The organism is Phenylobacterium hankyongense (assembly GCF_003254505.1).
Lineage (GTDB): Bacteria > Pseudomonadota > Alphaproteobacteria > Caulobacterales > Caulobacteraceae > Phenylobacterium > Phenylobacterium hankyongense.
In genome coordinates, this window is record NZ_QFYP01000001.1 from 2,769,340 (window position 1) to 2,827,010 (window position 57,671).

General features: G+C 68.9%; 49 protein-coding genes (1 of these 49 running past the window's edge). 24 read left to right on the forward strand and 25 right to left on the reverse strand.

Features of this window, described 5'->3' with window-relative positions:
* Position 1: 1 nt before the first annotated feature.
* Complete coding sequence (locus DJ021_RS13300; protein WP_111458006.1) at positions 2-502, forward strand: cupin domain-containing protein; 501 nt, start codon at positions 2-4, stop codon at positions 500-502.
* 127 nt (positions 503-629) lie between these two features.
* On the opposite strand, the gene DJ021_RS13305 is transcribed toward DJ021_RS13300, so the two are convergent.
* Both DJ021_RS13305 and DJ021_RS13310 read right to left on the reverse strand, forming a co-directional pair.
* Entirely contained in the window at positions 630-1,880 is a 1,251-nt protein-coding gene (locus tag DJ021_RS13305; RefSeq protein WP_243626016.1) for an MFS transporter, read from the reverse strand.
* Between the two features lie 263 nt (positions 1,881-2,143).
* On the reverse strand, positions 2,144-2,644 hold the full coding sequence (locus DJ021_RS13310) for a glycine zipper 2TM domain-containing protein (RefSeq protein WP_111458007.1): 501 nt from the start codon (positions 2,642-2,644) through the stop codon (positions 2,144-2,146).
* Between the two features lie 335 nt (positions 2,645-2,979).
* On the opposite strand from DJ021_RS13310, the gene DJ021_RS18950 reads away from it, so the two are divergent.
* The 4 genes from DJ021_RS18950 (at position 2,980) to DJ021_RS13325 (ending at position 7,600) form a co-directional block, all read left to right on the forward strand.
* A complete protein-coding gene (locus DJ021_RS18950; protein WP_165837053.1) occupies positions 2,980-3,192 on the forward strand; it encodes a hypothetical protein in 213 nt (70 codons plus the stop codon).
* 185 nt (positions 3,193-3,377) lie between these two features.
* Positions 3,378-6,062 carry a polar localization protein TipN gene (locus DJ021_RS13315; RefSeq protein WP_111458008.1) on the forward strand — a complete coding sequence of 895 codons (2,685 nt, stop codon included), beginning with the start codon at positions 3,378-3,380 and terminating at the stop codon, positions 6,060-6,062.
* A 19-nt stretch (positions 6,063-6,081) separates the two neighbouring features.
* Positions 6,082-7,062, forward strand: a complete 981-nt coding sequence (gene dgcA, locus DJ021_RS13320; RefSeq protein ID WP_111458009.1) for an N-acetyl-D-Glu racemase DgcA — start codon at positions 6,082-6,084, stop codon at positions 7,060-7,062.
* 82 nt (positions 7,063-7,144) lie between these two features.
* Entirely contained in the window at positions 7,145-7,600 is a 456-nt protein-coding gene (locus DJ021_RS13325) for a DUF4112 domain-containing protein (RefSeq protein WP_111458010.1), read from the forward strand.
* Between the two features lie 20 nt (positions 7,601-7,620).
* Here the strand turns inward: DJ021_RS13325 and lldD are convergent, their stop codons facing one another.
* Both lldD and DJ021_RS13335 read right to left on the reverse strand, forming a co-directional pair.
* A complete protein-coding gene (gene lldD, locus DJ021_RS13330; protein ID WP_111458011.1) occupies positions 7,621-8,757 on the reverse strand; it encodes an FMN-dependent L-lactate dehydrogenase LldD in 1,137 nt (378 codons plus the stop codon).
* A gap of 1 nt (position 8,758) precedes the next feature.
* Positions 8,759-9,577 carry an IclR family transcriptional regulator gene (locus tag DJ021_RS13335; protein ID WP_111458012.1) on the reverse strand — a complete coding sequence of 273 codons (819 nt, stop codon included), beginning with the start codon at positions 9,575-9,577 and terminating at the stop codon, positions 8,759-8,761.
* A 256-nt stretch (positions 9,578-9,833) separates the two neighbouring features.
* Here DJ021_RS13335 and DJ021_RS13340 point away from each other — a divergent pair, with 256 nt between their 5' ends.
* The 4 genes from DJ021_RS13340 to DJ021_RS13355 all read left to right on the forward strand — a co-directional run bounded on the left by DJ021_RS13340 (position 9,834) and on the right by DJ021_RS13355 (position 15,770).
* Positions 9,834-10,583, forward strand: a complete 750-nt coding sequence (locus DJ021_RS13340; RefSeq protein WP_111458013.1) for an SDR family NAD(P)-dependent oxidoreductase — start codon at positions 9,834-9,836, stop codon at positions 10,581-10,583.
* Between the two features lie 383 nt (positions 10,584-10,966).
* Positions 10,967-13,828 carry a TonB-dependent receptor plug domain-containing protein gene (locus DJ021_RS13345; RefSeq protein ID WP_165837212.1) on the forward strand — a complete coding sequence of 954 codons (2,862 nt, stop codon included), beginning with the start codon at positions 10,967-10,969 and terminating at the stop codon, positions 13,826-13,828.
* Positions 13,829-13,893: 65 nt separating this feature from the next.
* Positions 13,894-15,216 carry an MFS transporter gene (locus DJ021_RS13350; RefSeq protein WP_111458015.1) on the forward strand — a complete coding sequence of 441 codons (1,323 nt, stop codon included), beginning with the start codon at positions 13,894-13,896 and terminating at the stop codon, positions 15,214-15,216.
* A gap of 56 nt (positions 15,217-15,272) precedes the next feature.
* Positions 15,273-15,770, forward strand: coding sequence for an AraC family ligand binding domain-containing protein (locus DJ021_RS13355; RefSeq protein WP_111458016.1), 498 nt, complete (start codon positions 15,273-15,275; stop codon positions 15,768-15,770).
* A gap of 17 nt (positions 15,771-15,787) precedes the next feature.
* Here DJ021_RS13355 and DJ021_RS13360 read toward each other — a convergent pair whose 3' ends face one another.
* The 3 genes from DJ021_RS13360 to DJ021_RS13370 are packed head-to-tail and all read right to left on the reverse strand — an operon-like array spanning position 15,788 to position 19,053.
* Positions 15,788-17,149, reverse strand: a complete 1,362-nt coding sequence (locus tag DJ021_RS13360) for a tetratricopeptide repeat protein (protein ID WP_165837213.1) — start codon at positions 17,147-17,149, stop codon at positions 15,788-15,790.
* Positions 17,150-17,192: 43 nt separating this feature from the next.
* The gene (locus DJ021_RS13365; protein WP_133255009.1) at positions 17,193-17,711 is read right to left on the reverse strand and encodes a ComEA family DNA-binding protein; all 519 of its coding nucleotides are present in this window, start codon (positions 17,709-17,711) and stop codon (positions 17,193-17,195) included.
* 1 nt (position 17,712) lies between these two features.
* Positions 17,713-19,053 carry a beta-propeller fold lactonase family protein gene (locus tag DJ021_RS13370; protein ID WP_111458019.1) on the reverse strand — a complete coding sequence of 447 codons (1,341 nt, stop codon included), beginning with the start codon at positions 19,051-19,053 and terminating at the stop codon, positions 17,713-17,715.
* A 380-nt stretch (positions 19,054-19,433) separates the two neighbouring features.
* Here DJ021_RS13370 and DJ021_RS13375 point away from each other — a divergent pair, with 380 nt between their 5' ends.
* The gene (locus DJ021_RS13375; RefSeq protein ID WP_111458020.1) at positions 19,434-19,844 is read left to right on the forward strand and encodes a hypothetical protein; all 411 of its coding nucleotides are present in this window, start codon (positions 19,434-19,436) and stop codon (positions 19,842-19,844) included.
* A gap of 23 nt (positions 19,845-19,867) precedes the next feature.
* On the opposite strand, the gene DJ021_RS13380 is transcribed toward DJ021_RS13375, so the two are convergent.
* Positions 19,868-20,161, reverse strand: coding sequence for a hypothetical protein (locus tag DJ021_RS13380; RefSeq protein ID WP_133255010.1), 294 nt, complete (start codon positions 20,159-20,161; stop codon positions 19,868-19,870).
* A 243-nt stretch (positions 20,162-20,404) separates the two neighbouring features.
* On the opposite strand from DJ021_RS13380, the gene DJ021_RS13385 reads away from it, so the two are divergent.
* From DJ021_RS13385 to DJ021_RS13410, 6 genes are all read left to right on the forward strand, one after another.
* Positions 20,405-22,732, forward strand: coding sequence for a GumC family protein (locus DJ021_RS13385; RefSeq protein ID WP_243626018.1), 2,328 nt, complete (start codon positions 20,405-20,407; stop codon positions 22,730-22,732).
* Between the two features lie 196 nt (positions 22,733-22,928).
* Positions 22,929-24,143 (forward strand): lipopolysaccharide biosynthesis protein, encoded by a 1,215-nt coding sequence (locus DJ021_RS13390; RefSeq protein ID WP_165837214.1) that lies wholly within the window; start codon positions 22,929-22,931, stop codon positions 24,141-24,143.
* Complete coding sequence (locus tag DJ021_RS19110) at positions 24,140-25,633, forward strand: hypothetical protein (protein ID WP_207801843.1); 1,494 nt, start codon at positions 24,140-24,142, stop codon at positions 25,631-25,633. Before DJ021_RS13390 ends, DJ021_RS19110 begins: the two co-directional genes overlap by 4 nt.
* A complete protein-coding gene (locus tag DJ021_RS13400; RefSeq protein ID WP_111458024.1) occupies positions 25,630-26,364 on the forward strand; it encodes a glycosyltransferase family 32 protein in 735 nt (244 codons plus the stop codon). Before DJ021_RS19110 ends, DJ021_RS13400 begins: the two co-directional genes overlap by 4 nt.
* Entirely contained in the window at positions 26,361-27,980 is a 1,620-nt protein-coding gene (locus DJ021_RS13405; protein ID WP_133255012.1) for a glucosamine inositolphosphorylceramide transferase family protein, read from the forward strand. The genes DJ021_RS13400 and DJ021_RS13405 overlap by 4 nt, the downstream gene beginning before the upstream one ends.
* Positions 27,977-29,188, forward strand: a complete 1,212-nt coding sequence (locus DJ021_RS13410) for an FAD-dependent oxidoreductase (RefSeq protein ID WP_111458026.1) — start codon at positions 27,977-27,979, stop codon at positions 29,186-29,188. Before DJ021_RS13405 ends, DJ021_RS13410 begins: the two co-directional genes overlap by 4 nt.
* A 9-nt stretch (positions 29,189-29,197) precedes the next feature.
* Here DJ021_RS13410 and DJ021_RS13415 read toward each other — a convergent pair whose 3' ends face one another.
* Positions 29,198-30,298: a GNAT family N-acetyltransferase gene (locus tag DJ021_RS13415; RefSeq protein ID WP_207801844.1), complete on the reverse strand. Its 1,101-nt coding sequence runs from the start codon at positions 30,296-30,298 to the stop codon at positions 29,198-29,200.
* A 337-nt stretch (positions 30,299-30,635) separates the two neighbouring features.
* On the opposite strand from DJ021_RS13415, the gene DJ021_RS18725 reads away from it, so the two are divergent.
* Complete coding sequence (locus DJ021_RS18725; protein ID WP_133255013.1) at positions 30,636-30,929, forward strand: hypothetical protein; 294 nt, start codon at positions 30,636-30,638, stop codon at positions 30,927-30,929.
* A gap of 149 nt (positions 30,930-31,078) precedes the next feature.
* Here the strand turns inward: DJ021_RS18725 and DJ021_RS13420 are convergent, their stop codons facing one another.
* The 5 genes from DJ021_RS13420 to DJ021_RS13440 form a co-directional block, all read right to left on the reverse strand.
* Positions 31,079-33,007, reverse strand: a complete 1,929-nt coding sequence (locus DJ021_RS13420; protein WP_133255014.1) for a calcium-binding protein — start codon at positions 33,005-33,007, stop codon at positions 31,079-31,081.
* Between the two features lie 380 nt (positions 33,008-33,387).
* Entirely contained in the window at positions 33,388-34,602 is a 1,215-nt protein-coding gene (locus DJ021_RS13425) for a glycoside hydrolase 5 family protein (RefSeq protein WP_111458029.1), read from the reverse strand.
* Between the two features lie 268 nt (positions 34,603-34,870).
* A complete protein-coding gene (locus DJ021_RS13430; protein WP_111458030.1) occupies positions 34,871-35,764 on the reverse strand; it encodes a glycosyltransferase in 894 nt (297 codons plus the stop codon).
* A gap of 3 nt (positions 35,765-35,767) precedes the next feature.
* Positions 35,768-36,940: a glycosyltransferase family 4 protein gene (locus DJ021_RS13435; RefSeq protein WP_111458031.1), complete on the reverse strand. Its 1,173-nt coding sequence runs from the start codon at positions 36,938-36,940 to the stop codon at positions 35,768-35,770.
* 52 nt (positions 36,941-36,992) lie between these two features.
* Positions 36,993-37,694, reverse strand: a complete 702-nt coding sequence (locus DJ021_RS13440) for a sugar transferase (RefSeq protein WP_111459104.1) — start codon at positions 37,692-37,694, stop codon at positions 36,993-36,995.
* Between the two features lie 574 nt (positions 37,695-38,268).
* Between DJ021_RS13440 and DJ021_RS13445 the strand changes: the two genes are divergently transcribed.
* From DJ021_RS13445 to DJ021_RS13465, 5 genes are all read left to right on the forward strand, one after another.
* Complete coding sequence (locus DJ021_RS13445) at positions 38,269-38,592, forward strand: hypothetical protein (RefSeq protein WP_111458032.1); 324 nt, start codon at positions 38,269-38,271, stop codon at positions 38,590-38,592.
* A gap of 87 nt (positions 38,593-38,679) precedes the next feature.
* Positions 38,680-38,937 (forward strand): hypothetical protein, encoded by a 258-nt coding sequence (locus DJ021_RS13450; protein WP_111458033.1) that lies wholly within the window; start codon positions 38,680-38,682, stop codon positions 38,935-38,937.
* A gap of 152 nt (positions 38,938-39,089) precedes the next feature.
* A complete protein-coding gene (locus DJ021_RS13455) occupies positions 39,090-39,404 on the forward strand; it encodes a hypothetical protein (protein ID WP_111458034.1) in 315 nt (104 codons plus the stop codon).
* 217 nt (positions 39,405-39,621) lie between these two features.
* Entirely contained in the window at positions 39,622-40,320 is a 699-nt protein-coding gene (locus DJ021_RS13460) for a hypothetical protein (RefSeq protein WP_111458035.1), read from the forward strand.
* Entirely contained in the window at positions 40,317-41,147 is an 831-nt protein-coding gene (locus DJ021_RS13465; protein ID WP_111458036.1) for a metallophosphoesterase family protein, read from the forward strand. The genes DJ021_RS13460 and DJ021_RS13465 overlap by 4 nt, the downstream gene beginning before the upstream one ends.
* Here DJ021_RS13465 and DJ021_RS18730 read toward each other — a convergent pair.
* The 4 genes from DJ021_RS18730 to DJ021_RS13480 all read right to left on the reverse strand — a co-directional run bounded on the left by DJ021_RS18730 (position 41,144) and on the right by DJ021_RS13480 (position 45,202).
* A complete protein-coding gene (locus DJ021_RS18730; protein ID WP_133255015.1) occupies positions 41,144-41,356 on the reverse strand; it encodes a hypothetical protein in 213 nt (70 codons plus the stop codon). The two genes, DJ021_RS13465 and DJ021_RS18730, sit on opposite strands and share 4 nt — an antisense overlap.
* 159 nt (positions 41,357-41,515) lie before the next feature.
* Positions 41,516-43,066 carry an MFS transporter gene (locus tag DJ021_RS13470; RefSeq protein WP_207801845.1) on the reverse strand — a complete coding sequence of 517 codons (1,551 nt, stop codon included), beginning with the start codon at positions 43,064-43,066 and terminating at the stop codon, positions 41,516-41,518.
* 211 nt (positions 43,067-43,277) lie between these two features.
* Complete coding sequence (locus DJ021_RS13475; RefSeq protein ID WP_111458037.1) at positions 43,278-44,588, reverse strand: nucleotide disphospho-sugar-binding domain-containing protein; 1,311 nt, start codon at positions 44,586-44,588, stop codon at positions 43,278-43,280.
* Positions 44,588-45,202: a TetR/AcrR family transcriptional regulator gene (locus DJ021_RS13480; protein WP_165837215.1), complete on the reverse strand. Its 615-nt coding sequence runs from the start codon at positions 45,200-45,202 to the stop codon at positions 44,588-44,590. Before DJ021_RS13480 ends, DJ021_RS13475 begins: the two co-directional genes overlap by 1 nt.
* Positions 45,203-45,577: 375 nt before the next feature.
* Here DJ021_RS13480 and DJ021_RS13485 point away from each other — a divergent pair, with 375 nt between their 5' ends.
* Positions 45,578-46,810: a hypothetical protein gene (locus DJ021_RS13485; RefSeq protein ID WP_133255016.1), complete on the forward strand. Its 1,233-nt coding sequence runs from the start codon at positions 45,578-45,580 to the stop codon at positions 46,808-46,810.
* Between the two features lie 66 nt (positions 46,811-46,876).
* Here DJ021_RS13485 and DJ021_RS13490 read toward each other — a convergent pair whose 3' ends face one another.
* From DJ021_RS13490 to DJ021_RS13520, 7 genes are all read right to left on the reverse strand, one after another.
* Positions 46,877-48,550, reverse strand: a complete 1,674-nt coding sequence (locus tag DJ021_RS13490; protein WP_111458040.1) for an ice nucleation protein — start codon at positions 48,548-48,550, stop codon at positions 46,877-46,879.
* A gap of 503 nt (positions 48,551-49,053) precedes the next feature.
* Positions 49,054-50,517 carry a carbohydrate porin gene (locus DJ021_RS13495; protein WP_111458041.1) on the reverse strand — a complete coding sequence of 488 codons (1,464 nt, stop codon included), beginning with the start codon at positions 50,515-50,517 and terminating at the stop codon, positions 49,054-49,056.
* Positions 50,518-50,721: 204 nt separating this feature from the next.
* Entirely contained in the window at positions 50,722-51,033 is a 312-nt protein-coding gene (locus tag DJ021_RS13500; RefSeq protein ID WP_111458042.1) for a hypothetical protein, read from the reverse strand.
* 122 nt (positions 51,034-51,155) lie between these two features.
* A complete protein-coding gene (locus DJ021_RS13505; protein WP_243626022.1) occupies positions 51,156-52,640 on the reverse strand; it encodes a phospholipase D-like domain-containing protein in 1,485 nt (494 codons plus the stop codon).
* An 86-nt stretch (positions 52,641-52,726) separates the two neighbouring features.
* On the reverse strand, positions 52,727-53,947 hold the full coding sequence (locus DJ021_RS13510) for a DUF2252 family protein (protein WP_207801846.1): 1,221 nt from the start codon (positions 53,945-53,947) through the stop codon (positions 52,727-52,729).
* Positions 53,948-54,024: 77 nt separating this feature from the next.
* Positions 54,025-54,555 (reverse strand): hemerythrin domain-containing protein, encoded by a 531-nt coding sequence (locus tag DJ021_RS13515; protein WP_111458043.1) that lies wholly within the window; start codon positions 54,553-54,555, stop codon positions 54,025-54,027.
* Between the two features lie 187 nt (positions 54,556-54,742).
* Positions 54,743-56,455 (reverse strand): alpha/beta hydrolase family protein, encoded by a 1,713-nt coding sequence (locus tag DJ021_RS13520; RefSeq protein WP_111458044.1) that lies wholly within the window; start codon positions 56,453-56,455, stop codon positions 54,743-54,745.
* Positions 56,456-56,694: 239 nt separating this feature from the next.
* Between DJ021_RS13520 and DJ021_RS13525 the strand changes: the two genes are divergently transcribed.
* Positions 56,695-57,671: the 5' portion of a TonB-dependent receptor gene (locus DJ021_RS13525; protein WP_111458045.1), read on the forward strand. 1,264 nt of this gene lie beyond the right edge of the window; 977 of the gene's 2,241 nt are visible here — the first part of the coding sequence; it begins with the start codon at positions 56,695-56,697; its stop codon lies beyond the right edge, outside the window.

Consider the following 57,671-nt stretch of genomic DNA (forward strand, 5'->3'; position numbering starts at 1 on the left):
CTTGAAGAAGCTCGGGTGGAAGGCCGGCGCGCTGGCGCTGGGGGTGCTTGGACTGGGCGTCGGGGCGGGGACCGTCGCGCTGGGGCAGACGAATGAGCAGCCCTCCGTGCGGCTGTCGCCGAAGGAGATCCACTGGGTCGACTACCCGGGCGCCGCGGGCAAGCTTGGGATGAAGGAGGCGTTCCTCTATGGCAATCCGACCAAGCCCGGCCTCTACGTGATCCGCCTGAAGTTCCCGCCGGGCGTCATCAGCCATCCTCACAGCCATCCGGACGACCGCATCGGCGCGGTGCTGAAGGGCACGCTGTGGATGGGCGAGGGGACGAAGTTCGACCCCGCCGCCACCAAGCCGGTGCCCGCAGGCGGCTTCTTCGTCAGCCACCACGGCGAGATGCACTTCGACGGCGCCAAGAAGGAGGAGGTCATCCTCCAGATCGTCGGCATGGGTCCGAGCGGCAAGACCTCCGCCCACCCCGACGAGCCGGACTTCACCAAACAATAGAGGCCCGCCGAAGCGGCGCCATGGTTCATGCGCCAGTCACGTGCAAAAGCCGAGAAGGCGCCTGCCCGAAGCCCAACGGGCGATTCCCAGGCGGGCGCCTGGCTCCCGACAGATTACCAGGCGCCCGTCACTTCTCCGCCCCGAGCACGCGCTGGACCACGAACACCAGCAGGCCCGAGGCGCAGAGGCAGGCGGCCAGGAACAGCATCGGCATGAAGTTGCTGCCGGTGGCGTCGTGGATGATCGGCACCACGTTCTGGGCCACGAAGCCGCCCATGTTGCCCACCGAGTTGATGGCGGCCAAGCCCGCCGCCACCGAGGCGCCCCGCAGGATGGTCGAGGGCAGGGTCCAGTAGACCGGCTGGGCCGAGAAGATCCCCGCCGCGGCGATGCTGAGGAAGGCGAACTTCCACACCGGTCCCGGGACCACGACGCTGAGGATCAGGAACACCGCGCCCACCGCGAGCGGGCCGACGATGTGCCAGGTCTTCTCGCCGGTGCGATGGGAGTGGCGCGGCACCCACCACAGGGCGAGGGCCGTGCAGACCCACGGGATGATGTTCAGGAAGCCGTTGACGGTGTTGGAGACCCCGAAGCCCTTGACCACGGTCGGCAGCCAGTAGCTCAGCCCATAGGCCGCCAGCGGGAAGCCGACGTAGGTGCCGGCGATCAGCAGGATGCGACGGTCCAGCAGGGCCGCGATCGGGTTGGGGTGATCGGTCTTGCCCATCTCGGAGTCCTCCGAGGTGATCCGCTCCAGGAGCCAGGCCTTCTCCTCGTCGGTGTAGAACCGCGCCTTCGCCGGGCCGTCGGGCAGCCAGAACAGGGTGACGAAGCCCATCAGGACGGCCGGGCCGCCGGTGGCCAGGAACACCAGCTGCCAGCCGCGCAGGCCGAATGTCCCGTCAAGGTCGAGCAGCCAGCCGCACAGGGGCGCGCCGACCGCATTTGCGACGACGCTGGCGATCATGAACCAGCCGACCATCCGCGCCCGGTGGTCCTGCGGCATCCAGACGGTCAGGAGGTAGAGAACGCCGGGGAAGAAGCCCGCCTCGCAGACCCCCAGCAGGAAACGCAGGGCGTAGAACATCGCCGGGTTCTGGGTGAAGCCCAGGGCCACCGTCACCAGGCCCCAGGAGACCATGATCCGCGCGAACCACAGCCGCGCGCCCAGCTTGGCGAGGAACAGGTTGCTGGGCACCTCGAACAGGAAATAGCCGACGAAGAACAGCGAGGCGCCGAGGCCGTAGGCCGACTCGGACAGGTGCAGGTCGCCGGCCATCTGCAGCTTGGCGAAACCGACGTTCTGCCGGTCGACGTAGGCGATCAGGTAGATCAGCCCCAGGAACGGCATGATGTGGCGCATGAATTTCGCCACCACCCGCTGCTCCAGCGTCCGCGTCGCCGGTCCGGCCCGCGTCGAAGTCCGGGCGGCAGGCGTCCCGATCGGGGTCGGCGTATCCAGGGCGTCCTCCTGTCGCGCGTGAACGGCGCGGCGGTCACATCTAGCGGGAGGCAGACACTAGCCACAGCCGGGCTGTCGTCATCTCGAAATCTACGTGATCGGCCCGGCCGGACATGGCGAGGCCGCGCCCATCGGTTGATGGACGCGGCCCCGGCCGATCGAGCGGGCTCTAACCCTTAGTAGGGATAGCCCGAGTAGCCGTTGTTGTACGAACCGCGATAGCCGTTGTCGTAGTAGCGGCTGTCATAGGTCGGCCGGCGCTGGCTGTAATACCGGTTGCCATAGCCGTTGTTGGCGTAGCCGCCGTTGCTGTAGTAGCCGTTGTTGTAGCTGTTGCTGTAGTAGCCGTTGTTGTACGCGCCCTGGCTGTAGTAGCCCTGGCCGCAGGAAGTGCGCGCGGAGCTGCGGCCGATGTTGTTGCCGACCACCGCGCCGGCGACCGCGCCCAGGGCCGCGCCGCCGCTACGGCCGCCGTGGTGGCTGGCCAGGTTGCTGCCGATCAGCGCACCGGCGATGCCGCCGATGACCGCGCCGGTCGTGCCGTTGTTATGCTGCCTCTGCTGGCAGGGATCGCGGCCGTCGTAATAGCCGCGGTAATCCTGGGCGAAGGTGGGAGTGGCGACCGTGCCAACCGCCAGGGCGGCGATGACGGCGCCAGAAATAGCGGCGACTTTCATGTCTTTCTCCAGTCCTCTGTTCAAACCTCGCGGCGTCGGCCGCAACAGTCGTTGGACGTAGAAAACACCCAAGCCCCTGAACGGCTCCTTGGGTCGCCGTTATCTTCGGTTCATCTGACGGACATCCTGGGCTTACGCCTAAGCTTGGCCGAATGTCCCACGACCACTGTTCGGCCTGCGTCGCAGGACCTGGAACCGTCGGCCGGGCCCGCTGTGGGCAAGGCGCGCCGGAGGTCGCCAACATTGCGAAAAATTCACGCGACAGGCTGTCGCACCATGGCGGCGCTTACCGTATAACGTCGGTCGACGGAATCGCGCCGGCAGGGAGCAGCCCGATGACCACATTGACGGAGATCGTGGCCGCCGTCGTCGTGCATTCCTCGACGGCTGCGTTGTCGCACTTCGGAGTGATGCTGGAGCCGGCGCAGGTCGAGCGGCCCGCGCCCGCGCCTGCGGCCGAGCGCGTGGTCGCCCGTTCGCCGCGGCGTGCGGACAAGGTTTCCGACTGTCCGCAGGGCGCGAGCCGGACCCCGGTCGTCAGGGCCTGAGCCGCCCGCCCGAGTCCCTCGCCTGAACCCCTAGGCGCAAGCCCTTGCGGCGGCGCGACAATCCGACCCTCCGAACCATTGATTCCAGCCACGCTGTTTGCGTCTGCCCGCATCGCGGGTAATCCTTGCGTCCGCGGCGGCGAGCTCAGGGGCGAGCCCGCCCGTCCGCGTAGTGGAAGGCGCGCATGAACTTCAGGAAGCGGCGTCAGCCGACGGATTTCGGGATGTCCGGCGACGCGGACCGCGCCGTGGCGACGCAGGCGATCGAAGCCGATCTCGACCTCAACGAGCCGCTGGTCGCGCCGCTGATCGAGGCCGAGCCTTCGGCGCCCCTGCAGCCGCCGCCGTTCCGCAGCGAAGTGGCGGCCAGCGCGCCGCGCACGCCGGCCCGGCGTCCCGAGCCGCCGGCCGCGGCCCCCGTGGCCGAGGCGACCTTCGAAGCGCCGTCGGCGTGGCCGATCTATCTGATCGCCCTGGCGGTCTCCGTGCTCTGGGCGACCGCGCCGATCGCCTTCGCCATCGGCTATCGCAATTCCGTCGCCCCGTTGCAGAACGACGCCTTCGCCCTGTTCGTCTTCGGCCTGCTGGCGGTCGGCCCCGCCGCCTTCGTGTTCGGCTGCGCCTACATGATCCGCCAGGGCCAGAAGCTGGCGGCGGAGACGCGCCGCGCCAAGGCGATGGCCGAGGACATGCTGTCGCCGGCGCTGAGCGCCGCGGTTCGCGCCGGCCACGTGGTGCAGGGCGTGCGCGAGGAGATCGTGCGGGCCGGGGCGGCGGCCGACGACGCCCGCGAAACCCTGCTGGCGCTGCGCCAGGCGCTGTCGGTGGAGACCGAGACCCTGGTGGAGAACACCCAGGCCTCGGTGCGCAGCGCGCAGGAACTGACCGGCGCGCTGGGCCGCGAGCGCACCGGCATGCGCGACCTCGCCGAGACCCTCGACGCCCAGGCGACCCGGGTGTCCGACACCATCACCCAGCAGGCGCGGATGGTGACGGAGGCCTCCGAGCTCGCCGACACCCAGCTTCGCGAGGCCGAGGCGACGCTGGCGGCCCGCGCCGCCGACCTGGCCGCCGCGGCCGGGGAGGCGGGGGACGCCGCGCGCACCGCCGGCGAGGACCTAGTCCGCCACATCGCCCGCCTGGAGACCGCCGGCGTCGGCGTCTCCGAACAGGTCCGCTCGGTGGAAAGCGGGCTGTCCGACCAGCGGGCGGCGCTGATCACCCTGTCGCACGCTCTGCGCGCCGACCACGACACCTTCGCCAGCGAGGCCGAGGCGCACGCCGCCAGGCTCGGCGAGTTCATCACCCAGGCCCGCCTCTCCGCCGTGGAGATGAGCGATCGGGCGGCCAAGGGCGGCGAGGCCCTGAAGGCGCTGATGGCCGACGCCGCCGACCAGTTCCGCGACCTCGCCGAGACCGCCCGCGCCGAGCGCGAGGAGTTCGGCCAGTCGAGCCTGCAGTCTCTTGAGGCCGTGTCCCAGGCGGCCGCCGACCAGCGCGCGCAACTGGAAGCCCAGACCCGGGCCGCCATCGAGGCGCTGGGCCGCGCCGCAGAGGAGACCCGCGAGGCTGCGGCGCGCCACGCCGTCACCGCCCGCGAACAGGTGGACCAGCTGTCGGAAGCCGCCTTCGCGGCCGGCCAGAAGGCCAACCAGGTGTTCGAGGCCCGCCTCGCCGAGGCCCGCGCCCTGGTCGAGCAGTCCTCGCAGATGGTCGAACAGGCCGGCGCCGCCACCGCCCGCAAGCTGGACGAAGGCGCCGCCGCGGCCCGGGAGACCCTGCATGAGCTCGAGGCCATGCTCGGCGAGCTGGAGGCCCGCGCCAAGTCGCTGCCGGCCACCGCCCGCGGCCAGACCGAACAGGTCCGCGCCGCCGTGACCCAGGGCATGGAAGACCTGATGGCCGCCGCCCGCCGCACGGCGGAGGAGGCCGAGGCCATCGACGTGGCTTTCCAGGGTCGTGTGCGCCACAACTTCGAGATGCTGAGCGAGGCCGTGCGGCTGATGGGCACGGCGGCCGCCGCGGCCCCGCCGATCGCCGCGCCGAAACCCGCCGCCCCACCGCGGGCGGTCAAACCGACGTTCCGCGCCGCCTACGCCGCCCCGACGCTGCAGCCCCCAACCGCGGCCTACGCGGCGCCGCCGGACGCCGCCGCGGCCGCCTCTGAGGCGGAAGAACCGGAGCCGGCCGGCAGCCTGGCTTCGGCCTCGGGCGCCGTCGAGCCGGACGTCGAGCCGGACCTGGAGCTGGACGATATGGTTGAGCCCGCGCCCGACCACCCGACCGTGGCCAAGGCCGCCGCCGCGCCGCTGGCCGAGCGCCTGGGCCTGCGGCCGCGGCTCAAGCTGACCCCGACCGCCAGCGACGAGGAATTCTCCTCGATCTTCGAAGCGGCCGGCGGCCCGCCGCCCGCGCAGGCGGCGTCCGACGACGAGGACGAGGCCGAGGAGGCCGAGCCGGCGGACAGCTGGACCTGGAAGGACCTGCTGGCCTCGCTGGACGGCGGCGAGGGCGAGAAGCTGGAGGACATCCTGGCCGGCGAGCTCGGCAAGATGGGCGTCGACCCGGCCAAGCTGCTGCCCAAGGCGCGGATCGACGAGATCGCCGCCGCCGTGCAGACCGGCGACCTCGACGGTGCGCGGCAGGTGGTCAAGCGGCTCGCGCCGGCCGCCACCCGGCGGATCGTGCGCCGGCTGTTCACCGACGAGGCGTTGCGCAACCAGGTGGCCACCTACGTCCGCCGCTACCAGACGCTGGTCGACGATGCGGTGGTTCGCGATCCGGAGGGCTTCCTGATGGCCAACCTGCTGGGGGGCGAGGCCGGACGGCTCTACCTGCTGCTCGACGCGGCGGCCGGGGACACGATCTGAGGCCGGGCAGGGCGCGTCCGTGCCCCGCCTGACCGCCCGGGCCGAGCGCTGGCCGCTGGCCGAAGCCTTCGTCATCGCCCGCGGCGCCAAGACCGAGGCCGAGGTGGTGGTCGCCGAGATTTCCGACGGGGCCTGCCGGGGCCGCGGCGAGGCGACGCCATATGCGCGCTACGGCGAGAGCGTTGACAGCGTCCTGGCGCAGATCGCCTCGGCGGGTGACGCCCTCGAGGCCGGAGCCGGGCGCGCGGAGCTGCAGGACCTGCTGACGGCCGGCGCTGCGCGCAACGCCCTCGACTGCGCGCTCTGGGATCTCGACGCCAAGCGGGCCGGGGTGCGGGCCTGGACGCTGGCCGGGCGCGCGCGCCTCGACCCGGTGAAGACCTGCTTCACGATCAGCCTGGGCACGCCCAAGGAGATGGCCGCCGCGGCGGCGATCCAGGCGCGCCGGCCGATGCTGAAGCTGAAGATCGGCGGGCCGGACGACCTGGCGGGCGTGGCTGCGGTCCGCGCCGCCGCGCCGCGCACCCGGCTGATCGTCGACGCCAACGAGTCGCTGGGCTTCGACGAGCTGCGGCGACTGGCGCCGGAGTTCGCCCGCCTCGAGGTCCAGCTAATCGAGCAGCCGCTCCCCGTCGGCGACGACGCCGCGCTCGACGGCTACGTCAGCCCCGTGCCGCTGTGCGCCGACGAGAGCCTGCACACCCGCGCCGATCTGGCCGCCTGCGCCGGCCGCTACGCCTACGTGAACATCAAGCTCGACAAGGCCGGCGGGCTCACCGAGGCGCTGGCGCTGGCCCAGGCGGCGCGGACGCAGGGGTTCGGGATCATGACCGGCTGCATGGTGGCCACCTCGCTGGCCATCGCGCCGGCGATGATCCTCGCCCAGGGGGCGGGGTTCGTGGACCTCGACGGACCGCTGCTGCTGGCCCGCGACCGCGAGCCCGGCCTGGCGATCACCGGCTCGCTGCTCGAGCCGCCGTCGCCGGAGCTGTGGGGCTGAGGTGCGGCGTACGGCCCCGCTCGATATTGCGCCGAAGCTCCCCACTTGGAGCCGGAGGGACACGACGGACGTTGGGGATCACATGGACGTCACTCGCGAACGCGCACACCGCGCCTGGCGCAACGCCGAGCGCATCAAGCGGCTCTCCGACAACCTGATCAAGATCGGGCCGTGGGGCCTTGGCCTCGACGGCGTGCTGGCCTGGGTGCCGGGCGCGAACCTGATGTACAGCGTCGGGGCCGGCGGCCTGCTGGTGTTCGAAGCGCTCCAGGCCGGGGCGTCGGCCTACACCCTGCTGCGGATGGGCGTCTATCTCGTGGCCAACAGCGCCATGACCGAGGTCCCGATCGTCGGCTGGGCCATGGACACCCTGTTCCGCGGCCACCTGATGGCCGCCAACGCCCTGCAGAAGGACATCGAGAAGCGCCACGGGAAGGCCGAGATGGCGGACACCGGCTTCGGGTTCGGCTTCGGCGGACGGCGGCGCGAGGCCTCGGGCGTGGTCGAGCTGCCCGAGGGCGCCTGGCGCGCGAAATAGCGGCCCCGAAGCCTTGCGCGCTACTCCGCGAGGATGCTGCGGTCCAGCTGGCGGACGTCGGTCGATCCGGTCAGCGCCATGGCGATGCGCATCTCGGCCTCGATGATGTCCAGCAGTCTGGCGACGCCGGCGCCGCCCTGCGCGCCCAGCGCATAGGCCCAGGCGCGGCCGAGCAGCACGCCCTTCGCGCCCAGCGCCAGCATCCGGACCACGTCGAGGCCCGAGCGCACGCCGCCGTCGACCAGCACGGTCAGGGCGTCGCCGGCCGCCTCGGCCACGGCGGGCAGCGCGCGGGCGGTGGACATCACGCCGTCGAGCTGGCGTCCGCCATGGTTCGAGACCACCACCCCATCGGCCTGCAGGGCCCGGGCCTCGCGCGCGTCCTGCGGGTCGAGGATGCCCTTGATGATCAGCGGACCGTCCCAGTGCTCGCGGATGAAGCCCAGGTCGCGCCAGGTGACCCGCGGATCGAAGTTGCGCGCCATCCAGCCGATGAAATCCTCCAGCCCGCTGCTGTCGCCCAGCACCGGGGCGATGTTGCCGAGATTGTGCGGCCGGCCGCGGACGCCCACGTCCCATGCCCATTGCGGGTGGGTGACCGCCTGGGCGAACCGCCTGACGGCGGCGTTGGGACCGGACATGCCGGAGTGCTGGTCGCGGTGGCGGGCGCCGGGCATCGGCATGTCGACGGTGAAGACCAGGGCCGAACATCCCGCCGCCTTCGCCTGGGCGAGCAGGTCGATCATGAAGGCGCGGTCGCGGATGACGTAGAGCTGGAACCACAGGGGGTCCTTCGTGGCCGCCGCGACCTCGGCCAGAGGGCAGACGGAGACCGTCGACAGGCACATCGGCACGCCCTTGGCCTCGGCGGCGCGGGCGGCCTGGACCTCGCCGCGGCGGGCGTACATGCCGCTCAGGCCCACCGGACCCAGCGCCACCGGCAGGCTCTGGCGGCGGCCGAACAGGGTGGTGGAGAGGTCGATCTCCGAGACGTCGTTGAGCACCCGCTGGCGCAGGGCGACCTGTCTCAGGTCCTCCACGTTGCGGCGGCAGGTGACCTCGTCATAGGCGGCGCCGTCGATGTAGTGGAACAGGAACGGCGGCAGGCGGCGACGGGCCGCCTCGCGGAAGTCCGACACGCTCGCGACCGGCCGCATCCTAGGCTTGCGCGCCGTCGCCGTTGGCCCGCCAGCCGAGCTCGCGGCTGATGGCGGCCGCCACGTCGGTGACCGTGCCGACCAGCTCGCCCATGCGCGCGTCGTCCATGTACTGGGCGACGCTGGAGACGCTGATCGCGCCGACGATGGCCCCTGAGCCGTCACGGATCGGCGCGCCGACACATCGGATGCGGTCTTCGTTTTCCTCCAGGTCGAAGGAGTAGCCGCCGGCGGCGTAGCCGTGCATCCGCTCGGCCCACGTGTCGAAGGCGGCGCCGTCGAGCTTCCCGCGGCCCGCCTCGGCGTCGAAGATCGCCCGCCACTGCTCGGGCGCGGTGTCGATCAGCAGGGCCTTGCCGAGGCCGGTGGAGCAGAGCGGATGGCGCTCGCCCACCCGCGAGCCGATCTCGATGCGGCGGCGCCCGGGCAGCTTGTCCAGGTAGAGCGCCTTGTCGCCGTCCAGCACGCCAAGATGGACCGCGTCGCCGGTGAGCTCGCAAAGGCCTTCAAGAAAAGGGCGGGCGACCCGCGGCAGGTTGATCTGTTCGCGCGCGGCGAAGCCCATCTCCAGCAGCTTGGCGCCCAGGGTGTAGCCCTGGCGCGGGACGAGCTTCAGGTAGCCGCGCTCCACGAGGGCGGACGCCAGCCGGTGCACCGTGCTGCGGTTCAGGCCCAGCCGGGTGGACAGCTCCGCCAACGCCGCCGGCCGGGCCATCACCGCCTCAAGCAGATCCAGGCCCCGCAACAGGGTCTGGGCGCCTGCCGGGGGGGCCGGCGCAGGCTCCCGCGCCATCTCATCTATTGACCCACTATTCCTCATAATATAGACAACTATCTCACATAATGGGACGACACAAGAGGGAAGGTCGGCGCCAATTGATGGGCTGACCCCGGACGGAGATCAAGCTTGGTTCAACCTCGTGGCGCCGGCGCCGTGGCGCCGCCGCGGGTTTGGGCGAGCCGGTGCTGAGCGCGTTGCGCCGCTCCGCACGACCGGACCTCCGCCGCCGTCGGCCGGGAAGACGTTGGGCGCCACGGCGGAGGTACGCCGGGCGAAACAGGAAAAGGGAGGCAGCATGACCGTTTACCCAGGTCGCTTTGCTGGACGCACAGCCATCATCACCGGCGGCGCGTCCGGGCTTGGCCGCGAGACCGCGGCGCGGATCGTCGCCGAAGGCGGCCAGGTCGCGCTCTGGGACATCAACGCCGAGCACCTTGAGGAGGCGAAGTCCGCCATCGGCGCGACCTACACCGTCGCGCTCGACGTTTCCGACCACGCGCAGGTCGCCAAGGCCGCCCAGTCCAGCAAGGCCGCCTTGGGCAAGGTCGACATCCTGGTCGCCAGCGCCGGCATCACCGGGGCGACCAGCCCTGTCCACGAGTTCCCCGTCGACAGCTGGCGCCGCGTCATCGACATCAACCTCAATGGCCTCTTCTACAGCTGCCGGGAAGTCGTTCCGCTGATGCTGGAGAACGGCTACGGGCGGATCGTCAACGTCGCCTCCGTGGCCGGCAAGGAGGGCAATCCCAACGCCTCGGCCTACTCGGCCTCGAAGGCCGCGGTGATCGGCTTCACCAAGTCGCTCGGCAAGGAACTCGCCACCCAGGGCGTGTTGGTCAACAGCATCACGCCGGCGGCCTTCGAGAGCCCGATCCTCAGTCAGATGCCGCAGAGCCAGATCGACTACATGCGCTCGAAGATTCCCATGGGCCGGCTGGGCGGAGTCGAGGAGACGGCGGCCCTGGTCTGCTGGTTGGTGAGCGAGGAGTGCTCCTTCTCCACCGCCGCCACCTTCGACACCTCCGGCGGGCGCACGACCTACTGAATTGCACCGGCGTAACGCCGTCCGGCGACACGCTTGACAATTTGTGTTCCAAATGTAGGATTGTAATATCATATAGTGAGACGTCGCAGCCGCGACCACTCACAGGGGCAGGTCCTTGGGATCTGCTGAAACTGGTCGCCCGCCCGGGCGGCTGCGGGAGGCGACAGTGGCGAAGACCACGAGCCAGGGGACGAACAGGTTCAGCTCCGTGCGCCGGGCGCGCGGACGCCTGCCCACGAACTCCCGACCCACGACAATTCACGAACAGGCGGCGCGCGCACGGGGAGCCGCACGGGGAGCCGCCTGAGAGTCACGCGTCACGGCTCCGCATGGCCCGAGAAGGCCAGCGGGGCGGAAACATAGAGTTCCTGGGGAGGGACAAAATGAAATCCAACCACCTGTCAGCCACCAGCCGGCTGCGCGCCGTCCTGCTTTCGAGCTCGACGCTGGCGTTCGCGGCGCTCGCTCTGGCCACGCCGGCCTCGGCGCAGCAGAAGAGCGCCAACGACGAGATCAGCGAGGTGGTGGTGACCGGCTCCCGCGTGGTCACCGACGGAACCCGCGCCCCGACGCCCGTCACGGTTGTGTCCTCCCAGCAGCTGCAGATGGCGGCGCCGCGGACCATCACCGACGGCCTGCTGCAACTGCCGATCTTCAAGGGCTCGCCCAGCGTCCAGAACCAGGGCACCGGCACCACCGGCTCCAACGGCGCGGCCTACCTCAACCTTCGCGGCCTCGGCACCCAGCGGACCCTGGTCCTGCTCGACGGCCGGCGCGTCGTCCCGGCCTCGTCGGCCGGCAGCGTCGACGTCGCCCTGCTGCCAGAATCCCTGGTCCAGCGCGTCGACGTGGTCACCGGCGGCGCCTCGGCCGCCTACGGCTCCGACGCCGTGGCCGGGGTGGTCAACTTCATCCTCAACACCAAGTTCGTCGGCCTCAAGGGCGAGGTCCAGGGCGGCATCTCCCAGCACACCGACGACAGCAACTACAAGGCCTCGCTCACCTGGGGCGGCAGCTTCCTGGAAGATCGCCTGCACGTGGTGGCGAGCGGCGAGCACTACTACAGCGACGGCGTGAAATACGCCCAGGGCCGCGACTTCACCCAGTATGCGCTGGGGGCGATCACCAACCCCAACGTGACCGCCGCCAATCCGGCCTCGCCGAGCAACCCGAAGCAGCTCGTCGTCACCCAGCCCTATTCGTCGATCGCCGCGCTCGGCGGGCTGATCACCAACACCTCGCTCCGCGGCACGACCTTCGGTCCCGGCGGCGTGGCGCAGCCGTTCCAGTACGGTCAGTTCGTCAGCTCGACCCAGATGCAGGGCGGCGGCGGCTACAATCCGGGTCTGCTCCTGACCCTCCAGCCCAAGCAGCAGCGCGACGCGGTGTTCGGCCACGTCACCTATGACGTCACCGACAATCTGACGGTGTTCGCCGAGACGAACATCGCCCGCAACAAGGTCAGCTACAACAGCCTGCCGACCTTCGAGCTGAGCGCCACGGCCTTCAACATCTTCGCCGACAACGCCTACCTGCCGGCCTCGGTGCGCTCGCAGATGGCGGCCGGCGGCATCAACTCGGTGGTGGTGGGCCGGATCAGTCCGGACATCGCCATCCCCCACCTCGACGGGGTCAGCGACACCAAGACCTTCACCGTCGGCTTCGACGGCAAGCTGGGCGGCAGCTGGTCCTATCACGGCTACGCCCAGACCGGACGCAACCACGCCAACTACAAGACCTCCGACGACCCGATCTCCGACAACCTCTATCGGGCCGCCGATGCGGTGGTGAACCCGGCCAACGGCCAGATCGTCTGCCGCACCACCCTGACCGATCCCAACAACGGCTGCGTGCCGCTGAACATCTTCGGCTACGGCTCGCCGTCAGCGGCCTCGCGGGCCTACATCGTCGGCACGGCCGTGCAGGACGTGAAGGTCCAGCAGGACGTCGCCGAGTTCAGCATCCAGGGTGAGGTCTTCAAGCTGCCGGCAGGCCCCGTCTCCGCCGCCGCCGGCGTCGGCTACCGCAAGGAAGAGTTCACCCAGACCACCGACAGCCGCTCCACCGAGATCCGCACCGGCGCCGGCATCCCCGGCTATCCCAGCGGCCTGGTCAACACCCTGGGCGGCTTCGAGCGGACCAATCCGCAGCCGACCGCCGGCAGCTACGACGTGAAGGAAGCCTTCGCGGAAGCCCAGGTCCCGCTGCTCACCGACGCGCCGCTGGCCAAGTCGCTGACCCTGAACGGCGCGGTCCGCTACACCGACTACAGCACCAGCGGTGGGGTCACCTCCTGGAAGGTGGGGGCGGTCTACCAGCCGTTCGACGGCCTGACGCTGCGGGCCACCCGCTCGCGCGACATCCGCGCGCCGAACCTCGGCGAGCTCTATCAGGGCTCCAGCCAGGGGACCTCGACGGTCACCGATCCGCGGAACGGCGGCGCGGCGACCAACGCGCTCACCGGCGCGGTCGGCAACCCCGCGCTGACGCCGGAGCTGTCCGACACCACGGTCATCGGCTTCGTGGCTGCGCCGACCTTCATTTCCGGCCTCAGCGTCTCGGTCGACTACTACGACATCAATATCGCCGACGCGATTTCCGCCCTGACCGCCCAGCAGGAGATCAACCTCTGCCAGGCCGGCGCGACCGAGATCTGCGGCTTCATCGAGCGCAACGCGGCGAACACCATCACCCGGGTGCGGCTGCCGTTCTTCAACGTCGCCCAGCGGCTGACCAAGGGCATCGACGCCGAGGCCTCCTACACGGTCCCGCTGTCGAACTTCTCGGACAGCTGGGACGGGACCCTGTCGTTCCGGGCGCTGGTCAACCACCTGATGGAGTTCACCACCCAGGTGCAGGGCGCCCCGCCGCTGAAGCTGGCCGGCGACATCGGCAACAACAGCACGCCGCACTGGAGCGGGGTGTTCACCGCGTCGCTCGACGTCGGGCGGGCCCGGATGTTCGTCCAGGAGCGGTGGATCGGCGACGGCCGGTTCGACAACACGCTGAGCCCGACCGACATCAGCCGCAACCACGTGCCGGCGGTCTTCTACACCGACGCGACGGTCACCTATGACATCACCGCCGACAAGCGGCTGGTCGGCTTCTTCACGGTGAACAACCTGTTCGACAAGGACCCGCCGGCCACGCCCGGCTTCCTGATCGCCGGCAGCAGCTTCGGCAACCGCACGCTCTATGACCTGATCGGCCGCATGTACACGATCGGCCTGCGCTTCCGCATGTGACGGCCGGGCCTCGCCGCCGGCGCTCCCCCGCCGGCGGCGTCCCCGATTTCCGAAGGTAGGACGCCATGACCCAGACCGCCGAAGCGGGGCGCCGCAGCCGCGTCCGCTGGCTGATGATCGCGCTCACCCTCGGCGTCGCTTCGGTCTCCTATCTCGACCGCGCCAACATCTCGATCGCCGCGGTCTACCTGCGCCAGGACCTGGGCCTGAGCGACGTGCAACTGGGCATGGTGTTCAGCGCCTTCGTGCTCGGCTACGCCTTCACCCAGCCGCTCGCCGGGCGCCTGGCCGACCGGTTCGGCGCCTACAAGATGACCGCCGTGGGCATCCTGTGGTGGAGCGCGCTCACCGCCATGACCGCGATGATCCCGTCGGCGTTCGCCGGCGCGTTCGTCCTGCTGCTGGCGGTGCGGTTCATCCTCGGCGTCGGCGAGGCGGTGATCTTTCCGGCCAGCAACCGGCTGGTGGCCAACTGGATGCCGGCGCAGGAGCGGGGGTTGGCCAACGGCCTGATCTTCGCCGGCGTCGGCCTGGGGGCCGGGGTCGCGCCGCCGCTGATCACCACCATCATGCTCAACCACGGCTGGCGGTGGGCCTTCTGGATCAGCGCCGCCATCGGCCTCCTGGCGTTCGTCGTCTGGGTGCTGCTGGCCCGCGACCGGCCCGAGAAGCACCCGCGGGTGAACGCCGCCGAGCTCGCCCACATCACTGCCGGGCGTCCGGCGGACCACGCGGTGGGCGCGGCCCAGCCGCTCGCCTGGCGCACCATCGTGGCCAGCCGCCACGTGGCCCTGCTGACGCTGAGCTATTTCTGCTTCGGCTACGTGGCCTACATCTTCTTCAGCTGGTTCTTCATCTACCTGTCCAAGGTCCGGGGCCTCGACCTGAAGTCGAGCGGCCTCTACGGGACGCTGCCGTTCATCGCCATGGCCGTCGCCTCGCCGCTCGGCGGCTGGGTCTCCGACAAGCTGGCGATCCGCTACGGCCAGCGCCTCGGCCGCTGCGTCCTGGCCGCCCTCGGCATGGGCCTCTCGGCGGTGTTCGTGGCGCTGGCGACCCAGGTGGCCGACGCGCGCCTGGCGGCGGTGGTGCTGGCCGGCGGTTCGGGCGCGCTCTACCTGGCCCAGAGCGCCTACTGGACGCTGAGCGCCGACCTCGGCAAGTCCTCGGCCGCCTCGGTGGCTGGGGTCATGAACATGGGCTGCCAGATCGGCGGGGCGGTCGTGGCCTCGCTGACACCGGTGATCGCCGGCCGGTTCGGCTGGTCGTCGTCGCTGCTGTTCGCCGCCGGCGTGTCGATGGTCGGCGCCGTGGCGTGGCTGTTCATCGATCCCGCCGCGACCCTCGCCCACCTGCCGCTCCGCGCCCGGCGCGCGGCGGTGGCGTGACGGGCCGACGACCTGTGGTAGAGCTTAGGTCCATCACCAGTTCGAGGAACGACGACGTGTCCCAGCCCGCAAATTCCGTCCGCAGCGCCGCCCTGGCGGCCATCACCGCCGGCCTCCTGAGCCTGGCGTCCGCCGCCGTCGCCCAGCCGGCGGAGGAGGGGACCTACGTCAGCGCCGCGGAGCTGAGCGCGAAGGTCGCCAAGACCACGGAGGGGACGGCCCTCTACACCGTGCCGACCGGACCGGGCGCTATCGTGCTCGCGGCGCGCCGGACCCGCGACGGCGAGGTCGAGGTGCACGACCGGCTGAACGACGAGTTCGTGGCCCGCGAAGGACACGCCAGCGTGCGGGTCGGCGGCCGGGTGGAGGGCAATCGCCAGACCGCGGCGGGCGAGTGGCGGGGCGGCGCGATCACCGGCGGACGCGTCTATCAGATGTCGCCCGGCGACGTGCTCTGGATCCCGGCCGGCCTGCCGCACCAGGTGCTGGTCCCGACCGGCAAATCGTTCAGCTACCTCGCCTTCAAGTACCCGAAGGCCGAAGCCGCGCATTAGCGGCGGCGGGCCAGCTGCTAGCGGGTGGGGGCGTCGAGGTCGCCGAACAGCAGTGACACGTTGATCCGCTTGTTCAGGTAGCCTTCCTTGAAGGCGCACTGGTCGGTCTTGTGGAACAGCGCCGACTTGAAGAAGACGGCGCGGTTGGCGCGATGCGGCACGATCGTGGACTTCGCGCCTGACTGCGCCAGGAACGCCCGCACCGCGGCCTCGTCGCCGTTGTAGTGGCGCATGGTCGGCTCGTCGGGCGCGCAGACGTCCCAGATCTCCATGCCGCCATGGGCCGGATCCAGGTTGGCCTCGTCCGGGGTGATGTAGAAGTTGACGTTCACTGCCGAGTTGTCGGCGTGGGTGTTGGTGCCGGTGGAAAGCTCGCTGTCGTACTTGAACGCGCCGAGGTACCGGAAGCGGTGGGGCGCGAAGATCGCGGGGTAGGTGGCCTGGATCTCCTCGGCGATCTGGGCCAGCAGCGGGCAGGCGAAGCCGTCCTCCGGCGTCGCGCCGATGTAGCCGGCCTGGTAGATCCTGCGCCAGATCGTCGACCCGGCGCAGTAGAGGCGCAGCTTCTCCAGCGCCGGCGGCGTCAGGAAGTCGTCGATCACCACCAGCTGCGGCCAGTCGCGCGACCAGTGCGCCAGAAGCTCCGGCGTCGCGTTGGCGGGATTGACCGCAGGTCCCGACAGCCGCGCGCCGTCGGCGATCCGGAACATGTCGGCGACCGCCGGCGCGCCCGGCGGCGCCTGGCCGCCGGCGAGGTAGTCGCGCTGCTCGCGGTCGTGCTTCAGCTTGTGCGCCGGCTCGAGCGGGCTCGGCGGGCGAGGCGGCGCCTGCGGGCCGTAGACCAGGTCCGCGCGGCGCATGAAGTGCTCGAATCCCTCGGCGATGGCGCCGGTCTGGGAGAGCGCCGCGGCCAGGTGGAAATGGGCCTCGGCGAATTCCGGGCGGATCGCCACCGCGCGGCGGTAGGCGGCGATGGCCTCCGCCAGCCGGCCGTTGGCGCTGTGCGCGGCGCCCAGGTCCGCCTGCGCCTGCGCCGCCATGCCGTCGAGGCCGGGGCCGGAGAGGCCACGCTGGCGCGCCGTCTCCAGCAACCGCAGCGCCTCGTCCGGCCGGCCGCAGGCCAGCAGGCCGCGGGCATAGGAGAGCCAGTACTGGCCCTGGGCGGGCTCAGCCTGCAGGGCGCGCTTGAGGAAGGCGAGGCCCTGCTCCGGCTGGCTGGACTGGGCGAGCACGGCCCCGAGATTATGGTTGGCGATGGCGTCGACGGGTCGCTGCTGCAGCACCTTGCGATAGAGGCGCTCGGCCTCCGCCAGGCGGCCGGCCCGCTGGTGGGCGACAGCCGCCTCCATGGCGGCGTCAAGAGAGGCGGCGTCGCTCATGCCCATGGCGTCCCGACCTGATCCTCCCGCGCGCCTGTTCAGCCTAGAACTGCAGGCAGCCGTTGGATTTCAACGTCTCCAGGATGGCGCGGTCAACGCCGGGAATGGTCGCCAGGTCAGCGATGTCCGCGAACGGGCGCTTCGCCCGCCGCGCCAGGATCGCGTCCACCGCGTCGTCGCCAAGCTGTAGGGTCGGCCCCAGCTCCTCGGCCGGAGAGGTGTTCACGTTGATGATCGTCAGGTTCTTCTGGAAATAGGCGACCACCCGGTTCAGCTGCTCGTCGGAGCCGGTGGCGCCCAGGCGCGACATCTGGCCGTAGGTCTCCTCCCAACGGGCCGACGAGCGCGGCGTGCTGAGGAACTGCGACGAGGCGTGGCAGCGGGTGCAGACCACGGTCACCGCCTCGAAATCCGCCGGGTCCTTGTCGAGCTTCGAGGCCTTGGCGATGGCCGCCGCGTCGCCGGGCAGGCCGACCGCCGGGGCGGCGGCCAATCCGCAGGCGCCGGCGAGCGCCGCGAGGCAGCCGATCCGTCTCAGGCCCCGGCTAGCTGCGGACGCCACCTCAGCGCTCGGCGCGGGCCGTGCCCTTTTCACGGGCCAGCCGGGCTTCCACCGCGCTCGGCACGCCGACGGCGAACTGGTCGACCGTTCGGACCAGGTGGCCGTTGATGTCGAAGGCCATGTCCTGGACCTTCTCGCTGTCCATGTGCCGGCCGTATTCGTCCCGCAGCTGGCCGACGATGGTGTGGGTCGCCACGTCGACCACATCGCCCGAGGCCATGTAGGCGCGCTTGCCGTCGAGGCCCATGGTGATCCAGCCGTTCGGCGCGCCGTTGGTCTTGAAGCTCTTTTGCGGCGCGAGCACCGGCCATTCGCCGGTATTGTCGTAGACCAGCACCTGGTTGTTGATGGCGTCGGGCAGCCAGACCTCGCTCTCGTCAGGGGTCAGCGCCAGACCATGCATCGGCGCGCCGTGCCCGAAGAAGTTGAGGTTCGGATCGGCCCATTTGGCCTTCCACATCTCCGCCGGCGCCTCGATGCGCTTGATCACCTTGCCGCTCTTCACGTCGGCGATCTCGAAGCCCAGCAGGTTGTTGAGGTTGGCGTAGATCCGCGTGGCGTCGTGGTTGATCACGAAGACCCGGATGTGGTCCGAGAAGGTGATGGTCTTGATCGGCTTGCGGCTGGGCACATCGGCGATCGTCATGGTGATGCCGTTGGGCGCGGCGAAGTCGGTCTTGCCGTCAGGGCTGAGGTTCATGTTGTGGTTGAACATGCTCATCGGCGTGGGGATGGTCCCCTTGACCTCGCCGGTCTTCGCATCGATCACCCGGTGGAAGTTCTTCAGGTCCGAGCCGACCACCAGGGTCAGGCCGTCGGGCGTGATCTCGCCGCGTTCGCAGCAGGTGCCGGGCTCGTAGGCGTTCTCCCAGACCACCTTCTCCGTCAGCAGGTCGATGGCGATGAGGTGACCGCGCGTCGAGACGTAGATCATGTTGGTGACGGGGTTGGCCATCATCGCCGACACCGACTCCGGCGCGATGGGCGCCGGACGCCACTGGAAGTTGATCCGCTTGACGAAGCTGTAGTTGTCCTTGGCGTCCAAGACCACGATGCTGCCCGGCACCGCCGCGTAGATCAGTTCCTTGGCTCCGAGGTTGAAGCCGCGGCCCGGACCCGCCAGGCGGCCATCCGAGTGTCCCGCCTTGCGATACGGCCGATCGGCGGAGCCCTTGGCGATGGCCGTGGGGATGCATTGGCGCGCGCCGTCCAGTTCGCCGTTGCAGGGCACGCCGTTGGCGTCGAGATTGCCCTTCGGGGCCTGGGCCAGGGCCGGGCCGGTCGTGCAGACCATGATGGCGGTGCAGGATGCGGCGGCGGCAAGCGCGGTTCGCAGTTTCATCTCGTCTCCCGATGCGTTTCCACTGGTCTTGACGACCTATCTTCGTGCCGCTCTCGAAGATGGCTGGCCAGGTGACCGGCCGCGCATCTCAATATGCGGGATTGTTGTTCGAAGTCTGGGACTTGGGCGTGCGGCTGTCAAGTCGCCACCCCGGGCGCGAAGACGTGAACTGAACGCCAGGTCGGCGGATTGCCCCCAACGTGAATCTACGGCCAAGCACCTGCTCGGATATTGTCTCATTTATGACGTATTCCGATATTGGCAAGAGCTGTCGTGCACTTGAAGTGCAGTAGATAGCCAATTTAGGATCCATTAAAACTACGGCATAGCTCGAACCTAACTTATCGGCCGCTCGTTGTACGCTTATGTTAAGCGCAGGAGTGGTCACAGGACCGCCTCCGAAGCTCTACGGAGGCTACAGAATTCTCTGCACGGCGCTCGCGGTTCTGGCGACGCCCGGCGCCGGCCAGGCGAGCGGACTCACCGCCGTTCGCGCGGTCGAGCCCCCGCCGTCGCAGTACGCGTCCGGTCCGACCCAGTACGGCGCCACCGTGGAGCGCAGCTTCTCCAGCCCGGACGAGCTCGAGGCGTTCTGCAACTTCTACCTGGGCAGGCCGGCGAGCGGCTATTACCAGGCCTGCTACATCCCGGCCCTCGACACCGTGGTCATTCCCGACAAGCGCGCCTGGCCGAGCGCCCGCGAGCGCGAGGCGCTCCGTGAGCACGAATGGGCCCACGCCCGCGGCTGGCGACATGGCCTCCTGACGACGGCGTCCGCCCGCCAGTACTGACCTGCGTCGTTCGCCCGCCGAGCCTATTCGACGCGCGCCGAAGGCTCGTCGACCGGTCCGTGGCGCAGCTCCGGCTGCGGACGGGGCGGCGCCCCCTTCGACCAGGCCCAGTAGACCAGGCCCAGGATGGCCAGGCCGAGCGGGGCGACGACGGCCGCCAGCGGTAGCGGAACAGCCCACGTCCCCTGCAGCGCCGCCCGCACCGCCCAGGCGACAAGGCCCCAGAGCAGGCAGCTGAACAGCAGCGCCGCGACGAGTTTCAAGCCAAGGCCGGTCAGGCGGTGAGGATCCGACCTGTGGGCCGATCTGTCAGACATCCCTCGATCCACTCCAGAGCTCGACGGGCCCCGCGAGTTGGACATCCGCAGGCGCCCGAGCCCCCAGGCTCCGGCCTATCAATTTCGGCGCAATCGGCGGGTCAGACAAGCCGCCGCGCGCCGCGCCGAGTGCGGCATCGTCGCGCCGCCGCCGCCGATGCGAGGTGAGGCAGGGGAACGATCGGCGAAAATCCCGATTTTGAGGCGCTTCGAGTGGATCACATGATTTGAGAGGCTGCTGGCGTGGCTACGCTTCACGACATCGAGATTGCCGACGACCGTGTCCGTCAGATGCGCGACGTAGGGAGCGGCGCGTCTTTCGGAATGGGCGCGGCCGCGACGTCCCCGCCGCCGTTCCGGGCGGGCCACATCGCCGCCATCGATCTGCGTGGCCTGATCGCCGTCCTGCGCCGCCGTCTGCGCCTGTTCATGGCGGTCGTGGCCGCCGTCGCGGCCATCGTTGTTCTCGCCACCGTGCTCGCCACGCCCAAGTACACGGCGACGGCGGTGGTGATGCTCGACCCCCGCAGCGAACGGGTCACCAAGGTCGAGGACGTGCTTTCGTCCCTTCCCGCGGACTCGCCGGTCGTCGACACCGAGGTCGAGGTTCTCGAGTCCAGGCAACTCGCCGCCAGGGTGGTCAAGGCCCTGCGGCTGGAGAAGGACCCCGAGTTCAACGCGCGCCTGAAGACCGGTCCGAGCCTGCACTCCGTGCTGCAGAGCCTTGGCCTCGCCCCCGCCAAGACGAAGACCCGCTCGCCGTCGCCCAAGGAACTGGAGCAGGTGGTCAATGCGGTTTCCAAGAACCTGTCGGTCAGCCGCGCGGGATTGACCTATGTCATCCGCATCGGATTCAAGTCTGAGAACCCTGCCAAAGCCGCGATAATCGCCGACGAGTTCGCCGACCTCTACATCCTGCAGCAGCTGGAATCGAAGTCGCAGGCGACGCTTCGCGCGTCCAACTCCCTGAATTCCAGGCTCGGCCAGCTCCGGGCCCAACTGCTCGCCAACGAGACGGCGGTCCAGCAATTCAAGATCGACAACAACCTGCTCAGCGCGTCGGGCGCGACGCTGACGGAGCAGGAAATCTCCAACTACAACCAGTCGCTGGCGCAGGCGGAGGCCCAGGTCGCGGAGGATCAGGCCCGGCTCGACACCGCGCAAAGGCAGCTCGCCACAGGGTCCACCGGCGACGACGTCGGCGAAACCCTGAATTCGCCCGCGATCCAGAAGCTCAAGGAGCAGCGGGCCGAAGTGAGCCGGCGGGTCGCCTCGATGCAGACCCAGTTCCTCGACGCCTATCCCGAGATGACCAAGGCCCGCAGCGAGCTGGCCGACGTGGACGCCCAGATCGCCGCGGAAACCCACCGCATCGTTTCGAACCTCGAGGCCAAGCTGCAGGTCTCCCGCCGGCGCACCGCCGCGGTGGCGGGGAGCCTTGGCGGGGCCAGGAGCCAGCTGGCGTCCAACACCCGCGCGAGCGTTCGGCTCGACGAGCTGGAGCGCAACGCGCAGGCCTCGCGCACGCTCTACGAGGCCTACCTTGCGCGGTACAAGGAGACGAGCACCCAGGAAGGCCTTGAGAACGCCGACGCACGCCTCGTCGCGCGGGCGCGGCTGCCGGTCGCTCCGAGCTCGCCGAACGTCCCCCTGAACCTTCTGGTCGGCGCCATCCTGGCGCTTGGCGCGGGCGCCGGCGCGGTGGCCCTCGCCGAGGCGCTGGAGGCCGGGATCGCGACCTCAGCCGACGTCGAGCGGCGCTTCCGGGTCAGGTACGTCGGGGCGGTCCCTCTGCTGGGCTCGGTGGCCAAGCGCGCCACGCTCGCCCCGGCCGCCTACGTCGTCGCCAACCCGCTCTCGAGCTTCTCGGAGGCGTTCCGCAGCCTGCGCGCATCCATCGTCTACACCGCCGCCAGACGGCCGGTGAAGGTCGTGGCGGTCACCTCTGCCTTGCCGGGCGAAGGCAAGACGACGACCGCCGTCTGCCTCGGACGCGCGGCGGCGCTGCAGGGCTTCAGGGTGGTGATCGTGGACTGCGACCTGCGCCGCCGCAGCTTGCAGCGGGCGATGAGTGTCGACGCCGAGCACGGCCTGCTCGACGTGCTGGACGGCACGGTGGAGCTCTCCCGGGCCATCGTGAAGGACAGCGAGACCGACGCCGACATTCTTGCGCTGACCGACACCTCGGCCACGCCGGCCGATGTGTTCGGGTCGCGGGCCGTCGACAGGCTGCTGGCCGAACTGCGGAGCCTCTACGACCTGGTGATCCTGGACACCGCGCCGGTCCTCCCGGTGGCGGACTCCCGGGTGCTGGCGCGCAAGGCCGACTTCGTCCTGCTGGTGGCCCGCTGGCGGGCCACGCCCTACCAGGCGGTCCAGGAAGCCCTGCGCCTGCTGGCCGGAAGCAGTGTCGAGGCCGGCGGCATCGTCCTGAACCAGGTCAACATGGAGCAGCAGTCCCGCTACGGCTACGGCGACCCCGCCTATTACTTCAAGGCCTATCGGACCTACTACCTGGAGCCCCCTGAACACTCGGACGGCCGGATTGGATCGCAGGGCGCGCGTGCCTAGAGGCGTCGCCACAAATCCGAGCCTGGGCTCGCAAACATCCGCCGCGAGGTTCGGCGGCGACTTAGGACAGCCCCGCCGCAGCTCTCGGGAGATTTCCATCCAACAGCTCATGCCGAGGCCCCGGAAGTTCCTGAACGTCGCAGGCCTCCTGCGCGATACGACGGGGCATGCCTTGGGGCTGATGGCGCTGCGGTCGATGACCATCGCCGCGAAGTTCGTCCTGACGCTGTTCATCGCGCGATACCTGGGCCTGGCCGAGCTGGGGATCTTCGGGATCGTGACGAGCGCCGCCGTGCTGGCCCCGGTTCTGCTCGGCTTTGGGGTGTCCAACAATCTGGGCCGCGAAGCCGCGCGCGACGGAGCCCCAGCGATCACGGCGCGGCTAAGTCAGTACTTCGTCGTTCTGCTGCCGATATATGCGACCCTGTGTATCGTCAGCGTCGTGATATTTCCGGGGAAGGCGGTATTACTGGTCGCCCTGGGTCTGTTGCTGTTCCTGGAGCACATCCAGACCGACATGTTTTCCTTGATGATGATGACCGGCCGGCCGTACGCGGCGAACCTCGTCAACTTCATCCGATCGGCGGCCTGGGTGGCCGGATACGTGCCGCTCGCCCTCATCGATCCGCGCTTTCGCACCCTCAACGCCCTGGTGCTCGCCTGGCTGGGAGGATGCATCGTCGCGACCGTCCTGACCGTCGTCTTCACATCGCATTGGCGCTGGCACGAGGCGGTGGAGGCCTTGCCGGCCTCGGGCATGACGCTGCCGCACCGACACGGGTCGACGGCCCTCTATCTGAACGACGTGGCCAACACGCTCTTCCAGTATGTGGACCGGTATATCGTCGGGATATTCCTCAGCGTCGAGATACTCGGGATCTATGTGCTGTTCTGGTCCATCGGCAACGCGATGAGCAACCTGATCACGACAGCGGTGGTCCAGACCCGCAAGAGCACTTTGGTGCAGGTGGCGCACGCTGCGCCCCAGTCGTTCAACCGGAACCTTCGCGACGTGGCCTTTGTCACCAGCGGAACCGCGTTGGGCCTGAGCATCGCCGCCATCGTCGCGGTCTATGTCGCCGTGCCCTTCCTCGGCCGTCCGCAGGTCATTCCGTATCTACCGATCATGTACGTGTTGTGTGTCGGGTTGATGTTTCGAACGGTGTACGAAGTCCTGGGGATATCGTTCTACGCCCATGGTCGGGACGATATTACGCTGTATTCGGGCATCGCCATACTTGTAGCGGCGATCGGGCTCAACGTCGCGCTTGATCCGGCGTTCGGGATCTGGGGCGCGGGCGCGGCCCTGCTGGCCAGTTACGCCATCGGCGTCACGGCGCGGGCCGTGGTCATCTCCCGCGGATTTCAGCGGCGCGCGTACGCCCACGAACCCACGCGGGTGCAATCATGATGCGCACCAATTCCCTGGGCGGCGCAGCGGACGGCGCTCCCATGCCCTTCGGCGCGCAGGCGGGCGCCTGGGAGCCGCCGTCCACGGGCGTGGTGCGGCTGCCGGAGCTGGCGCGGCTCGGCGTCCAGCTGCTGGTGGTGGGCAGCCTGTTCACCGGCCTGCCGGGCCCTGCGGGGCTCGGAGAGTTGCGGGCTGAGGGCGCGTTGATCGGCTCGGCGCTGATCGTGCTCTTCGCGGCCCTGAGCGGCGTCGCCTTCGACGCCCGGGGCGCCAGGGCTGTGCTGATCTTCCTACCGCTCGCGGCCTGCATCCTGCTCAGCTACGCGATCAATGCGGACGAGGTCGCGACCGCCCACTTCCTCGGCCGGCAGGGGCCCGAAAAGTTCCTCAACTCGCTGTTGGTGCTCGGCTTCTACCTCTCGTTCTTCTACTCGCTCCTGTGTATCGCCAACGTCTACGGCGTCAGCCGGGTGTTGTCGGCGGCCAGCGCCGCGGCGCGCGTGGCGGCCCTCCTGCTCGTCCTTGAGATGGGCGTCGAAATCGTCACCTGGTTCGTCCCGCCGCTTCGCGACGTCTGGAGCTCCGCGCGGCACATGTGGGCCGGCAAGACCCCGGCGTCGCTTTACCGGCTGGTGGGATTTGCGCCTGAGCCGTCCTTCGCGGCCATCACCGCCCTCGGCTTCCTGGGCCTGCTGGCCGGCGATGCGACGCGCGGCGGATGGCGCGGTGAGGCGTCGAAGTCCAGATCGCGGCTGGTCGTGTTTCTGATCGTCGCCCTGGTCGCTTTCGAACTGCTGGCGAACTCCCGCACCTTCTTCGCCGGCGCGTTCGGCGCCGGCCTCGCGTGGCTGCTGATCGGCCCGGCGAGGCGACTGCCGGCCTCGCTCAGGGCCGGCCTCCTGGTGCTGGCGCCGCTGGCCTTGCAGGCGGTGTTGATCTGGGCGGTGGTGGCGGCCGCGCCGGGCACGCGCAGCGTCTCCAACATCACCCGCTCGGTCGGCATGGTGGCCGCGACCCAGGTGTGGAGCGATCACCCGCTGCTGGGCGTCGGCCTGGGCCAGTACGGGTTCCACTTCAGAGGCGGCGTGCCGTCGTGGGGCGTCCAGAGCTGGGAGGTTTCCCGGTACTTCCGGACCGCCGAGTACGACAAGCTCAACGGGCTTCCGCCGTCGTTCAGCCTCTTCACCCGGCTTGGCGCAGAACTCGGCCTGATCGGCTTCCTCGCCTGGATCCTGCCGCCGATGTACGCGATCCGGCGGGCCCTCATCCTGCGCCCGGGACCCCTGACCTCGATCATGGTGTTCGCCCTGGTGGCGCAGGTCTGGACGGGGCTGTCCCTCGATAGCTTCAGGAACGTCTACTACTGGCTGTGGCTCGCCTGCCTGCTCGCGTGGCCCGGCCAGAACAACCTGCCATTCAGCGAAGTGACGACCTTCCGACGCAGGGAGGTGACGGACGTGGGCGTGGGCAACTGGGGACGGGCGATATGACCGAAGCGGCACGCATTCCGAAGACCATCCACTACTGCTGGTACGGCGACGCGCAGATCAGCGAGTTGAGCCGGCGCTGCATGCAGACCTGGCGGGACTGCATGCCCGACTATGCCGTCGAAGCGTGGAACGAAGACCGCCTGGACATGAAGAACCCCTACGTCCGGGACGCGTACAGATCACGCCAGTTCGCCTTCGTTGCGGACTACGTCCGTCTCCTGACCCTCTATGAACATGGAGGGGTCTATCTGGACACCGACATGGAGGTCCTGCGGCCGCTCGATGAGTTGCTCGACACCGGGCTGTTCTTCGGCCTCCAGGCCCCCGGCAGCGTGGGGGCAGGGGTCATCGGGGCGGTCAAGGGGCACCCGTTCCTGAAGCTGGCCCTGGACAGGCTCGACGCGGAGGCGCGCGCCGGCAAGCCGCAATACAGGCCCTTGCCGGAACTGCTGACCGAACTGGCGAACGCCAATGCGGCCATCGCGCCGGTGCTGTTCCCGGAGGAATACTTCTACCCCTACAACCCCTACAGCCCGCTGCCGCTCAAGCAGAAGCCGCTGCAGTCGAACATCACCGAGCGGACGATCTGCATCCATCATTGGGAGGGGACGTGGCTGGGCGGAATGTCGCTGCGCATGATGATCGGCCTTCGCGTGAAGGCGGCGCTGCGCCTCGCCAATCCGGCGCGATGGTTGCGTCCCGTCGTCCGACAGGTGGCGGCCCGGCCATGACCCCCGCCGGAGTCCATGAGCAGCATGGCATGGCGGGCGGCCTCGGGGACGGCCCCTGGATCGCGCCCGCCGCGCCGAGGGAGCGGGAGCGTTCACCCCCTGCGCGGCCCGCCCGGATCGTGGTCGTCGTTCCCTCGGACCGCACCCGGGCCTGGGTGATACGGCTGGTCGAGGTGCTGCGCCTGCAGTTCGGGCTGCCGACCGACATCGTCTCGGTCCCCAGCCTGCATTCCTATGACCAAATCCCGTCGGAAAGTTTCGAGCAGCGCGTGTTCGGTCGCGGGCAGGAGGGGCACTCGGCCTGGCAGGCGACCCGTCCGACCGCCACTGCCGACAGCATTCGATGGTCCGACAGCCTGGTGGTGAACGCGACAGGGTACGACCCGAGCATTCTTCCGCCCGAACTGCGCCTTGGCACGATCATCTCACCCACCTTCCACGGCCTCTATCGGATGGAGGCGCTCGTCGGCCCCGTGCTGAGCGGGGAGCCGCCGCATATCGGGGTCATCGTCTCGCGGGCCGGCGAGTCGTGGCTGGTGCAGGGCGCGCGGCTCGCGGTCCCCGAGCGCGCCATCATGCAGCGCGCGCTCGACAGCACCTTCGGGCGGACCATCACCCTGCTGCGGGGCGCCGCCGACCACCTGATCACCGGCAAGCCCTTGCCGGAACCGGTTCCGCTGCCGCCGCTGGCGGAGGCGCCGTCGGGGCTCGGCTTCTGGGCGAGCCGCCTGCTGCGGGCCGGCCTTCCCAAGCTGGGCCGGCAGCTGAGTAAGCCATTCCGGCGGCAGGACTGGTGCATCGGCTACCGGTCGGCGCAGCCGGAGGACTCACCCGCCAACCTGCAGCTGGATCCGGCCAGCTTCCAGCTGTTGGACTCAGGACGGTCCAGCTTCTACGCCGACCCCTTCGTGTTTCGGCACGACGGCGTCACGGCGCTGTTCTTCGAAGACTTCGATTACGGGACGCAGCGCGGATGCATCAGCTACGTCGTGCTGGGCGAGGACGGGGCGCGAGGTGAGCCGGTCCAGACGCTGAGCCGGCCGTACCACCTCTCGTATCCCTACCTGTTCGATCATCACGGCGCCGCCATGATGATCCCGGAGTCGAGCGCGAACGGGACCATCGAACTCTACGAGGCCGAAGCGTTTCCCGACCGGTGGCGGCTTCGATCGGTCCTCGTCGGCAACATCGAGGCGGCCGACACCACCTTGCACTTCGACGAGGCGACCGGGATCTGGTGGATGTTCGCCGCGGTCACCGAATTCGGCAGCTCGTCGCACGACACCCTGTCGATCTTCTACGCCGACCGGCTGGACGGGCCTTGGCGGCCCCACGCCGCCAACCCGGTCAAGTTCGATCCCTCTTGCTCACGTCCGGCGGGCCCGCTCGTGCGGTGGAACGGGCGCCTGTTCCGCCCTGCCCAGGACTGCACGCGCGGCTATGGCGACGGTCTGGTGTGGTGCGAGATCCAGGACCTCACGCCTGAGGTGTTCCGCGAGGCGGTGGTCGCGCGCCAGCGTCCGTACCGCGGCTTTGCGGGCCTGCACACCTACGGCCGGGCCGCCGGGTTCGAGGTGGTCGACTTCAAGCGAAACCGCTGGCGGTTCGTCCAATGACCGTGAACGGGTCGATGTTCGTCAAGGTCCCCTCGCGGTCGCAGGCGGACGTGGTCGTCGTGGGCGGCGGCCTCAGCGGCTCGCTGGCTGCCGTGCTGCTCGGCCGTGCGGGCTATCGCGTCGCCTTCGTCGATCGCCATGCGGTCTGTCCTGCCCAGTTCCGGGTCGAGAAGATCGCCGGCGTCCAGGTCGAACTGCTGCGCCGGATGGGACTTCTCGACTGTCTCGCGGCTGCAGGCGCGCCCTTCGTGAAGGTGGTCAACGCCCGTCGCGGCCGGGTGCTCGACGAGACCTTCGGCCAGCACTACGGGATCCTCTATGACGACATGGTCCGCGTGGTCCGCGAGCAGCTGCCGCCCGCCGTCCGGTTCCTGGTCGATCGTGTGGTGCAGATCGAGACTGGCCCCGACCACCAGCAGGTGACGCTGGCCGGCGGCGAGGTCATCAGCGCCCGGCTGGTGGTGCTCGCGACCGGGATGGGCGACCTCCTGCGGCAGGATCTCGGAATATCGCGGCGGGTGATCTTCGAGAAGCACTCGACCACCTTCGGGTTCAGCATCTCGCCCGCGCCGGGCCAGGCGTTCGGATTTCCGTCGCTCACCTACTACGGGGAGCAGCAGGCGGACGCGATCGACTACCTCACGCTGTTCCCGGTCGGCGACGTGATGCGCGCCAACCTGTTCACCTATCGCGACTACCGCGATCCCTGGCTGCAGGACATGCGGCGTGATCCCAAGTCGACGCTGCTCGCGACCCTGCCGGGGCTTGGCCGCTTCCTCGGGGATTTCCAGGTCGTCACGCCGGTGCAGTACTGGATCATGGATCTGTGCGTGGCGGGGGACTACGAGCGCGACGGCGTGGTGCTGATCGGCGACGTCTTCCAGACCTCCTGTCCGGCAGCCGGCACCGGCGTCAGCCGCTTGCTCACCGACGTGGAGCGGCTGTGCATGGTCCATCTGCCCCGCTGGCTCGCCTCTCCCGGCATGGGTCGGGAGAAGGTGAGCGAATTCTACCAGGACCCGGCCAAGCAGGCGGCCGACCGCAGCGCCCTGAGGGCGGCGCACTATCGTCGCGGGGTCACCGTCGACCCGGGCATGGGTTGGACGCTGCGCCGGCAGCATGCGTTCATTCGCCGCCGGCTCCTCGGACGGGTGAAGGACTTGCAGCGGGCGCTGCCGGCCCCGTCCGCCGGCCAGGCCGAGGCCTAGTCGGGGGGATCAGGCCCCGACGGGTTGGGTGGCGCCTCCGCCCTGCCGGTTCACGAAGTCACGCGCGACCTTCATCGCCCAGGGGGCCTTCGCGAGCAGGGCCGCGACCTTGCCGGGCGGGGTCGCGGCGGCCGAGATCATCCACAGGCCGGAGGGCTGGGCGCCGAAGCGGCGCTTGTAGGATTCGTCGCCGATGGTGAAGTCGAGGATCAGGTCCTGCCTGGCGATGCAGTCCTTGGCGACGTCTTCGAAGGCGAGGGCGCCGATGGACTGGCTCTTGTAGGTGACGAGGTCGAAGCCGCCCATGAGCACCAGGAACTGGCGGCGATGGCACAGGCCCCAGATGGCGCCGATCGCCTGACCGTCCACCGACAGCCGGTAGGTCCGGGAGAAGCCGCTCGCGGCGCCCTTCAAGGCGACGTCGAGATAGAAGCCGTAGTAGAGGGGGTTCTGCAACAGATCCCCCTCGAACCGCTCGTTCCGGTACTCCTGCATCGCGCGGAAGGTGTCCGCGATCTGCGCCGCATCCTGCAGGCACTCGAAGCGGACCTCGCCGACGCGGTTCAGCTGCCGGCGCTTCTTCTGCAGCTCCTTCTCGAACGAGGAGCCGAGGTTGTCGGCCTGCCACTGTCCAATGGGTTCGTAGAGGCTCACGGCGTGCGCACTGACGTCCATGGGCGCACGGTCGCCGCCGAACAGCTTCTCGAGCGGCGGAGCCCTGTCGCCGACCTTCTTGATGCGCAGCAGGTCGTAGGGCTTCAGCTGCGTGCGGATCGCCTTGCAGACCTTGGGATCGGCGACGATCTGCGCGAACACCGCATCCTCGCAGACCGGCGCGGCGTAGTCGGACACGCCGAGATCGGCGAACTCCACCACCCGGATGGCGCCGTGGCGTCGGCGAACCAGCGGGAGGATCATCGCGAGCCTCTGGTCTTCCCGCCAGCGGACGGCGATCACCATGGGCTCCACGCCCAGCCGGGAGGCGAGATTGAGATAGAGTCCCGCCAGCCAGAGGGGATGCTGGAACGGGGTCGCGCCGGCCCTACCGAACAGGTCGGAATACTCCGGAGACAAAAAGTCGAAGGAGTTTTCCAGAAGGATATCAAACACTGCTTGCCTCCCGACGGGCGTCACATGGCGATCAATGGTCATGCGCTGCCGGCCAGCAGCTCCACCGGATACGACCGGTTCAACGGCCCCTAATACCCAAGGTTTGGCTCAGGAGTTCCGTGGTTGCTGTCGATGTGAAGCCCGCCAGCGCGCCTTCCCGGCAATGAAATGAAAAGATGTGATCTGCGGCACATACGAACTCGCCGTGGGGGGTAGTTTCAGCAGGCCTACCGCCAAAGTGGCGTTGCATGTTCTCGCGCTCATCCGAGCACGCCGAACTCGCCGACCTGGCTCGCGCCGCCTCATCTGGAGGCCAACCCGCCGAAGGGAGGGAGACGTGCCGACCTACAAGCTTCAAGCCTTCGATGCGGGCGGCGGTTTCGCATTCGCCGCCACGCTGCGCTGCGACGACGACTATGGCGCCTGCGCCAAATTCAAGGCCCTGGCCCTGGGCGGTCACCGCGCGGAGCTGTGGCGTGGCGACCGGCGGTTGGCCACGCGCGCCGCCACGCCCAGCGCCGGGCCGGGCGCTGGTCAGGCCGGGGCGGTCGCGGACCCTCGCTGGACGCCAGGCGCCGGCGCGCGTTCAAGCGCGTCGCCGCATGGAACCGATAACAAGCGTAGCCGTTGATCCGAGGCGACGCTCCATCCCCGTCAGCGGCGTCGCTGGTCGCTGAAGCCCCCGGTCCTCCTGGATCGGGGGCTTTTCGTTGGCGGAGCGACCGCGCCGGCCATCGCCGCCCTGTCGCAGGGACGGCGGGCCGGCGCGGCGCCGCTACATCAGGCTGCGAAGATCCAGCCGCTGGGCAGGGACGACAGCTGCACGCCCGCCAGCACCATCTCGTTGCCGCCGCCCATGTCGATGACCGTGTCCGCACCCTGCTGAGACAGGGTGTAGGTGGTGCCCGGATCCACCTGCACCCGGTCGCCTTCCGAGACGTGGAAATCGGTGACCCGGTCCATCCCCGCGGTCTGGAAGGTGTGGAAGATGTCCGCGCCCGCGCCGCCGGTGAGGGTGTCGTTGCCCCGGTCCCCGGACAGCCAGTCGTTGCCGCCGCCGCCATATATGACGTCGTCGTTCTGGCCGCCTCGGATGATCTCGTTCCCTGAGCCGCCGTTCAGCGTGTCGTTTCCGATGTTGCCGTAGAGGATGTTGCCGCCGGTGTGGGCGGTGATCAGGTCGTTGCCCTGGCCGCCCACCAGCCAGTCGTCGCCGCCGGAGCCGCCATCGATGGTGTCGTCGCCCTTGTTGCCGTTGATGTTGTCGAACCCTGAGCCACCGACGATGGAGTCGTTGCCGTCGTCGCCCCACAGGGTGTCGCCGCCGGACCAGCCGGTGAGCGTGTCGTTGCCCGCGCCGGCATGGATGTCCGGAGCCGCCGGAGCGGCCGCGATGTTATCGGCGCCGCTGCCCCCGGTCGTCGGGGGTGGGGTTGGCGCAGGAGCCGGCGTCGGCGTCGGCGTGGGTGTCGGCGCCGGGCTGGTGGAGCCGCCGACCGGCGTCACCTCGACGATCAGCGGGTGGTCGGTGACGTTGAAGGTGATGTGGCTGGTGGTCCCGAGCGACTGCACCGGGGCCGTGCCCTTCATCGGGTCGTAGATCGTGACGTTGGCGGCGGTCGCCAGGTCGATAGTGACCGGGGTGTTGGGGGCGGCGATCTCGGTGTTGGTGTTCTCGTTCCAGATGTCCGGCTCGGCCCAGACGACGATGTCCTTGGCGCCGTTGCCCTCCTGGAACAGCATCTGGCCGCCCCACTGGGGGACGCCCTGGATGGCGTAGTCCAGCGTGCCGGTGGCGAAGGCGCCGCTCGCCGAGCCGTCGGTGAGGATGGTGGTGAAGTTGTGGATCGCGGTGGCCGCGAGCTTGGGGGTGCCGTCCCAATTGTAGAGGCCGAAATGGCTCTCGGCGTCGGTGGGGCCGGCGTTGTGGCTCTCCGCCAGCTCATAGATGAAGGTCTTCGCCACACCGCTCTTGGCGGCGTCCATGAACATGTTCAGGAGCTGCTTGGCCTGGGTGGTCTGGTCGACCGCGGTGATGGTGGTGCTGCCGACCGCGGTGGTGGCGCCGGCCTCGGTGACCACCACCGGCAGGCCGGGGGCGTCGATCGCCGCCGACTTCAGGTAGTTGGACCAGTAGAAGGTCGGGTCGTTGGGGCTCCAGCCGTAGCCCGGCTGGCCGCCGCCCCAGTAGATGTGGACGTTGCCGTAGTCGGCGCTGGCGTGCATGTCGCCGACCGCCTGATACTTGCTCGGGGTCATGCCCGAGACGGTCAGCAGGTAGACCGGCTTGTTGGCCAGCACCGGGTCGGCGTTGACGCTGCTGAACAGCGACTTCTGGTAGGCGTCGGATCCGGCGTAGCCGCTCTGGCCGTTCCAGCTCACCGGCCAGCCGTCGACCTCGTTCGGGCCTTCGATCGCCAACACCCCGCCCGGATGGGCGACCTCCAGGTTGTGCGCCTGGTTGAGGAAGGTGGTCATGTCGCTCTTGTCGGTCCACAGGTCGAAGTGGATGCCCTGCGACATCAGCGTGTTGATCACGCCGTAAGAGGTGCTGTTGTCGATCGTGTCACGGACGTTGGACAGCCCGAGATACTTCAGCTCGCTCGCGACCGTCGCAGCGTTGGTGTACTGGGTCCCGGTCCAGGAAAGGTGAGTGTTGACTCCGAGAGTGGCGATGAAAGATGACGCGTTTTGTGCCGTGTACTGCAATTGGCGTATCCAGATTTACGCCCCCACCCCTCCCGTCAATCAAGTAGAACGAAAGACACTCCAAGGTATCGGCGACCAATAAAACTCCGTTCGACGATCGCATCGTCGATTGGTTGCCGAATCAGAATGTCCCGTCCCTCAAAGGCGGGTGGGTGTTGCTTAACGACCGGTCGCACGGTTGAGGTTGTGGCAAGTTGGCACAGTCCCGCTTTGTCGCAGCGGTGAAATATCCACTCGACTCAGGGAAAGGCGCGCGGCCGGCCGGCGCCGCCGGTTGTGGACGCGTGGAGGGCTGTCGGAGCGCCGGACGCCGCGCGAAGATCCGCTAAGTCGCGGTTTCTACAGGCCTATGCCTGGCCGCGGCCAAGCCGACGGCGGGCTCACCTGAGCTCGATGATCAGCGGATGGTCGGTGAGGCTGACGGTCAGGCGGGTGACCCGGCCGAGCGACTGCAGCGGGGTGGCGGCCTTCAGCGGATCGTAGACCGCGACCATCCTGGGGGCGGCCAGGCTCACCGTCACCTGGGCGGTGGGCGCGGGGATCGGCGTATGGGTGGTCTCATTCCAGACGTCGGGCTCGGCCCAGACCACCAGGTCGTAGACGCCGTGCTGCTCCTGGAACAGGAAGTGCTGGCCGGTCTCCGGCAGCCCCTGAACGATGTACTCCAGCGCGCCGGGGTTGAAGCCGCCGGTGGCCGAGCCGTCGGTGAGGATCCGCGTGAAGTTGTGGACCGCGACAGCCGCCGGCTTCGGCGTCCAGTCGTAGCGGAACAGGCCGTAGTGGGCCTCGGAGTTGGTGGCGTCGCCCCGCCGGCTCTCGACCAGTTCGTAGAGATAGGTGGCGGCGACGCCGCTCTTCGCCGAATTCATCAGCGCGTTGAGGATCTGCTTGGCCTGCGTCGTCTCATCGACGCCGCCCCCCCACAGGTGGGCCGACGAGGCGCCGGTCTCGGTGATGACGGTGGGTTTGCCCGGGGCGCCGATCTGTCCCGCCGCCAGCCAGTTGTTCCAGTGGAAGGTGGGATCGGCCTGGCTCCATCCGTAGGACGGCTGGCCTCCGCCATAATAGATGTGGACGTTCGCATAGTCGGTCGCCCCCGACAGGTCGCCCAGCGCCTCATACTTGCGGGCGTCGAGGCCGGAGACGGTGACGTTGTAGACCGGCACGTTGCGCAGCAGGCGATCGGCCCTGACCTGGGCGTACAGCGCCGCCTGGAAGGCCGAGGCCGCGGGGTAGCCGCTCTTGCCGTTGTAGGAGATCGGCCAGCCGTCGACCTCGTTCGGGCCCTCGATGGCGGCCACGAAACCGGGGTGGGCCTGCGCCAGGGCGCCCACCTGGCGCATGAAGGTCTTCAGGTCCGAATGCGACTCCAGGTCGAACTTGAACCCGGCGCCCGCCAATTGGTCGATGCCCGCGTACGACGAGGCGTCGAGGGAGTCCCGCAGGTTGTGGACGCCGAGGTAGCGGGCGCCGGCCGCAACCTTCTGGAGGTCCCCGTAAGGGGTCTTGCTCCAGCCGACGTGCGTGTTGACGCCCAGGCTTCCGACAAATTCAGACGAGTCGTAGGCGACGTTCGCCAGATGCCTGTCGCCCACCTCAGCTCGGCTGCAGCCCCACTGAAGCGACAGCAGAACCGCGAGAAGGACTCTGCGGAGAGCCGCGCCACGCAAAGCCCTCGCGGCGCTCGGAGAGTAGGTCTGTGCCAAGCCGGCGTGCTCCTCATCTGTCGCAGCAGCGCGCGCCGCCCGGCGGAACTGGACGCCAGGCGAGCGGGGCCATGACACGCCCGGCGACGCGGTTCTGCAATGGGCGCCCGGCGCCAAGCGGCGGCCAGGGCGCGCGATCGGCGGGTGCGAACCCAGCCTAGGCGTTGACGCTGCGGTGTCCCGCCGCATCGGCCGCCGACGAGCCCGCCCGGCGCAGGGTCCTGGCTCCCGGACCGAAGGCGTATGACCACTGCCGGCGGAGCGCGCCCACGGCGCGCACAGGCAGCAGGTAGCCGGCGAGCAGCAGGCCCAGGGTCCGCGCCATGCCGATCCAGCCTGCGGCGCCGAACAGCCGCAGGTAGCGCCACTGGACGCGCAGCCGCGAGGTGAGCTGCTGGCGGTAGTGGGTGAACGAGACGCTGCCCTGGCGCAGGCGATAGCTGATGAGCGGCGTGTTCATCACCTGGACCACGCCCGCGGCGAGGCCGCGCATGAAATAGTCGTAGTCCTCCGCGCGCGGGAAGGCGTCGGAGTACAGCCCGATGCGGGAGATGTATTCCGCCCGGAACGCCGCCGTCGGATGGATCAGCACATTGTTCATCGCCATGGCGCGGAGCAGGCGGCCCGGATCGACAGGGGGGGTGCGGCTGCCGGTGAGCGCGCCGCCCTCGTCGATGAGGTCCGCGCCGCCGAACACCGCCAGGCACTCGGGGTGCTCGTCCAGGTAGGCGAGTTGTTTCGAGAAGCGCGCGGCATGGTTCAGGTCGTCCCCGTCCATCCGGGCGATGATCTGAAACCCCAGGCCAAGCGCCAGGATCAGCCCGGTGTTCAGGGCGGTGGAGATGCCGACCTTGCCCTTGAACCGGAACACCATTCCGTCGAGCCCGAAGCGGGCGAAGTCGATCTCCACCGGCACCGCACTGCCGTCGTCGACGACGATCAGGAAGGGCTTCGCCTCGCACCGTTCGAAGGAGGCCAAGGTCTCCAGCAACTCGGGCCCCGGGTCGCGCAGGGGCATGCAGCAGGCCAGTCGGTCAGCGCCCTGGTTCATGGCTCACCCCCCCGCGAGCGGCGCCGGGTGCGCCAGGCCTGAAAGGCGAACCCGCGCCGGCGGCGCGCTTTGAAGCTCTTCGTAGAGGCGGAACAGTTGATCGTTCATGGTGGCGGACGTGAAGCGCTGCTCGAAGGCCTCGCTCGCCGCCGCGCCCATTCGGACCGCATCCTCCCGGGCCAGGCCCTCCAGGGCGCGGCCGAGGAAGCCGGGTTCGCGGGTGTCGACCAGCAGGCCGGTGCGCCCATGGTCGATGATGTGCGGGAACGGACCGCCGGCGCTGGCGATCACGGGCTTGCCCGCGCGCATGGCTTCGAGGGCCACGAGCGGCATGCCCTCCCAGCGCGAGGGCATCACCACGAAGTCCGCCCTGGCCATCAGCTCGCGGACCCCGGATCGCTGCAGCCAGCCGAGGATCGCCACATTGGGGGGGCAGGCCAACGCGCGGGTGGCCTCGACCACGTGGCCGCCCGCGACCACCAGTCGCGCCGAGCTGAGGAGGGCCATCTCCTGCAGGAGAAGATCGAAGCCCTTCTGGTAGTCGGTGCGCCCCACGAACAGCAGCCGCCAGCACATGGGCTGGTCAGGTTCCTGCCCGTCGCAAGGGCGAGGCTCGGCCGGCTGGGCTTCGGCCGGCGCCGCGGCGATCCCGGAGGGAATGAGCCGCACCTTTCCGCTCCGCCGCCACGCCGCGGGCAGGAAGGCGTCCTCGTGCGGCGATATGTTGATGATGGCGTCGGTGGCGAGATAGAGGGCGCGCTCTGCCAGCCGAAACAGATCGCGCCCCCTGCTGGGCCGGCCGGGGTCTATCGCCCAGCCGTGCGCGCAGTAGACGACCCGGCCCTGAAATCCGGTCGTGCTCGCCACCAGGCGGCCGATCGCGCCGGCCAGCGAACTGTGGAGATGGAGGATGTCCGGCCTTTGCCGGGCGAGCTGTCGCTGCAAGGCGACGGCCAGGCGAGCCAGGCTCGAGAGGTTTCGCCCCGTCCGGGGATATCCGACCACGTCGGAACCGCCCGACTGGGCCAGATGCTCCATCTGCGAGGCGGGGGCCAGCAGCACAACGTTGCGTTCGCCGAAGCGCTTGCGCTGCGCCGGCAGGATCTCGTCAAGATAACTGGCCGGGCCGCCGGGAAGGCTCTCGCAAACATGAAGTATATTCACGCTACACTCCAATCTACGGGCGGCATTACAGCGGGGGTGATCTGTCCTGGTCGCTCTCGAGGTACTAATAAGCGTTGGGATCGTGGAACAACGCCGGCACAGTCATGATGATGATCTTCATGTCCAGCAGCAGGCTCCAGTTATCGATGTAGAAGTTGTCGGCTTGCACGCGGCCCACGAGGCTGTCGGCGTCCCGCAACTCGCCGCGGAATCCGTTGACCTGGGCGTAGCCGGTCAGGCCGGGGCGGACCCGGAAGCGGGCGCCGTAATTCGGAACTTCGGCCGCCCAGATGCGATCGTGGCTGACCGCATGGGGCCTCGGGCCGACGAGCGACATGTCGCCCTTGAGGATGTTGAGGAGTTGCGGAAGTTCGTCCCAGCTGAGCCGTCGCAGGACTGCGCCGACCCGCGTCACCCTCGCGTCGCCCCGGGTCGCCTGGCGCAATTCGGGCTCCGCGAGCGTCGGGCCTTCCGGCTCGCCGGCGGCCGGTCGAGGCGCGATCGGCTGGGGCGCGGCCGCCCTCATCGACCGGAACTTGTAGAGCCTGAACTTGCGTCCGCCGAGGCCGGTCCGCTCCTGCAGGAACAGGATCTGGCCGCCGTCCTCGATAAATATGGCGACGGCGATCAACAGAAAAAGCGGCAGAAGGATGAGCGCGGCGAAAGCAGCCAGCGTGGCGTCGAACAGACGCTTCGCCCCCTGTCTCGGAAGAATCGAAATGTCCTCGAAAAGGACGTCCGAGATAATCTTCTGCTGGTCAGTCATGTGGCCGATCACAGTTCACGGCCGAAAACAGCAGTGCATAGCAAAGCTCGGCCATACAATAATGGGGTTGTATAGGAAGTCCGACATCATCGTTGAACCGGGGGTGGCGCATTGACCGGCGTCACATTCTTGACGTTGTTGTTGTTATTCATGCGTGGTGTGGCCGAGCGCTGTGTTAGCCGCATGCGGTTTGACCGGCGGCCATGCCGATCTCCTCACGGACGGACGCCCGCCGGCGGCTCTGCCGAGAAAGCCAGCCACCGTCGTCGTTCAGCCGTTCTGCCTGCGCCGCCATTGCGAGCGTCCTCGAGCGCGGGCCGTTAGAGCCCGCAGATCTGGCCGCCCAAATCAGGCTTTTGTCGCAAGAGTTCCGCCGGTGGGTGAAAAGGCTGGCGCCCGGGGCAGAGGCCGCACTGTTCTGGGTTTGGCGGCCGGCGGGCGACGCCTGGGCGTTCCGCACGTCGCCGTGGATCCGCCGGCGCGAGGTCGAAGTTTAGCCTGCTCGCGCGCCGATGGCTTTGGATCCGTTGCGGTCTGCGCCAATCTATGACCGCTCTGCCATGAGGAGGCATTCATGAGGCGACGCATCGAGATCCTCGGGGACTCCGGCCAGAGCTACACCTTCACCCGCCTGGAGGAGGAGGACCTGCAGCGGCGGATCGGTGTGAACTACCTGATCGCCGTCCCTCTCGAGGCGGGTGGCTGGCGGGTGCTGCACGTCGGCGGCACCAACGACCTGTCGGACCAGGCCTGGCAGCCGCTGCTGGACGAGGCGAGGGCGCAGGATCCGGCCGCCGAGTGCCTGATCCGGCTCAACGTCAGCCGGATCAAACGCGAAGCCGAAGCCATAGACATCGCCGAACGTCACCTGGGGCGCGCCGAGCCGCCTTCCGGCTGACGGCGGGCAAAAAACGGCGCCGCTACGGCGAACCGGATCGAGGACGGACAGATTAAGGCGGGCTGCGAACAACCGGAGAGGTGACGCATGGGCCCGGATGTTCCCTGGACCGCCGGGGATGGCGTGGATCGCGGCGCGGCGCTGACGGCCGCCAATGAAAATCGCCCGCGCCGGGTCGCTGCCGGCCTCCCGGAGCCGCCGCCGGAGCTCGACCTCTCGGAGAAGACCGCGCTCGCGCTGTTGCGCTGCGGCCGAAGCTTCGCGGAGGCCGCCGAATCCAGCGCCGTTGGCCTGGATCGGCTCGTCAGCCTGTGGCGGAAACTGGGGCGGCCGGGCGGCGGCTGATCGGGCGAGACGGCCCCATGCGTCGGGGGCGGGCAGCCGGCGACGACCGGGATTCTTCAGAGTGGTGACCCGGGACAATTATCCCGCGGCGCCTCGGGCCTATGATGCCCACGGACCCCATCCCTGACTCACCCCCGTGAACGGAGGCCGCCATGCCCATTATGGCCCTGTTTCGCTCATCGCGCGTCGATCGCGCGAAGTATGACGCCATCATCGAGCAGCTCGATCTCGAAAGGAGCCCGCCCCCCGGGGCCATGACGCACACCTGCGGCTTCGACGAGAACGGGATCTGCGTCGCGGACGTGTGGAACACGCGCGAGGATTTCGAGGCGTTCATGACCGACCGCCTTGCTCCGGTTTTTGCGAAGCTCAACCTCGACATGGAACGCCCGGCGATCATCGATGTGTACGCCATGAGCGCCACCGACGCGGTGGATCGTTACAAGCCGGCGCTCGCCGTCGCCTGAACCGCGCGGACCGAGAGCTCCCGACGCGTGCGCACCGGGTTCGTGGGATCGAAGTGCGGCCGTGGTCATTTAGCTGCAGCCGCACCTGGCGTCGGCGTTGCGTGGAATTGGATTGACCATGAGGTCCGACAACGGGCGGCAGCCCCCCGGTCCTGACGATATGGACCCGCCGCCGGCATCGGTGGCGTCCCGACGACGGCGCGAGCTGTCGCGGTCGGTGTCGGCCGAGCTTGAGCAGATCTTCAGCGAGGTTGTTGCGGCGCCGGCCGATCCGCCGCCGCGGGCCCGCGGCGGGAGCCGCGTCCGCACGATCCTGGCGGCGTCGCACGGCCGCCGCGCGGGCAGGGTGGCGACCCTGGGCGGGCTCTGCGCCGCGGCGCTGGTGGGGGTCTCGTTCGGATCGGTTGTGGTCAAGTCGCCGGCCTTCCAGCCGGCCCACGCTGCGGTCGCGGCTACGGCCACGCCAGCGCGGCAGCCGATCTCCACGGCCAACGCCGATGCGCCCGAGGCGGCGGCCGTCGGCCGGTCCCTCCCATGGCCGACGCCGGCCTTCGAAGCCGGTCCTCCCGTTCAGCGGGCGGCCGTGCGCCCTGCAGGCTCGCAGCTGGCGCCCCGAAAGGCCGTCGCGCGGTCGCCAGCCTGGAAGTGCCGGCGCCTGAAGGGCGGGGCCCTGGCGCGCTGCGCCTATCCCACGGTCATCGCCGCCGACCGCCGGCTGCGGACCGCCTACGCCAGCGCCAGCCGCGCGGGGGTCTCCCGGTCGGTCCTGGTCTCGTACCGCAGCGCCTGGGCCGACTTGCGGCCGCGCGCCTCGCGGGACCCCGGCCACGTGATCGATCGTTATGACACTCTGACGAGGGACCTGACGCGCATGACCCGGCGCCAACGGGCCGGGCGCGCTTCGGAGCGATCATGATGGCAAAGCCAGAACGAGCCCCGCGCCGATCCCCCGGCGGCGGCGGCACAGCCGGCGAGCTGGTCTACGCGATCGGCGACATCCACGGCTCATACGAGCTGCTCAAGGAGCTTCTGGCGGCGGTCGCCCGCGATTACGCCGGACGGGCCAAGGGGCGGCGGCCGATCCTGATCTTCCTCGGCGACTACATCGACCGCGGGCCGCAATCGACCAGCGTGCTGGAGACCATGCTGTGGCTGCAGCGCCGGGAGGATATCGAGACCCACCTGCTGAAGGGCAACCACGAGCAGGGCCTGCTGGCGTTTGTGGACTCGCCGGAGGAGGGCTCCGGCTGGCTGCGGTTCGGCGGGGTCGAGACCCTGGCCTCCTACGGGGTCGCGCCGCCGGACCCGGTGAAGGGACCGCAAGCCTATGTGCGGGCCCGCGACGAGTTGCTGGAAGCCATGCCGGCCTCGCACCTGCGGCTCCTGCAACGGCTGGAACTGATGGCGATCATCGGCGACTACGCCTTCGTCCACGCCGGGATCAGGCCGGGCACGGCGCTCAAGGCCCAGACCGAGCGGGACCTGCTGTGGATCCGGGAGGGCTTCCTGGACGCCCCTCAGGCCTTCGAGAAGATCATCGTCCACGGCCACACCTGGATCGGCGAGGATCCCCAGATGCTGGAGAACCGGATCGGCGTGGACACCGGCGCCTATGAGACCGGCGTGCTGACCGCCCTGCGCCTGGACGACGGCCAGCGCGGCATCCTGCAGGCCGGTCGTGGCGCGCAATGGCGCCGTGCGCCGCCCGGCGTGGGGGGCGAACTGGTGATCACCCGCGCCTAGTCGTTCTTGAAGTAGCCGCTCCAGTCCGGATCGCCCCGCATGCGGCGGAACAGCCGCACCATCCGCGGCCGCGTCAGCAGCCAGACGTCGTAGGCTGCGGTGAGGGCCAGCGTCGCCAGGAAACTGTGGAACGCCGCGTAGGAGACCACCACCAGCGCCACCGTCGTGGAGACGCAAAACAGGATCGCGCGGACGTCTCGTCCCCTCATGGCGTCACTCTCGAAAGCTTCTAGCCCAACCACAACGAGCGGAACCTTGAGTGGCTCCGTCGCCCGACCGCGGTCACCTGCCTTCGACGCCGGGAGACGGCGGCATCCTCAGGCCCTGATCGTTCCCGAGGCCGGCGGCTGGACGCTGCCCGGCTTTGATCAGGACTTGGCGGTCTGCTCCTGGGCGACCTGGCCCTGCGGCGACCGCGGAACCCGCCCGCTCATCTCCTCGCCGGCCGTCTTCGAGAACTTGAGGTTCCAGATGGTCGCCGACGCCGAAATGGCCGTCACCACCAGGAAGGCCACGGTGAAGTCGCCGGGCTGCGGCGTTATCCGCCCGGACGGCGCCATGGCCAGGTGCAGGGCGGCCGCGCCGACGCAGATGCCGAGCGACAGCATCAGCTGCTGGAAGGTGGCGTAGAAGCTGGTCGCCGCGCTCATCCGGCCGGGGTCGATCTCGTCGTAGGCGATGGTGTTGTAGGCGGTGAACTGGAACGACATGAAGAAGCCGCTCGCCATCAGCACGCCGAAGATCACGGGCAGGGGCCAGTCCGGCCGCAGGATCCCGCAGACCGCATAGCCGGCCGCCCCGAGCAGGCCGTTGACCACCAGGCTTCTGCGAAATCCGAACCGCCGCAGCAGCCCGGGCGCCAGCCACTTCATGCCGAGAGATCCCATGGCCCCGGCGATGGTGATCGCGCCGCTGCTCGAGGCCTTCATCCCGAACCCCACCTGCAGCATCAGCGGCAGCAGGAACGGCTGCGCCCCCTGGGTGATGCGGGTGAGGGAGCCGGCGATCACCGACAGCCGGAAGGTGGGGATCTGCATCAGCGACAGGTCGAGGATCGGATCCTGGCGCCGGCCCGCATGGCGCACGTAGAGCGCGCCGGTTACCAGGCCCACGGCGATCAGCGCTGCGGCGCCGCGAAGCTCGCCCGAGCGGCTCGTCATCTCGAAGCCGAACAGCAGGCAGCCGAGGGAGACCCCGGAGAGGATGAAGCCGAGGAAATCGGCCCGCACCGGCCGTTCGCCCCGCACCTCGGCGATGAACTTGGTGACCAGCACCACGCCCAGCAGGCCCACCGGCAGGTTCAGGTAGAAGATCCACCGCCAGTCCAGGTAGGTGATGATGAAGCCGCCCAGCGGCGGGCCGATGATCGGCCCCACGAGCGCGGGCATGATCAGCCACGAGGTGGCCGCGACCATGTCCTCCTTGCGGACGCTGCGCAGCAGCACCAACCGGCCGATCGGGATCATCATCGCCCCGCCGGCGCCCTGCAGGAACCGCGCGAGTATCAGGAACGGCAGGTCGCGCGCCTGGGCGCAGAGCAGCGAGCCGGCGAGGAACACCAGGATCGCCAGCCGGAACACCGTCTTGGCGCCGAAGCGATCGGCGAAGCGCCCGCTGGCGGGGATGAAGATCGCCAGGGCCAGCAGATAGGCCGTCAGCGCCGAACTGAGGTGGGTGACCGGCACGTGGAAGTCGCGGGCCATGGCCGGCAGGGCGGTGGCCAGGACCGTGGCGTCCATCCCCTCCATGAACAGGGCGCAGGCGATGATCAGGGCGACGGTGCGGTAGTTGTGCGGCTGGCCGCCCCCGGCGGCGGGCGTCACGTCGGCCACGCGGCGCAGGCCCTCGGAGGCCGGGATCACCCCGTCGCGGAGCTCGGCGTTGATCGAGGCCAGGCTACGGCGTCGCAGCCTCAGCATGGGACGACGACGTCCGGATGGAGGGGCCGCCCGGGCGGATGGCACGACATCTCCGTTTGGAACCTCCGCGCGACAAGAGCGGCCACCCATAGGCCGCCTTGCGCCGCCCCCTCAAGCGCCTGCGGACGCTCCCGGCGGAAATGCCGCTCCGTCGCCCCTTTGCGGGGAAGCGGACCTGGCCTCCCGCGAAGGAAGATCGGCCGTCGACCGTTCAGGCGGGACAGAGCTGTGGCGCCTCGCTGGTCGCGGCGCCGACCAGGGCCTCCAGCTCCTCGACGACGGGGGAGTTTGCGGCCTCGTGCGCCACGGCCGCGCCCAGGCGCTCAGCCCCGGCGACGAAGGCGGGCTCGGCCAGCAGGCGCTGGAGCGCGCCGCGGATCTCCGCCTCACCGGCGTCCGGCAGGAGCGACAGCCCAGCGGCGCGCTCGGTCACCCGGATGGCGTTGTCGTTCTGGTCGCGTCCGTGTGGGATCACGAGCAGCGGCCGGCGGTGGATCAGCGCCCGCATCACCGTGCCATGACCGCCGTGGGTGACGACCAGGGCCGCTTCGCGCATCACCGCATCGTGCGAGGCGCTGGCCAGCAGGCGGGTGTTGTCGGCCGGGCGGAGCTCGTCCGGCGCGATGCTTCCGCCGAGTGTCACCACCAGCCGCACCGGCAGCGCGGCCGCCGCATCGATGATCCGTTGCAGGACCGCGGCGTGGTTCTGGAAGGTCGTGCTGAACCCCGCCAGCACCAGCGGCCGGCGATCGTCCGCGGGGAAGGGCGACGTCCAGGGCTCCGCCCAGCCGGGGTTGTCCAGCTGCGGCCCGACGTAGCGGATGCGCTCGGGGAGCTGGTCCGGCGCGAAGTCGAAGGCGCGGGCCGTGGCGAGCAGCGTCCGTTCCGCCGCCTCCAGCTGGTCGAGCGTGTGCGGCAGCGGCGCCAGCCCGAGGCCGGCGCGCGCGGCGTTCAGCGCCGGCAAGCCGTGATCGAACAGGTTGACGGTGAATTGGGCGATCTCTCCGTGCAGCGCCCGGTCTTCCTCGGTCTTGGCCGGCGCCAGGCCGGGCCCGAAGGGCGGGACGCCTGGAATGGGGACGAGGCTCAGGTTGGCGGCCAGGCAGGCGAACCTCTGCCCCACCGCTTCGCAACCGGCCGCCACCCCGAACAGCATCTCGCTGGTCACCACCAGGTCCACGGGATCACGTCGAAGCGCCTCGATGACGTCCTCGGCGTAGCGCAAGGCCGGACCGGTCCATAGGGCGTCGAGAGTCTGGCGCAACCCGTCGGGTCCCGGGTGTCGCCAGTCCTGCAGCAACTCGCTGGCGCGGGTGCGGTCCGCGCGACTGGGGGCCCTGGTCCACGGCGTGAAGGCGGCGCCGGTCGCCAAGGCTTCCGGGCCATTGCACGCGTCGCTCATCACCCGCACGGCATGGCCGCGCTCGACCAGCTTGCGCGCCACCGTCAGCGCCGGCGGAACCGAGCCGCCGCCTTCCCAGGTGGCGATCAGGAACGACTGGGGTTGGAGCAGGGGCGCCATCACGAGGTTTCCTTTCCAGGGGCGGCGGCCAGGGCGGCGGCCACCAGGGTTTCGACCAGCCGGCGGTATTCCGGCAGCGGGCGCGCCATGTCCCGGCGCATAAGCTTCCACAGGTAGACATCGGTGGCGGCGACCAGGGCGTCGGTGCGCCGCCGCGCTTCGTCCGCCGACAGCTCCGCCAGCCACGGCGCGAAGACGGCGTCCAGCCAGGCGCGGTGGTAGCCGCGGCCGAGCTCGGTGAGCCGGCGGATCGCCGGGTGGCGGTCCTCCTGGGCAAGGCTTCGCATCACCAGGTCGCCGGAGGCCTCGTAGTCGTCGAGCAGCGCCTCGATGGCGCCCTCAATATCGCCGGGCGAAACGTCGCGCCGCCCCTGGACCTCGGTGCTCAGGCGCTCGCCCTGGGCTTCGAGCAGGCCGGTCTTGCCGCCGAAGCGGCGGATCACCGTCTGGACCGTCACGCCCGCCGCGGCGGCGACGTCCTCCAGGCGGATCTCGTCGAACCAACCGTCGCGAAGGCGGGCGGAGAAGGCGTCGAGGATGCGCTCGCCGGTCTCCTCCGCCGCGCGGGCGCGGGCGGACTGGCGATAGGGGCGACGTGGCAGAACGTTGTTCATGATAAGCGGATTAACGCCAAAATCGGAGGCGCGCAACATTCATCTTAGTCAAGGTGACGTGAAAGTCGGGCGCAAGGTCGGGATCGCGGTGCGCCGCGCAGGCCTGGGCCGGCCCTGTTGGTGCGACTGCCGCCGCCGCGTTCTGCCGTCATGCCAGGTGGGGCGCTTGCTGCAAGGTGAAGGTGTTCATCTGCGCTGCGCACTCAAGGTGAAGCTCTCGAATGCAAGATCCAAGATCAGGTCTGATCAGTGGGCTTGCGCCGGAAGTCATCTTGAGCAAACTGCCTGATTTAGTACGCCAAGGTCTTTTGGGGGAAAGCCTGAGATGAAGATTATCGTTATATCAGATTTGCTATGGAGATTAACATGCGACAAATGTCGTCGTTATCGACCGCAGTTAGCTGGGTCGTGTTGTGTGTTACTGTAGCATGTGTCCTTCTGGTCGGAATTAAGAAACCTAGTCAAGATTGGGATATAATTGCATACGTCGCCTCCGCCTATCAGCTAGACGGACTTCGCGGGCAAGAGCTTTCGTCTAGAACCTACGCTGACGTACGAGCGGATGTTAGCGACGACAAATTCAAGACTCTGACGGAAGGTGACCACCCGGGGAACCTGGTTGAGAGCAATTACCGAAAGACAGTATATTCTGATCCAAAGGCTCTTACAGAGCAGATCCCATTCTATTCGATCAAGATCGTCTATATTGAACTGTTGAGGTTGGTCGGTCATGTTGTGGATAGTTATAGCAAGTCGACCTATATCGTGAGTTCGGTATTTTCCGCCCTTGGCATCGTGGTGCTTAGCAGGGTGTTGTACATCGCCAACGTTCACTTTCTCGCGCTTCCATTCATCGTAATGGGCAGTGGCGTCTCCGAGTTGGCCAAAACGTCGTCGGCGGATTCGCTTGCAGTGTTCGCCGGCATGCTGTGCATATTGGCGCTTTTGAAGCGTAGTCGGATGGTATTCCTGTTGGCGGCTATATTGCCGGCCATGAGGACGGACTACATATTGATTTCAATGTTGGTCTTGGCGGTTGAATTTGTTCGGGAAAGGCGTGCGGCATCAATAATATCGGCCGCTGTGGCGCTGTTGGCGTATATTTCGATCAACAAATTTTCGGGAAACTATGGATGGCTGACGCTATTTAATCATTCCGTGGTCGCCGCTACGCCCTATCCAGCCGAACTGACGCCGTCGTCGAACTGGATGGACTATATACGGCCTTACGTTGCCGCAATTTACGATATGATTTCCAGCAGCAATTCCATCGCGTATGTGGTCGCCATATATTTCGTCTGCGCGCTTTTATTGAGGGACTGGAGAATTCCACCGATATCCCGTCTCGCAAGGTACGTGCTCATGGTGTGCAGGAAGGACATCCAGTCTACGGCCCTGCTGGTTGTTCCGATATTGTTCGTCGCTGGGCATCTGTTGATGTTTCCCGATTACGAGCCTCGGTTTTTTGTGCTCAGCGCGGCGCTCGCCCTGGTTTGGATCCTGTCCAAGGGGACGATCAAAGGCTTGGCGCCCTGGCAGAGGGCCAGGAGTCCGACCGAAGCCTCGGCCGCTGTCGGAGCCCTCGACCCGTCGCTTGGTCCTGCGTGATCCTGGACCGCAGGTCGGAGGCGAGGCGCTTAGCGACCGGCGCGCGCCGTCGCATGCCTTCGTGCGTCAGGGCAGGTAGGGCGCCTGCTGCAAGGTGAAGGCGTTCATCTGGGCCGCGCTCAGCGAGTTGATCATCGTGGTCGTCAGCACCTGCACCTGGCTGGTGGTCAGGCTGGGGATCTGGCTGGTGGTGAAGGCGTCCACCTGGGTCGTCGTCAGGCCGGCGATGACGGTGGTGGCGACGCTGCTGAGCTGGAGCCCGGAGAGTGCGGCGATCTGGGTCGTGGCCAGGCGGCCGAAGTCGGTCGCGGTCATCGCCGAGACCTGCCCGCTGGTCAGGCCGCCCAGCTGGGTCTTCGAGAGCACCGCCACCTGGGTGGTGTCGAGGACGGCGAGGTCAGCCTTGGTGAGGGCGCCGACCTGCGACGCGCTCAGCGCGGTGACCTGGGTCGTGGACAGCGCGCCCACCGCCGTGCTGGTCATCGCGCCGATCTGAGCCGGAGTGATCGCCCCGACCTGCGTGGACGTGAGCTCGCCGATCTCGGTGGCGGTGAGGCTGTGCACCTGGAACGGCGACAGGCCGCCGATCTGGCTGGCGCTGAGCGAGCTCATAGTGGTGGCGTCCAGCGACGCCAGGACGGCCGGGGCGAGCGCCCCGATCTGGCTGGGCGCCAGCTCGTCGATCTGGGTGATCGAGAAGCGCGCGACGTCGGTGGCGGAAAGCCCGCCCAGCTGGGTGGCGCTCAACCCCTGCATATGGGTCGCGTCGATCGCCGCGATCTGGCTGCTGTCGAGGCTCATGAGGTTGGTGGCCGACACCGCGCCCAGTTGCGCCGCCGACAGCGCGCCCACCTGGGTGGTGGTGAACTTTGCGAAGTCGGACGCGCTCAGGGCGCCGGCCTGGGTGGCGGTGAGGCCGCTCATCTGGGTGGCGGCCAGGCCGCCGACCTCGGTGGCGGTGAGCATCGAGAACTCCTCGCCGGTCAGCGCGCCGATCTGCGAGACGGCCAGGGCGGCGATGTGGCTGGCGCCCAATTGTCCGAAGTCGGTGGTGCTCATCGCGCCGAACTGGGTGGTGGTCAGGCCGGCGGTCTGGGTGGTGGACAGCGTCGGTCCATAGGCGCCCAGCACATTGGACAGGGCAGGGGCGGCCAGGCCGCCGACCTGCGTGGCCGAGAGCCAGCCGACCTGGCCGGCGGAGAGCTGCTGGGCCTGCGAACCGCTGAGCGCGCCGATCTGCACTGCGGTCATGGCGGAAAGCTGGGTCTGGCTCAGCACGCCGACCTCGGTCGTGGACAGGCCCGCGACCTGGCTGGCGCTGAGGCCCGCGACCTGGGTGCTGCTGAGCGCCTGGAACTGGGTTCCGCTCAGGCCGGACACCTGGGTGACGGTGAGGGAGCCGACCTGGGTCGCGCTCAGCGCCCCCAGCTGCGTCGAGCCGAGCGCGATGACCTGGGCGCTGGTGAGCGCATCCAGCTGTTGGGCGTTCAGCACCTGAAGCTGCGTGGGCGCGAAGGCGATGACGTTCGAGAAGCTCGGGATCTGCGTCGCCGTCAGCCCGCGCACCTCTCCCGCGGTCAGCGCGCCGACCTGGGTGGTGTCCAGCGCCGCCACCGCCTGGGTGGTGAGCGCCCCGACCTGCGTGGACGACATGCCGCCGACCTGGGTCGTGGACAGGTGCGTAATCCGCGTCAGCGACAGCTGAGAGATCTGGGCGGTCGAGAGGTAGGAGATGGGCACGGCGCGTGCTCCTGACGTCGGCGGTCGCAGAATGGACGCGAGGTTTCGAGAGCCACGCATCCAGCGCAAACCCCAATCCTGCGCGTGAAATAGCCCCGCCCAAGTACCCGCATAAGGTTGCTGGGCCTCTTACAAGCTTGGTTTATAACGTCTTTAGGTTGTGGGCTGCGCCGTGACCTGCCGAGCACGGAGAATTGCATACCCGTGTTCTTGAACCCTATGGCCTCGCCGCGCGCTTCATGTTCTGATCGATCGTTAACGGAGCGCTCCGGACAGAGAGAGCGCCCAAAGGAGGAAGAAGCATGATGTCGACGGCAAGCGGCGTTGCGGTCTTCACAGGCGGTCTGGTGGCCACGGTGGTCGTGGTCCATGCGGTCGTCGACCTGGCGTTCAGGCTATTCGGCTGGTGACCTGACCGACCCCGGGGGCGGTAAGCACGATCCTACGGCGCGCGACCGCGCGCAGCGCGTTGTCGCCCGACGCCCGCCGGCGTCCAAACCCCTTCAGTGCTGGAGATGGAGGCGCAGGCCGACGACGTTCACCGGGCCGCGATCGCGATTATAGGCCGGTCGCTCGACGAGCTGATCGTCCAGCGTCACCGTCACGTCCTTCCTGAGAGAAAGGCTGTAGTAGACCTCGGCGATGTCTTCGGCGCCGGGCCGGGGAAGGCGGCTGTCGCCGACCAGAATTCCCAGCCCTCCCGCGTTCAGGTACCGATGGCCTGCCCCCGATAGCTGGTTGACCACGAACGCCGCGCCGAAGGTGTCGTCCTTGCGGCCCCAGCGCGAGCCCGCGATGGAGATCCCCGCCTGAGCCGTATGGTCGATGTCCGTGTATTCGTAGGACTCATAGGTTCCGTCGGACCATCCCCAGCGCGCAAACACCCCGATATCCTTGGCCACCTCCTGCTCCAGATTGAGGTGGAGCCCTGGACGGCTGCGATAGTGGCGCACCAGGGCCGTGTCGGCCGGCTGTCCGGTGGTCGCCGATAGCTGCACCGCGTCGTCATAGCGCCCCATCCGCCCGCGGGTGACGAAGCCGGTCAGACGCAGGGCGCCTGGATGTCCCTGCAGCGAGAACCGGCGCTCGGCCTCGCCGACCAGTTGGAACTGGCTGAAATCGGACGTGAGCACGCCGCTGTTGGGGACGATCGACAGATCGAAGACGCCCGCACGCCACGTCCAGTCACCCCGGTATGCCTCGGCCGCCGCACCATAGGTGTAGCCCCAGGCGTCGGCGGCGTAGTCGAAGCTGCCGGCGTCGATCAGCGACCAGTTCATGAAGTCGTGGCGCGGGTCGTGGGCGTACTTGTTGGTGTCGAAGACATCGGTGGCGTTGAGCTTCCCGGCCGTAAGCACCAGCCGGTCCCGGGCGCGCGAGCCGCCGAGCTGGTTCAGGTCGGCGTCGACGTCCTCACGTTCCGCGCCGAGAGCGATGGTCTGGCGGATGAAGAGCCGGGCGATGCGGGCGTAGGGGTGGCTGCGCCCGACCTTGGCGCCGTCGCCGTTGACGTAACCGGCTGCGCCCAGCGTGTTGTTCGGGGCATAGCCCTGGTACATCTCGAGATTGCCCCAGATCTCGGCGCCGGACCACGGCGCGATCCCCGCGTAGAGGGTCGCGTCGACAGTATTTCCCCACGTGGCCTGAGGCCGAAAGCTGTTCCCGCCCTCGTAGGGGCTGCTGAACGCGCCGTAGTGCTGGAGGATATCGGTACTTTGCACATGCAGCGCCCAGCTCTGCGGCGGCGCCGACCTTCCTTCGTCCGCCTGCTGCGTTCCCGGCGGCGGGTTCTCCTGTTTCGGCTGCGGCTCGGGGCCGCGCTCCTGGGCCACCGCGGCGGTCGCGCCGAGCGCCAGGATCGCGACGGTGGCGAGGAGCCGCAGGGGCCGGCTCCGCACCAGCCGAAGCTGCGGACGCTCGGTCGGTTTGACGTCAGCCGAGGTGTCTTTTTCCAGCTCTATCGCCATCCAGGCCCGCTTTGAGCAATTGGTACCTCGCAACGCACAAGCTTGAGGTTTGATCCTGCGTCGGCTCACGAGCCAGCTGAAAATAGGGCGCGCTTCCAGCGTGTTGAGCGCGTTGCTTCGGAGCGAGGCGGGCGCCCATGCAGCAGGCCACTCCGCCGCCGCAGAGGCGGCGGCGGAGTCCGGTCTGCGGTCACCGGCCGTGGTTCAGTAGCGGTAACCCTCGCCATCGTGACCGTGGGACCGATGGTCGCGCCGGTCCCATTGATTGCGGCGATCGTTCGAATAGGCCCACTGACGGTCGCGGCGGTCGTGACCGCCGTTGTAATAGGCGTCGCCGTAGGCGGCGGCGTAAGCCCGGCCGTAGCGGTCACCGCGCGGCTGTTCACGCCAGGACTGACTCTGCGGCGCCCGACGCCAGCCGTCGTTGTAGCGGCCATAGTCTTGCGCCATGGCCGCGGCCGGCGCCAACAGGGATGCGGCCGTCGCGGCCGCCAACAGCATCGCCTTCATGGACATGTTCGATCTCCCGAATGCGGCGCGTTCCAGAAGCGGAATGGCGTCGGATCACCCACACCCTAGGCGCCGGCCGCTGAACGCCGCCGGGACGCGCCGTTGTTTGCGGTTCACCCGGCCGTCCGTCACGTCCTCGCCGCAGCTCGCCCCCGCCGCGCCGCGCGTGCGGACTCGGCCTTGCGGCGCCACCAGCGCCAGGAGTCGCGCGAGCTGAACGGGTCGCCCACGTGATAGTCCGCGATGACGGCCGCCACGCCCACGACCGGCGGCAGCAGGACGGGCCTCAGCCGGACGTAGCCGGCGTTGCGCAGGGCTTCGACCCCGGCGACCACACCGCCGGCCTTGCCGATCGCGGCCTCCATGACCGCCTCGTCACAGCCCAGCCAGTGCGCCAGCAGCCGGGTGCGCAACCTGGTGATCTCGCGGCGCGCGCCGGTCCCGGCCCTGCCGCCGGCCTCGAAGCTCATGTCGCACTCGGTGTCGAAGCCCATGGAGCGGTTGTTGATGTTGGCTGAGCCGATCCTCAGCAGCCGGTCGTCGATGATCGTCAGCTTGGCATGGACAATGATGATCCGGCCCAGGGTGGTCACCGGGCTATAGGCCTGGAACCGTCCGGACTTGTCGGCGCGCTTCAGCGTCTCGACGAACCTCACCCGCGTGCGGTCCATGGTCGCCTGGTCGAAGTAGCTGGGCGAATGCTCCGTACCGATCAGGATCACCTCGGGCCCGTCGGGCTCCGCCAGCCGGCGCGCCAGGGCCGCGGCGATCAGCGGCGAGGTGAAGTACTGGTTCTCCATGTAGATGCAGCGTTCGGCCGCGGCGATCCCCGCCAGGTGCAGCCGCTCGACCTCGCGCACCTCCGGCTGGCGCCGCCAGGCCGGAACCGTGCGGGACAACCCGACTTCGATGCGCTCGAACTGCGCCTTCACGCCCGCCGGCCACGCCGGCCGGGTCGGCGGGGGTTCGGGCAAGATCTCGCCCGTCGCCCGCGCCCAGCGCTCGCGGAATAGCGCGCCCAGCGCCTTGGCGGCCGCGCCCTCGACCAGCCCCATCACCTCGTGGCGGCTGTCGAAGTCGTCGTCGCTGTTCCCGTGCGCGTGCCGGGTCTTTTCGCGGCGCGGGTCATTGTCCAGGTGCTGCGGCGTATCCCAGCGGTCCGGGCCGATATCGCCGCCGCCGCAGAACCCGATGGCGTCGTCGATGACGATGGCCTTCTGGTGATGGCAGGCGCCGAGCGGCAGCTTGCCGTCGAGGACGAACTTCACCTTGGATCCGGCGAACACCTTCCGATCGGCGAAGGTAAACCAGTGCTGGGTGGCGGCGACCGGGAGCGCGGATTTCCAGCACAGCACGCGGACGTCGAGTTCGGTGTTGTCCCGGGCCAGAGCCTTGAGGAAGTTCGCGATCCTGTCCTCGTCGGGACCCGCGCAACCCTCCTGCGGGTGGAACAGGGTCTGTGGCTCGAAGGCCCAGTTCAGCAGGTGCACCGTGTGGCGGGCCTTGCGCATGGCCTTCATCGCCGCGTCGAAATAGTCCGCCATGTCGATCAGCAGGGCGGCGCGCCCCGAGGTCTCGCGCCGCCAGCAGGTCTCACCGGGTTCCAAGAGCACTCGCGCGCCTCCAGCCAAGCTTGTCTAATCACTCACGGCCAAGGTCGTTCCCGCCGGAGGATCATGAAGCCCAGCTCGACCGCAGCTCAGGCGGCGTGGTCCAACGCGAACATGCGGCAATGCTCCAGGTAGGCGCGCTCATGGATGCCCAGCAGGTCGACGACGCACGACCACAGCCAGCTTGGCGCATCCAGCTGGGTTGAGCGGGCCCGCGAGAGCTCGGCTTGCCAGGCCGCCCGTTGATCGGCGGTCATCTGGCGGCCGTGGGCCTTGCCGACAACGCCGGCGAGGTAGGCCGCCAGGGCCGTGGCCTTGGCCTGGGTCAGTTGCTCGACCTCCAGCTTGAGATCCTGCGGCATCAGCTCCCGCAGGATGATCGGCTTGTCGAGGAGCCGCGTGGCCATCATCCGCTCGCCGAGATTGGGGGACAGGGCCCTTGCGCCGGTGACGACGCGCACGGCGTTGTCAGGCGGCATCGCGACGTTTGCGGCGCGCGGCGCGGCGGCCGCCACGCCCTCCTTCAGGTCCACCAGGCACAGGGTCGCCGATTTTCCCTCGCCGATGCGGATCATCGCCGCAAACCGCAGGCGGCCGAGCGAGCTGCAGCCCTTAACCCAGTAGGCGGCGTCCGCGAGTGAAACCGCATCGCCGCTATCTCGGGATTGGAGCTTGGTGAGCAGGGCCCGGACGGAATCCTGCTCGAACAGGGCGCCGAGCGCGGCGCGCTCCTCGTCCGTGAGCGCCCAGAACTTCTTGCCCAGGGGGACCATGGGTTTGACGGTGTCGAGGCGCTCGGCCGCGAGGTGGCGCCAGCGGCGGCGGACTGAGCGGTCGAGCAGGCCGTGAATGGCTTCGGGTCGCAGCGCCTTCTCACCGTCGGCGTCGAACTCCCCAGCCATGGCGGTTTCGTAGCCGACCATCAGATGTTCGAGGATGCGCGCCGTGGTGACCCCGGGGAGGTCGGACCCGCGGGCCGCCGACGCGAGGGACAGGCCAAGCCGGATGAGGTCGTGGGCCGGGTTGCCGATGACCGTCTGGTCCAGGTCGCGGATCTGGACTGCGACCCGACCTTCATAGTCGGCGAGGGGGCCGAGGTTGCCGACGTGGCAGTCGCCGCAGATCCAGATCGGCGGGCCCTCCGGCGCCGCGTGGGGCGTGGCGTCGAGCCATTCGTAGAACTTCGCGGTCGAGCCTCGCACATAGGCGTGCGCCGAGCGCGCCATCTTCAGGTTGCGGGCGTCGCGCAGCCGGTCGGCCCGTTCGTGCGGGCCGATGGTAGTCGAACGCTTGGTCTTGCTTGCGGACAACTCTGACCTCGGGGGGACCGCCACGCAAAAGGCGACCGGCGCGCCGGTCGCCTCTGCGTCGCGACGTTTCAGGAAACCTAGGCTCGCGGCGCCTCGCCGATGGCGGTGGACTGCAGGGTCGAGGTCTCCGGCCTGGGCAGGCCGCCCGACTTGTAGGCGGCCATCAGCTGCTTCTTCTCAGCGGCCATCGTCTCGCCCAGGGCATCCATGTCGAGACCGGCCTTGCGCGCCTGGCTGAACATGCCCTCGACCCGCTTTTCCTCTTCCTCGACGTGGTGCTCGATCTGCTCGGAGAGCACCTTCACCTTGGCCTCGTAGAATTCGTCGTCCGGGCCGCCGGCTTCGATTTCGGCGATCAGCACCTTGGCGCCGTCGTGCTCGACGTAGGCCTCCTTCAGGAGGTCCTCTTCCACCGAGCCTTCGCAAGCCGGGTAGAAGACGTCTTCCTCGATCTTGGTGTGGATCGTCAGCTCCATGCAGATCTGCTCCGCGAGGGCTTTTTTCTTGCCGTCGCCCTTGGCGGCTTCGAATTGGGCGAACAGGTCTTCCACCTTGCGGTGATCGGCCTTCAGCAGTGCGACGGCGTCGAGTTTCTCAGCGGCGGCCATGATCGTCTCCTTGGTTTGGTGTCTGAAGTCCTCGCGGAGGCGATCGTTCCGGACCTGTTCGCTGTTGCGATGTCGCCGCCGCCGGCGGGAGACGCCGAAAACGGCCGTGCTGCGGCGCAGGTAATGCTGCGATGCCGCATTACCTGCGCTTCGGGTGGACGCAGGCTGACAGCCGAGGCTCGTGTGGCTAGCTCGCGAAGTGCGTCGCTGTCCCGGCGACCATGTACCAGGTCACGAACAGGCCGCCGATCAGGCCGCCGGGGACGTAGCTGTTCGTCCGACGCCAGGTGAAAGCGGCGATCAGCCCGAGGATCGCCAGCAGCGGTACGAACTGGATCGAGACGATGGCGTTAAGGGCTTCGAACGCCAGCGGCAGCCGCCCCGTCGCGAACAGCGCCAGATACTGCGCGCCGGTCAGGACCACGAAGCCCAGGGGCAGGGCGACCATCGCCGTCAGGTACTGTCGCCATGCGCTGTCGCCGCGCACCATCAGCCCGGCCAGGCCGCGGAAGGCCACCAGCACGAAGGCGGTGAACGGGACGACGTAGGCCAGGAAGGCGAGGAACTGGCGCAAGCTCATCGGGCGCAGCGCCACCACCCAGAAGCGGAAGTCTACGTTGGCCAGGCTGTTGGCGAGCGCCAGCGCGCCGTAGCCGGCGACGACTGTCACCACCGCGATGCCGAGGGCGGGCCCCCAGCGGTTGTCGAACCGCGCGCGGGGCCGCCCTAGCAGCCAGCCCAGCAAGAGGGCGATCGCAAGGTTCAGCAGCGCCCAGACCACCAGGTGGTTGGTGATCGCCTGCGGAAAGATCGCCGACGGCGTGATCAGCGGCGGCGCGACCAGCAATAGGGCGAAGAAGCTCACCGCCGGGACGAAGCCGGTCAGGAGGAACAGGGTCCACCAACCGGGCCCGCGCCGCTCGCGCGCCGGCTCCGGGGCTGCGGCCAGGCCGGCGAACGCCGGCAGCCGCAGGAGCAGGTCGAAGAGTCCGAGCAGGGCGGCGAAGAACCCGGCCAGGGCCACCAGGGTGCCGAACTCTTTCCACGGCCAGATCTGATCGCCGGCCGGCCGCGGCGTCCCGCCCTGGAGCGTGCGCGCGAACCAGTCGAGGCTGTCGCCGACCGCCTCCGGGGAGATGTGGTCGCCCGGATGGGTGGTGAAGGGCGTGTAGAGCGTCCGCCCCGTGCCGGCGGCGAGATCGCCGTAGACCTTCCCCGCCGCCACCGGCGCCGGCGCGCCGAAAACCTGCTGGAGCTTGCGGCTGGACCCCACGTCGCGCGCCCGGTCGACGCCCCACATCAGCGGCGCGAACTCGTCGAACTGGCTGTAGACGACCGCCAGGTTGCGCGGCCAGGTCGGAGTCCCTTCCGCAGCGAAGGGCTTGCCGGTCGAGGAACCCTCCAGCACCAGCGCCTTGTACCCGTCCGGCTGATCGGCGGCGGCGGCCAGCACCGTCCAGCCGCCCATGCTGTGGCCCTCCAGCCCGATCTCATTCGGGTTCACGAAGGGCAGGGCGCGCAGGTAGCGCAGGCCATCTGGGCCGCCGAAGCCCCCGGTGGTCGCGCCGCCGCCGCTATGGCCGTGCCCGCGCTGGTCCATGGCCAGAACCACATAGCCGCGCCGCGCGAACTCGATCGCGAACGCGTCCTGGGTCTCGCGGGTGTTGATGTAGCCGTGGACGGCGAGCACGCCGGGCGCGGGGGTCTTCGGCGTGGCGTTGGGCGGAACGTAGAGCAGCGCCGCCATCGGCGCGCCGTCGGCGCCGGTCCAGCGGACATCGCGGACCCGGATCCCGCCGGAGGTCTGCACCAGCGCGGCGATCGCCACGCCTGCCACCATCAGCAGCAGTCCGATCGCGAGCAGGACGGCGCCCGGTGCTCCAGCAGAACGTCGCGCCATGTCGTGCTCCCCCACGTATTATCGTTTTTTGTCGATAACCGAAACCTGCGCAGTCGGCGCCCGGGTGTCAACTGCACCGGCCGGGCCATCAGCATCCGGGCCGCATGTTCGGTCTCGCCCCAGTTTAGAAGGCCGCTTCACCCTCTGAAGGTCGTTGACTTCCCGCGGATTGTTTCGGAACGTCGCACCAGATTTTCGGAAAACGAAAGCATCGCTCTACGAGAGCGCAGGGAGGCGTCATGTTCAGGACCCATATGGGCCAGCGGCGTATGCTGCTGGCCACGGCCGGCTTCGCCGCGTTCGCCCTCGGAGGCGCGGCCCAGGCAGCAGAGGCGCCGCCGCCGCGGACCGCCACGGTGACCGAGGTCATTGTCACCGCGCAGAAGCGCGAGGAACGGCTGCAGGACGTGCCGGTCTCGGTGACCGTGCTCGGCGGCGAGCAGATGCGCGAGATGAACATCAACAGCGGCACGGAGATCGCCCGGCAGACGCCGAACCTGCGGGTCTCGAACCTCGGCAACGAGGACCAGCCGAAATTCTCCATGCGCGGCGTCGCCACGCCCGACTTCAACCTGAACAGCAATTCGCCGACCGGCATCTTCTATGACGAGGTGTTCGTCGCCAGCCAGTTCCTGGGCGGGCCGCAGATCTTCGACCTGGAGCGGGTCGAGGTGCTGCGCGGTCCGCAGGGCACCCTCTACGGCAAGAACACCACCGGCGGGGCGGTAAACTTCATCACCAAGAAGCCGGTGTTCGACAGCGAGGGCGACCTCAGCCTGCAGGCCGGCAACAACAGCTACTTCCACGGCAACGGCGCGATCAACGTGCCGCTGATCGACGACAAGCTGGCGCTGCGCGTCGCCTTCAACGCCTCGCGCAGCAACGGCTGGGTGAAGAACGCCAACCCCAACGGCCGCGACCTGTCGTCGATCGACAACCACGCCATCCGGGTAAGCCTGCGCTACCGCCCGACCGACGACTTCGACGCCACCCTGCGGCTGTTCACCGAGCGGGCCAACCCGACCAACATCGGGGTGACCAACGTCGGCCTCGGCCCCGGCGGGACGAACGCCTTCGGGGTCAATCCGCGGGTGAACCCGCTCACCGGAGCGGCCTTCGGCCCGTGGGAAGACTATTCCGACCGCACCGACGGTGAGATCCGGGTGAAGGGCGACGGCGCCACGCTGACCATGGACAAGCAGTTCGGGGACTACAC

Coding starts and splice junctions, on each gene's coding strand:
- DJ021_RS13440 (WP_111459104.1), bottom strand. CDS start 37,694: ATGACTGACCAGCAGAAGATTATCTCGGACGTCCTTTTCGAGGACATT.
- DJ021_RS13470 (WP_207801845.1), bottom strand. CDS start 43,066: ATGCTGAGGCTGCGACGCCGTAGCCTGGCCTCGATCAACGCCGAGCTC.
- DJ021_RS18730 (WP_133255015.1), bottom strand. CDS start 41,356: ATGAGGGGACGAGACGTCCGCGCGATCCTGTTTTGCGTCTCCACGACG.
- DJ021_RS13335 (WP_111458012.1), bottom strand. CDS start 9,577: ATGAGGAATAGTGGGTCAATAGATGAGATGGCGCGGGAGCCTGCGCCG.
- DJ021_RS13480 (WP_165837215.1), bottom strand. CDS start 45,202: ATGAACAACGTTCTGCCACGTCGCCCCTATCGCCAGTCCGCCCGCGCC.
- DJ021_RS13405 (WP_133255012.1), top strand. CDS start 26,361: ATGACCCCCGCCGGAGTCCATGAGCAGCATGGCATGGCGGGCGGCCTC.
- DJ021_RS13495 (WP_111458041.1), bottom strand. CDS start 50,517: ATGGCGATAGAGCTGGAAAAAGACACCTCGGCTGACGTCAAACCGACC.
- DJ021_RS19110 (WP_207801843.1), top strand. CDS start 24,140: ATGATGCGCACCAATTCCCTGGGCGGCGCAGCGGACGGCGCTCCCATG.
- DJ021_RS13390 (WP_165837214.1), top strand. CDS start 22,929: ATGACCATCGCCGCGAAGTTCGTCCTGACGCTGTTCATCGCGCGATAC.
- lldD (WP_111458011.1), bottom strand. CDS start 8,757: ATGCGGCCGGTCGCGAGCGTGTCGGACTTCCGCGAGGCGGCCCGTCGC.
- DJ021_RS13410 (WP_111458026.1), top strand. CDS start 27,977: ATGACCGTGAACGGGTCGATGTTCGTCAAGGTCCCCTCGCGGTCGCAG.
- DJ021_RS18950 (WP_165837053.1), top strand. CDS start 2,980: ATGACCACATTGACGGAGATCGTGGCCGCCGTCGTCGTGCATTCCTCG.
- DJ021_RS13455 (WP_111458034.1), top strand. CDS start 39,090: ATGCCCATTATGGCCCTGTTTCGCTCATCGCGCGTCGATCGCGCGAAG.
- DJ021_RS13450 (WP_111458033.1), top strand. CDS start 38,680: ATGGGCCCGGATGTTCCCTGGACCGCCGGGGATGGCGTGGATCGCGGC.
- DJ021_RS13310 (WP_111458007.1), bottom strand. CDS start 2,644: ATGAAAGTCGCCGCTATTTCTGGCGCCGTCATCGCCGCCCTGGCGGTT.
- DJ021_RS13340 (WP_111458013.1), top strand. CDS start 9,834: ATGACCGTTTACCCAGGTCGCTTTGCTGGACGCACAGCCATCATCACC.
- DJ021_RS13520 (WP_111458044.1), bottom strand. CDS start 56,455: ATGGCGCGACGTTCTGCTGGAGCACCGGGCGCCGTCCTGCTCGCGATC.
- DJ021_RS13485 (WP_133255016.1), top strand. CDS start 45,578: ATGTCGTCGTTATCGACCGCAGTTAGCTGGGTCGTGTTGTGTGTTACT.
- DJ021_RS13475 (WP_111458037.1), bottom strand. CDS start 44,588: ATGGCGCCCCTGCTCCAACCCCAGTCGTTCCTGATCGCCACCTGGGAA.
- DJ021_RS13515 (WP_111458043.1), bottom strand. CDS start 54,555: ATGGCCGCCGCTGAGAAACTCGACGCCGTCGCACTGCTGAAGGCCGAT.
- DJ021_RS13345 (WP_165837212.1), top strand. CDS start 10,967: ATGAAATCCAACCACCTGTCAGCCACCAGCCGGCTGCGCGCCGTCCTG.
- DJ021_RS13370 (WP_111458019.1), bottom strand. CDS start 19,053: ATGAAACTGCGAACCGCGCTTGCCGCCGCCGCATCCTGCACCGCCATC.
- DJ021_RS13360 (WP_165837213.1), bottom strand. CDS start 17,149: ATGAGCGACGCCGCCTCTCTTGACGCCGCCATGGAGGCGGCTGTCGCC.
- DJ021_RS13315 (WP_111458008.1), top strand. CDS start 3,378: ATGAACTTCAGGAAGCGGCGTCAGCCGACGGATTTCGGGATGTCCGGC.
- DJ021_RS13500 (WP_111458042.1), bottom strand. CDS start 51,033: ATGTCCATGAAGGCGATGCTGTTGGCGGCCGCGACGGCCGCATCCCTG.
- DJ021_RS13430 (WP_111458030.1), bottom strand. CDS start 35,764: ATGAACCAGGGCGCTGACCGACTGGCCTGCTGCATGCCCCTGCGCGAC.
- DJ021_RS13350 (WP_111458015.1), top strand. CDS start 13,894: ATGACCCAGACCGCCGAAGCGGGGCGCCGCAGCCGCGTCCGCTGGCTG.
- DJ021_RS13325 (WP_111458010.1), top strand. CDS start 7,145: ATGGACGTCACTCGCGAACGCGCACACCGCGCCTGGCGCAACGCCGAG.
- DJ021_RS13465 (WP_111458036.1), top strand. CDS start 40,317: ATGATGGCAAAGCCAGAACGAGCCCCGCGCCGATCCCCCGGCGGCGGC.
- DJ021_RS13445 (WP_111458032.1), top strand. CDS start 38,269: ATGAGGCGACGCATCGAGATCCTCGGGGACTCCGGCCAGAGCTACACC.
- DJ021_RS13380 (WP_133255010.1), bottom strand. CDS start 20,161: ATGTCTGACAGATCGGCCCACAGGTCGGATCCTCACCGCCTGACCGGC.
- DJ021_RS13400 (WP_111458024.1), top strand. CDS start 25,630: ATGACCGAAGCGGCACGCATTCCGAAGACCATCCACTACTGCTGGTAC.